Source organism: Pilimelia anulata (assembly GCF_014647895.1).
Taxonomy (GTDB): Bacteria; Actinomycetota; Actinomycetes; order Mycobacteriales; family Micromonosporaceae; genus Pilimelia; species Pilimelia anulata.
The window spans coordinates 400,696-458,181 of the sequence record NZ_BMQB01000001.1 but is presented as its reverse complement, the minus strand read 5'-3'; the positions used below and the strand labels follow the sequence as shown (position 1 = coordinate 458,181).

The following is a 57,486-nucleotide window of genomic DNA, read 5'->3' as shown; positions in this document are numbered from 1 at the left end:
ACCCGGCCGCGGTTCCGGCGCGCGGAGCGGTCAGGCGGCGCAGACGACGTCGCGGCCGGCGCCGCGGGTGCGGACGTTGCGCGTCGTGCGCAGCGTCGTCTTCAGCGGCGTGTCCTGCCGGACCGCCACCGACACCTCGCCGTCGGTGACCCGGGTGCGGCGGGCGGGCGGGGCCGCCGGCGCGTCGCCGCCGACCGGGACCAGCACGCCCTGCATCCGCTCGGCGAGCGCCACCGTGTCGGACACCTCGCGCAGCACCTCGGACAGGTGGGCGCCGAGGGCGTCGCAGATGGCGGCCAGCAGCTCGCTGGACGCCTCCTTCTGCCCGCGCTCGATCTCGGACAGGTAGCCCAGGCTGACGTTGGCGGCGGTGGAGACCTCGCGCAGGGTGCGGTGCTGCTCCTGGCGGCGGGAACGCAGCGCGTCCCCGATCACGCGACGCAGCAGCACCATGCGCACCTCCCGGGTGAACCGCCGGCTCGGTCCGCCGACCCGGCAGATCCCCACCGTACCGTCTGCGCTGCGCGTCGACACCCTCCCCCGCGGCGTTGCGCGGGGCGATGTCACGGGGGCGGCGCGGCCAGCGACTCCCGTAAAAGGACCAATGCCTCCCGTACCGTCGCATTTCGCACTTCGGCGCGATCACCCGGCAGGTCGAATCGGCGGGTCCGGGTCCCGGTGGACCCGGCGACAGCGACGAACGCCCGCCCGGCCGGTACGCCGTCCTGCGGCCCCGGGCCGGCGACGCCGGTGGTGGCCACGCCCCAGTCGGCGCCGCACCGCCGGCGGGCCCCGGCGGCCATCGCGGCGGCGACGTCGGCGTCGACCGGGCCGCGGGCGGCGAGCAGGTCGGCCGGTACGCCGAGCAGGTCGGCCTTGAGGTCGGTGGCGTACGCGAGGATCCCGCCGCGCAGGACCGCGCTGGCCCCCGGCACCGCGACGAACGCCGCGGCGAGCAGCCCGCCGGTCAGCGACTCGGCAACGGCGACCGTCCGGCCGCCGCGCGCGAGCGCCGCGACGAGGTCCGCCGCACCGCCCCCGGACGTACCCGGTGGGACGGTCATTCGCGCGCGTGGGCGCGCAGCCGCAGCGCCCGCAGCACGTAGTCGACGCCCGTCGCCACCGTGGCCAGCACCGCCGCCCCCAGCAGCCACGGCCCGACCCACACCACCGCGGCGGGGACCGGCCAGAGGTACCAGGCGATCGCGAGGATCTGCAGGGCCGTCTTGACCTTGCCGCCGCGGCTGGCCGGGATCACCCCGATCCGGATCACCCAGAACCGCAGCAGGGTCACCCCCCACTCGCGGACCAGGATCACGATCGTCACCCACCACGGCACCGCCGCGTACACCGACAGCAGCACCAGCGCCGCCCCGGTCAGCGCCTTGTCGGCGATCGGGTCGGCCACCTTCCCGAAGGGGGTGACCAGGCCGTACCGGCGGGCGATCCAGCCGTCGGCGGCGTCGGTGGCCGACGCGGCGGCGAACGTCACGCAGGCGGCGATCCGCCAGCCCGGCGCGGTGAGGTCGGACAGCACGACGAACGTCGTGAACACCGGCACCAGCGCCAGGCGCAGCACCGTGAGCAGGTTCGCGGGGTTGAGCAGCGGCACCCGGCCGGAGTCGACCGAGGTGCCGGCGCTCACGATCGCACCGCCGCGGAGAGCATCGCCACCGGTACGGCCACCAGGTCGACCCCCGCGCTCGCGGTGACGCTCGCCCGGACCAGGTCGCCGGGCCGCAGCGCGGCCAGGTCGACCCCGTCGGGCCCGGCCACCAGCGTGGTCGACCCGTCGACCTCCGGCGCCTGGTGCGCCGCCCGCCCCTCGACGCCGTCGTCGATGCTGTCGACCAGCACCTCGACGGTCCCGCCGACCCGCTCCTCGGCCCGCTGCGCGCACAACTCCTCGGCGAGCGAGAGCAGCTTGTCGTACCGGCGCCGGATCGTGGCCGCCGCCACCTTGCCGGGCAGCCCGGCGGCCTCGGTGCCGTCCTCGTCGCTGTAGTCGAAGACGCCGATCGCGTCGAGCCGGGCGCCCTCCAGGAACCGGACCAGCTCGGCCACGTCCGCCCGGCTCTCGCCGGGGAAGCCGACGATGAAGTTGCTGCGCGCCCCGGCGTCCGGGGCGAGCGCGCGGACGCCCGCCAGCAGCTCCAGGAACCGGTCGGTCGACCCGAACCGGCGCATCCGCCGCAGCACCGGCTCGGCCGAGTGCTGGAAGGACAGGTCGAAGTACGGCGCCACGCCCGGCGTCGTGGCGATCGCCTCGACCAGCCCCGGCCGCGTCTCGGCCGGCTGGAGGTAGGACACCCGGACCCGGACGATGCCGTCGATCGCGGCGAGCTGGGGCAGCAGCTTGTCCAGCGCCCGCGGGTCGCCGAGGTCCTTGCCGTACGAGGTGGAGTTCTCGCTGACCAGGACCAGCTCCCGCACCCCGGTCCCGGCGAGCCACTGCGCCTCGGCGAGCAGCTCGTCCGGCGTCCGGGAGACGAACGCCCCGCGGAACGCCGGAATGGCGCAGAACGCGCACCGCCGGTCGCACCCGGAGGCGAGCTTCAGCGAGGCGACCGGCCCGCCGCCGAGCCGGTGCCGCAGGACGGGCCGCAGGTGCGCGGGCGTCGCCCCGTCCACGGTCGGCCGGTCGCCGTGGCCGGGCAGCGCGACGGCGCTGGCCCGGCGGTCGACGGGGGTGAGCGGGAGCAGCTCCCGCCGGTCCCGCGGGACGTGCGCGGTGTGCGCGTCGCCGGCGAGCACGCCGCGCAGCCGGTCGGCGATCTCGGGGTAGTCGTCGAAGCTCAGGACGGCAGCCGCCTCGGGCAGGCTCTCGGCCAGCTCCCGGCCGTACCGCTCGGCCATGCACCCGGCGGCGACCACCTTGGCGCCGCTGTCGGCGGCGGCGAGCAGCGTCTCGATCGAGTCCTGCTTGGCCTTGGCCACGAACCCGCAGGTGTTCACCACCACGACGTCGGCGTGGTCGGCGCCCTCGGTGAGCTGCCAGCCGTCGGCGTGCAGCCGGGCGGCCAACTCCTCCGAATCAACCTCATTCCGGGCGCACCCGAGGGTCAGCAGCGCCACCCGCCGGCCGTCGGCGGCGCTGTCGGTCGGGGCGGGGGTACGGGTGATGGCGTCCGGCACCCCCCGAGGGTACCGGGCGGCCCGCACCGACCCTTCGGCCGTCGCGGACCCGACGCAGTCCGTGGTCGCGCACCGGCAGGCGGATGGCGGCCGGGTATGGCGCCGGGTGGCACGTGCCGGCCGAACGGCCGAACGCGTGCCACCCGGCGCCGACATCGAGCGATCAGCCGACCATGCCGCCGGTCAGGATGCGGAGGTTGTATGCCTGCAGGATCTCGTTGACCGGCTGGAAGTACGTCGTTCCGCCGGACCGGCAGTTGCCGGACCCGCCGGAGGTGACGCCCTGCGCCTGGGAGCCCGCCAGCAGCGAGCCGCCCGAGTCACCCGGCTCGGCACACACGTTCGTCCGGATCAGGCCGCTGACAGTGCCCTCCTTGTAGGTCACTGAGGCGTTGAAGCCCTGAATCGAGCCGCAGTGCCAACCGGTGGTGGAGCCGGACCGGCACACCTGCGCCCCGGTCGTCGCCTGCTGCGAACCCTGGACCGGCACCCGGCCGTTCTTGTAGTCGTTGACCGCGCCGACCGGACGGTCCGCCCCGGTCACCGCGACCCAGGCGTAGTCGTTGCCCGGGAAGCTGGACCCGCGGAACGTCCCGGTCGGGCCCGACGTGGACGTGCCCTGCTTGCCGCAGTGGCCCGCCGTGGCGAAGCCGCCCTGCACGGGGAAGCCCACGGAGCAGCGGCCGCCCCCCATCCGGTAGGCGTTGCCGCCGACGACGTCGGCCAGCGTCCGCACCGGCCGGCCGTCGACCTCGACCCCGATGGCGGCCGGGTCGACGCCGGCAGCCGCGACGAAGTCGCGGGCAGCGGCGTCGCTGGTGGCGGTCACGACGACCCGGTTGGTGGTGACGTCGGTGTACCAGCTCCGGACCGCGGCGGGCGCCTTGGTGGCGTCCAGCCGGGCCTGCACCGCCGCGAGGGCGGCCGCGGTGCGCGGCACCGCCACCGGCGTCGCCCCGGCAGCGCGCACCTCCTCGGCCGCGGCCGGGTCGGTGATCGCCACGGACAGGCCGGTGTCGGTGATCCACGCACCGGCGAACCGCTCGCCGAGCCGGGCGGCGAGCGCTCGCTCCACGGCGCCGGCGCGCTCGTCGGCGGCCCATCGCGCCTCCGCGGCGGCCGGGGTGAGGCCCAGGTCGCGCTGGATCGCGTCACTCAGGGTGGACAGGCCGGTACCGGTGCCGGTTTGCGCTGCCGCCGGCGTACCCACAGCCGCTGCCGCGACCGCGAATGTTGCCAAAATGGCAAGTCGACGTGACATGTCGACACTCCGTTCTGGAGCATACCGACGCGTCCGGGCATGGTGCGATCGTGGCACGCGGCGCGCAGTGCTCCGGTGGGGTGGGTGGGGGAAGCCCCGTGCGCGTGGGTGCACCGCAGGAAAGGGCGGCGGTCGCGCGGACCCGGGGCATACGCCACGATCAGCCTGGATCGTAATCAAGTTCATCGATATATGCCAGTGGTTGCCGGACGACTGCTGCTACGGTGCCGGCGTGAGAACTCCGCTACGAACGGCGACTGTTCTGGTTCTCGTCACCCTGCTCATGACGTCGATCGGTCCCGGCTCGGCGGTCCGGGCGGCCGCACCGGCGCGTGACAGCGCGCTATCGACGCAGCGACCGTGCGCAGTCGGTGAGGGCAACAGCGGGCGACTGACCGACGTCCGGTACACGGCGGACGGCGGAATCCGGCTTGTGGGCTGGGTTCGCTACTGTCGGCCGCTCGGCGAGGACACTCCGTACCCACGCCTCGTCGCCATCGGCATCCACGGCAGTCGCGACGGGGACGTCTACCACGGCTGGCCGCGGGAGAGTCCGATGTATCCCGCGACGACGACGTTCGTGCACGCCTTCCGGGACATCCGACCGTCGATCCCCGCCGGAACCCGGGCCGTCTGCCTGCACCTCGACCTCACCGCGCTCGGCTGCTGGTCGGTCCTGCCGCTGCCGGTGCCGCACCCCGTCGGCGACCGGTACGCCCTCATCCTCGGCCCGACATCCTGGCGCCCGGCGATCGACCCCGACCAGGATCGACCGGCGCCGAACTGCGGCACCTGCTGGTGAGGTAGCGGCCGGGAGGCGCTGCCGACCGACGTCCGTCATCTGCACGCGCGCCGGACCCCGGCCCGCACCGGCCGGGGTCCGGGCTCCCCTTCGCGGGGGGCTATCGCCGCGGCGGGGCCGGCGCGGTCAGGAGCGTGAGCTTGTACACCTCCAGCAGCGGATTGATCGGCTGCGCGAACGCCTTCGTCGTGGCCGCCTTGCAGTCCGGCGGCGACGCCCCGGAGGCGACCCCCTGCGCCTGCTCCCCCGCGAGGAACGAGCCGCCGGAGTCGCCCCGCTCCGCGCACGCCGAGGTCAGGATCAGGCCGGGCACCTTGCCCTGCGGGTAGTTCGCGGTCGCGTCGAGCGAGGTGACCGTGCCGCAGCGCCAGCCGGAGGTGGACCCGGACCGGCAGATGTCCGCGCCGACGGCCGCCGGCGTGGAGCCGCGGACCGGCACCCGGCCGCCCTTGTGGTCGTTCACGGCGGGCACCGGCTGGTCGGACCCGGTGATCCCGACCCACGCGTGGTCGGCGCCGGGGAACGTCGAGCCGCGGATCGTCCCGGCCGGCGAGGTCGTGGACCGGCCCTGCTTGCCGCAGTGCCCGGCGGTGGCGAAGCCGCCCTGCACCGGGAAGCCGACCGAGCAGCGGGCGCTGCCGATCCGGTACGCGTTGCCGCCGATCACCTCGGCCGCCGCCGGGTGCGTCGGGGCCGCGCCCACCAGGAGCTGCGGCCGGTGCGCGGTCGCCACGATCCGGACGGCCGCGGGGTCCACCGCCGCCGCGCGGACGAACCGGCGGGCCGTGGCCGGGTCGGTGGCCGACAGGACGACGGCGTTGCCGGCCACGTCCACGTACCAGTCGGCGACCGCCGCCGGGGTGGCGGTGGCGTCGAGCCGGGCGGTCGCGGCGCGCAGGGCCGACAGGCTGCGGGCGACCGGGCGCGGGTCGCCGCCCGCCGCGGCGACCACGGCCGCCGCGGCCGGGTCGGTCACGCCGACCGCGAGGGCGCCGTCGGGGGTGATCCAGCCGCCGCCGTACCGGGGGCCGAGGCGCGCGGCCAGCGCCCGGTCGAGGTCGCCCGCGCGCGCGTCCGCGGCCCAGCGGGCGCGCGCCGCGGCGGGGGTGCGGTGCAGGTCGCGGGCGACCGCGTCGGCGAGGCCGGGCGGCATCGGGTCGGCCGGCGGCGCGGCCGACGCCGGGGTCGTCGGGGACCAGGTCAGGGCGGCCGCGGTGAGCAGTGCCGGCAGCAGGCCGGCGAGGGGGCGGGGCACGTTGTACTCCAGTCTGGAGCGGCCGGGCGCCGGGATCGCGCAGCGGACGGGCCGGCCGGACTCCGGATCGAGGGATGCAGGGGTTCATCCCCGGCCCCGTGCCACGGCCGGCACGTCCGAGTGACTGGAGGTTATGCGAGCGGCGCCGCCGGTGGCGGCATCCAGAGTGCGGGAACTGGCGGGCGGTGGGGGCCGCTCAGGCGTCGGCGGCGCGCAGCTCGGCCAGCGCCGAGTCCAGCTCGTCCGGCTTGATCAGGACCTCGCGCGCCTTGGACCCCTCGGACGGGCCGACGATGCCGCGCGACTCCATCAGGTCCATCAGCCGGCCGGCCTTGGCGAAGCCGACCCGCAGCTTGCGCTGGAGCATCGAGGTCGAGCCGAACTGCGAGGTCACGACCAGCTCGGCGGCCTGGATCAGCAGTTCCAGGTCGTCGCCGATCTCCTCGTCGACCTTCTTCTTGCCGGCGTCCGCCGGGGCGAACACCTCCTTGCTGAACTGCGCCTCGCGCTGCTGCTTGCAGTGCTTGACGATCGCGCTGATCTCTTTCTCGGACACCCACGCGCCCTGGATCCGCTGCGGCTTGGAGGCGCCCATCGGCAGGAACAGCCCGTCGCCGCGGCCGATCAGCTTCTCCGCGCCGGGCTGGTCCAGGATGACCCGGGAGTCGGCCAGCGAGGAGGTCGCGAAGGCCAGCCGGGACGGCACGTTCGCCTTGATCAGGCCGGTGACCACGTCCACCGACGGGCGCTGGGTGGCCAGCACCAGGTGGATGCCCGCCGCCCGGGCGAGCTGGGTGATCCGGACGACGGCGTCCTCGACGTCGCGCGGCGCGACCATCATCAGGTCGGCCAGCTCGTCGACGATCACCAGCAGGTACGGGTACGGCCGGATCTCCCGCTCGCTGCCCGGCGGCGCGGTGATCTCCCCCGCGCTGACCTTGCGGTTGTAGTCGTCGACGTGCCGGACGCCGGCCGCGGCCAGGTCGTCGTACCGCATGTCCATCTCGCGGACGACCCAGTCGAGCGCGTCGGCGGCCTTCTTCGGGTTGGTCACGATGGGCGTGACCAGGTGCGGGATGCCCTCGTACCCGCTCATCTCCACCCGCTTGGGGTCGATCAGCAGCAGCCGCACCTGGTCCGGCGTGGCCCGGGCGAGGATCGACACGAGCAGCGAGTTCAGGCAGGAGGACTTGCCCGCGCCGGTGGCGCCGGCGATGAGGATATGCGGCATCTTGGCCAGGTTCGCGGCGACGTACCCGCCCTCGATGTCCTTGCCCAGCCCGACGACCATCGGGTGCGGGTCGGCGGTGGCCGTGCGGGCGCGCAGCACGTCGCCGAGGGCGACGTCCTCCCGGTCGACGTTGGGGATCTCCACGCCGACGGCGCTCTTGCCGGGGATCGGCGAGAGGATGCGCACGTCCGGGGACTTCACGGCGTACGCGATGTTGCGGGTGAGCTGGGTGATCCGCTCGACCTTGACGCCCGGGCCCAGCTCGATCTCGTACCGGGTGACCGTCGGGCCGCGGGTGAAGCCGGTGACGTCGGCGTCCACGTCGAACTGCTCGAACACGCCGCGCAGCGCGGCGATCACGTCGTCGTTGGCCTTGCTCCGGACCCGGGCCGGGGCGCCCCGGCCCAGCAGGTTCGGCGGCGGCAGCCGGTAGTCGCCGGCCGGGGTGCTGATGGTGAGCTGCTCGGCCTCGGTGGGGGCCGGCGAGTGGGCCGGCGCGGCCGGGCGGACGGTCGGCGTCCGGCGGGCGGCCGGGCGCTGCACGGCCACGGTGTCGTGGACGATCTGCTCCTCGACCGGGTCCGGCTCGGGCTCGTCCGCCCCGGCCCGGGTGGCCTGCCGCCGGCGCGCCGGGCGGCGGCGGGCGGCGGGCTCCGCCGCCGGCTCGTCCTCGATCTCCCCGTCCTCGTCCTCGTCCTCGTCGGTCAGCGGGCGGCCGAGCGCCCAGTCGCGCAGGCCGGCGACCCGCTGCGGGATCCGGTTGACCGGCGTGGCGGTGACGACGAGCAGGCCGAACAGGAACAGCAGGACCAGCAGCGGCACCGCCGCCCAGGTGGTGACCGAGGTCTCCAGGGCCGCGCCGATGCCCCAGCCGAGCAGGCCGCCGGCGGCGTCCAGTTCGGGCGGCGTGCGGGCGTCCCGGCCGAGGTGCAGCAGCGCGGCGGTGGCGATGATCAGGGACAGCCAGCCGACCGCGCCCCGGCCGCGGTGCTCGGGCTCGCCGGGCTCGCGCAGCACCCGGATCGCGCCGTACGCGAACAGCAGCGGCAGCGCCGCCGCGATCACGCCGAGGAACAGCCGGACCGCGTCGTTGATCGTCCGGCCGACCGGGCCGGCGGCGTCGAACCAGACGGCGAGTCCGGTGAGGATCGCGAGGCCCAGCAGGAACAGGCCGGCGCCGTCGCGGCGGTGCTCCGGTGCGAGGCCGCCGTCGCGGGCGCCGCCGCGGATCAGCCAGCCCAGGCCGTGCGCGGTGCCCATCCACAAGCCACCGACGGCCCGGCCGACGCCGGGCGAGCGCCGGGCGGCCGCGGTGCGCGCGCGGGGCGTGCTCGCCCGGGCGCGCTGGCGGACCGGGGTGGCGGCGCGGGTGCTCGCGGCGCGCGGCTTCGCGCCGCGCGCCGGGGTCCGCCGGCCGCGGCCAGCCGACGTGGTGCCGCTCGCCATGCCCACACCGTAACCCGTCGCCGGTACCCCGGGGGCCGGCGGCGCGCCGGGGCGGCGCGCCGCGACACGCCGTGTCGGCGCGGCCACGGTGCGGGCCGATGTGCCACATCGGCCCGGTAGCCGGCCGTGACCGGGCGCACAGTCGAGTCGTATCGATGATCAAGGATATGATGCGCCGCGGGGCTGCCATCCCTTCCCGACATCGAGGAGGTCCCATGGACAAGGCCCGCTTCCCCGCCGTCGCACTGGCGCTGTTCCGCGTCGTCGTCGGCTTCCTGTTCGCCTGCCACGGCGCCCGCACGCTGTTCGGCGTGTTCGGCGGCATGGGCGGTACCGGCGCCACCGCGGCCGTCGGCGCCTGGCCGAGCTGGTGGGCCGGCGTGATCGAACTCGCCGGCGGCGTACTGATCGTGCTCGGGCTGCTCACCCGGCCCGTGGCACTGCTCTCGTCCGGCGCGATGGCCTACGCGTACTTCGTCGTGCACCAGCCCAGGGACGTGCTGCCGCTCACCAACGGCGGCGAGCCGGCCGCGCTGTTCTGCTGGTCGTTCCTGCTGCTGGCGGCACTCGGGCCGGGCGCGGCGGCACTCGACCGGCTCTGGGGCAGCCGGACGGCGGTCCAGGTCTGACCGAGGTGACCCGGTGGGGCGGGGCCGCGGCCCCGCCCCACCGGCGCGTCACACCTCGACCACGTTCGGCACGATCATCGGCCGGCGACGGTACTTCTCGTTCACCCAGCGCCCGACCGTGCGGCGCACGACCTGCTGGAGCTGGTGCGGGTCGGTGACCCCCTCGGCCGCGGACCGGTCCAGCGCCTCGGTGATCAGCGGCAGGACGGCCTCGAAGGCGCTCATGTCCTCGGAGAAGCCCTTGGCCGAGATCGTCGGCCCGCCGACCACCTTGCCGTTCACCGAGTCGATCACGACGGTCGTGGCGATGAACCCGCCGTCGCCCAGGATCTTGCGCTCGGTGAGCAGCGACTCGCTCACGTCGCCGACGGCGAGGCCGTCCACATAGACGTACCGGCTGCGCACGTGCCCGACCAGCCGGGCGTGGCCGTCGACCAGGTCGACGACGTCGCCGTCCTCGCACAGCACCACGCACTCCGGGGCGATGCCGGTCTCGATGCCGAGCCGGGCGTGGGCGCGCAGGTGCCGCCACTCGCCGTGCACGGGCATGAGGTTGCTCGGGCGGACGATGTTGAGCAGGTACAGCAGCTCGCCGGCCGGCGCGTGGCCGGAGACGTGCACCTTGGCCACGTCCTTGTGGATCACCGTGGCGCCGCCGCGGGAGAGCAGGTTGATCACCCGGTACACCGCGGTCTCGTTGCCCGGCACCAGCGAGCTGGCCAGCACGACCGTGTCGTCCGGCTCCAGCGTGACGTGCCGGTGGTCGCCGGTGGCCATCCGGCCCAGCGCGCTCATCGGCTCGCCCTGCGAGCCGGTGGACATCAGCACCACCTGCTCCGGCGGCAGGTTGCGGATCTCGTCGATGCCGACCACCAGGCCGCCGGGGATGCGCAGCCGGCCCAGGTCCCGGGCGATGCCCATGTTGCGGACCATCGACCGGCCGATCAGCGCCACCTTGCGCCCGTGCGCCTCGGCCGCGTCGAACACCTGCTGCACCCGGTGCACGTGCGAGGCGAACGACGCCACGATGATCCGGCCGCGGGCCTTGGCGAAGATCGAGTCCAGGACCGGGCCGATCTCCCGCTCCGGCGTGACGAAACCGGGCACCTCGGCGTTGGTGGAGTCCGACAGGAGCAGGTCCACGCCCTCGGCGCCGAGCCGGGCGAAGCCGGCCAGGTCGGTCAGCCGGCCGTCCAGCGGCACCTGGTCCATCTTGAAGTCGCCGGTGTGCAGGACCAGCCCGGCCGGGGTACGGATGGCGACGGCCATCGCGTCCGGGATGGAGTGGTTGACGGCGAAGAACTCGCAGCCGAACGGGCCGAGCTGCTCGACCTGCCCCTCGGTGACGGTCAGCGTGTACGGCTGCATCCGCCGCTCGGCCAGCTTCGCCTCGACCAGCGCCAGGGTGAACTGCGAGCCGACGAGCGGGATGTCCGGCTTGTGGGCGAGCAGGTACGGCACCGCCCCGATGTGGTCCTCGTGGCCGTGCGTGAGCACGATCGCCTCGACGTCGTTCAGCCGGTCCAGGATCGGCGCGAAGTCCGGCAGGATCAGGTCGACGCCCGGCTGGTCGACGTCGGGGAACAGCACCCCGCAGTCGACGACCAGCAGCCTGCCGTCGTACTCGAAGACCGTCATGTTCCGGCCGATGGCGCCGAGGCCGCCGAGCGGGACGATCCGCAGTCCCCCGTCGGGCAGCGGCGGCGGGGGCGCCATGGCGCGGTGCGCCTGCGTCATGCGACCTCCTCGGGCAGCTTGATCCCCGCGGCGGCGCAGTCGGCGACGAGCGTCGCGTACTGCGCGGCGGTGGCCTCGACCAGCGGCGAGCGCACCGGGCCGGCAGGCAGGCCGAGCGCGCGCAGGCCGGCCTTGACGAGGATCGTGCCCTGGGTCCGGAATATGCCGGTATGCAGCGGTAGGAGTTGGTGGTGCAGCCGGGTCGCGGTGTCGGCGTCGCCGGCGGCGTAAGCCTCGATCAACTCCCTGGTCGGCGCCCCGCACAGGTGGGTCGAGGTGCCGACGAGGCCGACGGCGCCGACGCTGAGCAGCGGCAGGGTCAGCGCGTCCTCGCCGGAGTAGTAGGCCAGGTCGGACCGGGACATCACCCACGAGCTGGCCACCGGGTCGCCCTTGGCGTCCTTGACGGCCACGATCCGCTCGTGCTCGGCGATCCGGACCAGCGTCTCGGTCTCCAGCGGCACGCCGGCCCGGTGCGGGATGTCGTACGCCATGACCGGCAGGTCCACGGCGTCGGCGACGGCGGTGAAGTGGGCGACGATGCCCGCCTGCGGCGGCTTGTTGTAGTACGGCGTCACCACCAGCAGGCCGTGCGCGCCGGCGGCGGCCGCCTGCCGGGCCAGCTCGATGGTGTGCGCGGTGCCGGGGGTGCCGACGCCGGCGATGATCCGGGCCCGGTCGCCGACGGCCTCGACGGCGATCCGGATGATCTCCGCTTTCTCCGCGTCGGTGGTGGTCGGGGACTCGCCCGTGGTCCCGTTGATCACCAGCGCGTCGTTGCGCTGCTCGTCGACCAGGTGGGCCGCCAGCCGGGCCACGCCCTCGCGGTCCACCGCCAGGTCGTCGGTCAGCGGGGTGACCATCGCCGTGATCAGGCGGCCGAAGGGCGTCGGTCGGGCCGACGGGGTGAAGCGGCCGCCGTCCGGGCCCTGCTGCGCATGCGTCATGGGGGCAACTTATCGCGCCGCCGCCCGGCACGGAAACACGACTTCGGGCCGGCCCGGGCCCCACCCGGCCGGGGCCGGCCGGGACCGGCGGGGTCCACTCGGGCGGCCCGCGTACCTCCAGCCGTTGATCTTCTTCGATCCCCTGCCCCGCCGGGAAGATCAACGGCGAAACGGCATTTCCCGTCGAACTAATGCGGCCCGGGCACTCACGCAATAGTTCTTCAAGGCCCGGAATTGTGATTCACGGCATCTGGCTGAAATCGACCTGTCTTAATGTAGACTCAGAGGCTCTGCACGGGCCGATGTCGTCCCGAAAGAAACTCCCCCAGGTGACGACAGGAGGCTCAGTGGCAGCACAATCCCGGCGGAGCGCGGGCGCGCCCGGTGCCGAGGGTCTGTACGACCCGGCCATGGAGCACGACGCCTGCGGCGTCGCTTTCGTCGCCGACCTGCACGGCCGGCGGTCCCCCGCGGTGGTCGCCGGCGGCCTTGCCGCGCTCGTCCGCCTCGACCACCGCGCCGCCCGCGGCGCCGAGCCCAACACCGGCGACGGCGCCGGCATCATGCTCCAGGTCCCGGACGCGTTCCTGCGCGCGGTCGTCGACTTCCCGCTCCCGCCCGCCGGCCGGTACGCCACCGGGCTGGTCTTCCTCCCGCGCGAGCCGGCCGCCGCCGCGCTGGCGCTGCGGGTCTTCGAGAAGTACGCGCTGGTCGAGGGCGCCGACATCCTCGGCTGGCGCACCGTACCGGTGGACCCGAGCGACCTCGGCGCCACCGCCGAGGCGGGCCGCCCGCACGTCCGGCAGGTGTTCCTGGCCGCCCGCCGGCTCACCGGCGGCGCGGCCGGCCCGGCCGGCGAGCAGCTCGCCGGGCTGGAGCTGGACCGGGTGGCGTACTGCGTGCGCAAGCAGGTCGAGCGGGAGACCGCCCAGCGCGGGGTGCCGGCGTACCTGCCGTCGCTGTCCGCCCGGACGATCACCTACAAGGGGATGCTCACCCCGGACCAGTTGCCGGCCTTCTTCCCGGACCTGACCGATCCGCGGGTCGCGAGCGCCATCGCGCTCGTCCATTCACGTTTCTCCACGAATACCTTCCCCTCCTGGCCACTCGCCCATCCATTCCGGTTCATCGCGCACAACGGTGAAATAAATACGATCCGCGGGAACAAGAACTGGATGAACGCCCGCGAGGCGCTGCTGGCGTCGAAGAATCTGCCGGGCAATATCAAGCGACTGTTCCCGATCTGCACCCCGGACGCGTCCGACTCGGCCAATTTCGACGAGGTGCTCGAACTGCTGCACCTGGCCGGGCGGAGCCTGCCGCACGCGGTACTGATGATGATCCCCGAGGCGTGGGAGAACGACCCGCGGATGGATCCGGCGAAACGGGCGTTCTACCGGTTCCACGCGAGCCTGATGGAGCCCTGGGACGGCCCGGCGAGCGTGGCGTTCACCGACGGTACGGTCATCGGCGCGGTGCTGGACCGCAACGGCCTGCGCCCCGGCCGCTGGTGCTACACCCGCGACGGCCTGGTCGTGCTGGGCAGCGAGGCCGGCGTGGTCGACCTCGACCCGGCGACCGTGGTGGCCCGCGGCCGGCTCCAGCCGGGCCGGATGTTCCTGGTCGACACCGCGGCCGGGACGATCGTGCACGACGAGCAGGTCAAGGCCGGGCTGGCCGCGGCCCACCCGTACGACGAGTGGCTGCGCGAGGGCCTGGTCGAGCTGGCCGACCTGCCGCCGCGGGCGCACGTCATCCACACCCACGACTCGGTGCTGCGCCGGCAGCAGGTGTTCGGGTACACCGAGGAGGAGCTGAAGCTGCTCATCGCGCCCATGGCCCGCAGCGGCGCCGAGCCGCTCGGCTCGATGGGCACCGACACCCCGATCTCGCCGCTGTCGACCCGGCCGCGGCTGCTGTTCGACTACTTCCACCAGCTCTTCGCCCAGGTCACCAACCCGCCGCTGGACGCGATCCGGGAGGAGCTGGTGACCAGCCTGGCGCTGACCATCGGCCCGGAGGGCAACCTGCTGGCGCCGGGGCCGGAGAGCTGCCGGCAGATCGTGCTGCCGTTCCCGGTGATCGACAACGACGAGCTGGCCAAGCTGCTGTCGATCAACGAGGACGGCGGGCAGCCGCGGTACAAGGCGGTCCGGGTCTCCGGGCTGTACCCGCTGCGCGACGGGCCCGCGGGCCTGGCCACCCGGCTGGACCAGATCTGCCGGCACGTCTCCGAGGCGATCGAGGACGGCGTGCGCATCCTCGTGCTCTCCGACCGCGACTCGACCGCCGAGCTGGCGCCGATCCCGTCGCTGCTGCTCACCGCGGCCGTGCACCAGCACCTCGTGCGGGAGCGGTCCCGGTCCCGGGTGACGCTGGTGGTGGAGAGCGGCGACTGCCGGGAGGTGCACCACGCGGCGGTGCTGATCGGGTACGGCGCCGCGGCGGTCAACCCGTACCTGGCCTTCGAGACCGTGGACGACCTCATCGCCACCGGCCCGCTCGCCGGGCTCGATCCGGCCGAGGCGGTGCGCAACTACGTGCGGGCGCTCGGCAAGGGCGTCCTGAAGATCATGTCGAAGATGGGCATCTCGACGGTCTCCTCGTACTGCGGCGCGCAGGTCTTCGAGGCCGTCGGCCTCGACCACGGGCTGCTGGCCCGGTACTTCACCGGCACCCCCGGCCGGATCGGCGGCGCCGGCCTGGACGGCATCCACGCCGAGGTCGCCGCCCGGCACACCGCCGCGTACCCGCGCGACGCCGCCCGCCGGGCGCACCGGCAGCTCGACCCCGGCGGCGAGTACCAGTGGCGGCGCGACGGCGAGGTGCACCTGTTCAACCCCGAGACGGTGTTCCTGCTCCAGCACGCCACCCGGAGCAAGCAGTACGACATCTTCCAGCGGTACACCGGCCGGGTGGACGCGCTGGCCGCCCGGGCGGGGTCGCTGCGCGGGCTGTTCCGGTTCACCCCGGACCGCCCGCCGGTCCCGCTCGACGAGGTGGAGCCGGCCAGCGCCATCGTCACCCGGTTCGCCACCGGCGCGATGTCGTACGGCTCGATCTCCGCCGAGGCGCACGAAACGCTGGCCGTGGCCATGAACCGGCTCGGCGGCAAGTCGAACACCGGCGAGGGCGGCGAGGACGTCGACCGACTGTACGACCCGGCCCGCCGCTCGGCCGTCAAGCAGATCGCCTCCGGCCGGTTCGGGGTGACCACCGAGTACCTGGTCCACGCCGACGACCTGCAGATCAAGATGGCCCAGGGCGCCAAGCCCGGCGAGGGCGGGCAGTTGCCCGGCAACAAGGTGTGGCCGTGGATCGCCCGCACCCGGCACGCCACCCCCGGCGTGGGCCTGATCTCCCCGCCGCCGCACCACGACATCTACTCGATCGAGGACCTGGCCCAGCTCGTCCACGACCTGAAGAACGTCAACCCGGCCGCCCGGGTGCACGTGAAGCTCGTCAGCGCCGTCGGCGTCGGCACCGTCGCCGCGGGCGTGGCGAAGCTCAAGGCCGACGTCATCCTCATCTCCGGCCACGACGGCGGGACCGGGGCGTCGCCGCTGAACTCGCTCAAGCACGCCGGCACGCCGTGGGAGCTGGGGCTCGCCGAGGCGCAGCAGACGCTGCTGCTCAACGGGCTGCGCGACCGGGTCACCGTCCAGGTCGACGGCCAGCTCAAGACCGGCCGGGACGTGGTGGTCGCCGCGCTGCTCGGGGCGGAGGAGTTCGGCTTCGCCACCGCGCCGCTCATCGTCGCCGGCTGCGTGATGATGCGCGTCTGCCACCTGGACACCTGCCCGGTCGGCATCGCCACCCAGAACCCGGTGCTGCGCGAGCGGTACACCGGCACGCCCGAGTTCGTGGAGAACTTCTTCACCTTCCTCGCCGAGGAGGTCCGCGGGTACCTGGCCGACCTGGGCTTCCGCACGCTGGACGAGGCGATCGGGCGCGCCGAGGTGCTGGACGTCGTCCCGGCCATCCACCACTGGAAGGCCGCCGGGCTGGACCTCACCCCGGTGCTGCACGTGCCGGACCTGCCCGCGGGGGCGGCCCGCCGGTTCGCCGCGGCGCCGGCGTACCCCTTGGAGCAGGCGCTGGACAACGAGCTGATCGTGCTCGCCGAGCCGGCCCTGACCGACGGCAAGCAGGTGCGGGCCGAGGTGGCCGTCCGCAACGACCACCGCAGCGTGGGCGCGATGCTGGGCGGCGAGATCATCCGCCGGTACGGCGGCGCCGGCCTGCCCGACGGGACCATCGAGTTCACCCTGCGCGGCACCGCCGGGCAGTCGTTCGGCGCGTTCCTGCCCCGCGGGGTCACCCTGCGGATGGTCGGCGACGTCAACGACTACGTCGGCAAGGGGCTCTCCGGCGGCCGGATCATCGTCCGGCCCGACCCGGCGGCCCCGTACCCGGCCGAGGAGAACATCATCGCCGGCAACACCATCCTGTACGGCGCCACCGCCGGCGAGGTGCTCCTGCGCGGCCGGGCCGGCGAGCGGTTCGCCGTCCGCAACTCCGGCGCCGTCGCCGTCGTCGAGGGCGTCGGCGACCACGGCTGCGAGTACATGACCGGCGGCACCGTCGTCGTGCTCGGCCCGACCGGGCGCAACTTCGCCGCCGGGATGAGCGGCGGCGCGGCGTTCGTCCGGCACCTGGACCCGGCCCTGGTCAACCCCGAGCTGGTCGACCTGGCGCCGCTGACCGACGAGGAGCGCGCCCTGCTGCACACCCTGGTCCGCCGGCACGCGGCGGAGACCGGCTCGGCCATCGCCGGCCGGCTGCTGCGCGACTGGCCGACCGCGGTCGCCGAGTTCACCGCCGTCGTACCCCGCGACTACAAGCGGGTCATGGCGGCCATCCGCGCCGCCGAGGCCGCCGGCCGGGACGTCGACGAGGCCGTCATGGGGGTGCTGCATGCCTGACCCGTTCGGCTACCTGCGGCACGGCCGCGCGCTGCCGGCCCGCCGGCCCGTCCCGGTGCGCATCCGCGACTGGCGGGAGGTGTACCCGCCGGCCGGCGACGGCCTGGTCCGCGAGCAGGCCACCCGGTGCATGGACTGCGGCATCCCGTTCTGCCACGACGGCTGCCCGCTGGGCAACCGCATCCCGGACTGGAACGACCTCGTCCGCACCGGCGCGTGGGCGGCCGCCGCCGACGCGCTGCACGCCACCAACAACTTCCCGGAGCTGACCGGCCGGCTGTGCCCCGCCCCGTGCGAGGCGGCCTGCGTCCTCGGCATCGGCGACGACCCGGTGACGATCAAGCAGGTGGAGGTGGAGATCGCCAACCGGGCGTTCGACCTCGGCCTGATCACGCCCCGGCCGGCGCCCGGCCCCACCGGCCGCCGGGTCGCCGTCGTCGGCTCCGGCCCCGCCGGGCTGGCCGCCGCGCAGCAGCTCGCCCGCGCCGGGCACGCGGTGACGGTGTACGAGCGGGACGACGCGATCGGCGGCCTGCTGCGGTACGGCATCCCCGACTTCAAGCTGGAGAAGGACCGGCTCGACGCCCGGCTGGCCCAGCTCGCCGCCGAGGGCGTCGCGTTCCGGCCGGGCGTCGCCGTCGGCGTGGACGTCACCGCGGCCGAGCTGCGCGCGGGGTACGACGCGGTCCTGCTGGCCTGCGGCGCGCTCGCCGGCCGGGACGACGGCGGCGTGCCCGGCCGCGGGCTGCGCGGGGTGCACCTGGCGATGGAGCACCTGGTCCCGGCCAACCGGGTCGTCGCCGGCCGCGCGGCCACCCCGGCGGTCGACGCCGCCGGCAAGCACGTGGTCATCATCGGCGGCGGCGACACCGGCGCCGACTGCCTGGGCGTCGCCCACCGGCAGGGCGCGGCGAGCGTCACCCAGCTCGACCGGTACCCGACCCCGCCGGCCGACCGCGACGGCGACCGCGACCCGTGGCCGACGTGGCCGCTGATCCTGCGCGACTACCCGGCGCACGAGGAGGGCGGCGACCGGGTGTTCGGCGTCGCCGTGCGGGAGTACGTCGACGACGGCACCGGCGCGGTCCGGGCCGTCCGGGTGGCGGACGTGGTCGTCCGGAACCGGGTCGCGACCGTCGTACCGGGGACCGAGCGGGAGCTGCCGGCGGACCTGGTGCTGCTGGCGATCGGCTTCGAGGGCACGGAGGAGCAGCCGCTGCTGGCGCAGTTCGGGGTGCGGCGCAACGCGCGCGGCGCGGTGGACGCGCGCCCGGACTGGCAGACGGACGCCGACGGGGTGTTCGTGGCCGGCGACATGCACCGGGGGGCCTCGCTGATCGTGTGGGCGATCGCGGAGGGGCGGGCGGCCGCAGCGGCGATCCACACGTACCTGGGCGGCGCCACTCCCCTGCCGTCCCCGGTGACCCCCTCCGCCAACCCGCTGACCGCCACCGGCTGACACCGGCGGCCACCTCCTACGCTGGATGTTCGGGTGCTGCCTTTCAGGGTGGGGGCGGGTGTGGCCGGACGGGTGCTGGACATCGTGGTCTGCGCCGCTCCGCCGGCCCGGCGGATTCACGAGTTCGTCGACGCGGTACGAGTGGCGGGCTGGGCTCCCCGGATCGTCGCCACGCCGACGGCCGCCACCTGGCTGCCGCTCGCGGAGCTGGCGGCCCGGACCGGCCACCCGGTCCGCCACCGCCCGCGCCGCCCGGACGAGCCCCGCGCGCTGCCGCCGGCGGCGGCCGTGGCCGTCGCGCCGGCCACGTTCACCGTGCTCAACAAGTGGGCGACGGGGATCAACGACAGCGTCGCGCTGGGCGTCCTGAACGAAGCGCTCGGGGCCGGCCTGCCGATCGTCGCGGCGCCCCACGCCAAGCCGATCCTCGCCGCGCACCCGGCGTTCGTGGGACACCTCCGGCTGCTGGCGAGCGCCGGCGTCCGGCTCACCCCGACCGGCGATCTGGAGCCCGCCACGCCCGGCGATCCGTGCCGATGGGGAGCCGTGCTGGAGCTGCTACCCGAGCCCGGGCGCTGCCTGCCGTCGCGATCGGGCCCGGCCACGGACACAGATGAGTCCAATCGCGACCCGCTCGCTGCGCAGCCCGGTGCCGCCCGGCGGCGCACGCCTGCTGCTCCTACGGCCGCCCGACCCCGTACAGCCACGCCGACGCCTTCCACGCCCGCCGCGCCCACTACATCGCGATGATCACCATCCACACCCGCCCGACGACGGCACGGTGATCATGGGCTGAGGTACCTGATTCATGATGAATTCGGTGCTTCAGCCCATGATCCGCGGCGGGTCAGGACTCCCAGGCGTACGGGCTGGCGGCGATCTCCGTGCCGTCCTGCAGGGACGAGATGGCGAAGTCGGCGAAGACCGACGGGGCGACCTTCTGGAGCTGGCGCAGGCACTCGATGGCCAGCTCGCGGATCTCCACGTCCGCGTGCTCCGTCGCCCGCATCGCGATGAAGTGCCGCCACGCCCGGTAGTTGCCCGTCACCACGATGCGCGTCTCGGTGGCGTTCGGCAGGATCGCGCGCGCCGCCTGGCGGGCCTGCTTGCGCCGCAGCGTCGCGTTGCCGACGTCGGCGAACTTGCGCTCCAGGCCCTCCAGCAGCTCGGTGTACGCGGCAACGCTCGCCTCCGTCGCCGCCACGAACTTCTCGTGCAGCTCCGGGTCGGCGGCGATCACGTCCGGCTCGACCATCGCGGCGTCCCGCTCGGGGACGTACCGCTGGGAGAGCTGCGAGTACGAGAAGTGCCGGTGCCGGATCAGCTCGTGGGTGAACGAGCGGGACACGCCGGTGAAGTAGAAGCTGACCGTCCCGTGCTCCAGCACGGACAGGTGCCCGACGTCGAGGATGTGCTTGAGGTACCCGGCGTTCGTCGCCGTCGCGGGGTTCGGCTTGCTCCACGACTGGTAGCAGGCCCGGCCGGCGAACTCGGCGAGCGCCTGGCCGCCCTCGGCGTCGGTCGACCACGGTACGTCGGCGGGCGGCTCGAACTGGGTCCAGGCGATGAGCCGCACCTGCGGCGGGACGATCTCGGGCACGGGCGCTCCTTCCGTCGCCGCGACACTAGCGCGTCGGGATGCCCGCACTGGCTCCGGGTTGACCGGCGCGTCGGTCGGACGAATCAGACGTACAGCCAGGTGAAGGGCGCCCACGGCAGATTGCGGGCGACGCTGAACACCAGCCAGCCGGCCAGCGCCAGCCCCGCGGCCAGCGGGGTGAACCGGGGCGTCGGCAGGCGGCGGCCGGTGGTCAGCCGCAGGGCCCAGGCGGCGTACGCCCAGAGCAGCAGCGGGACGGCCAGCACGAAGACGAGGTGGTGCCGGGCGGCGGCGCCGAGGTCGCCGCGCAGCAGGTAGAAGAACGCCCGGGTACCGCCGCAGCCGGGGCAGTCCAGCCCGGTCGTGTACTTCAGCAGGCAGCTCGGCAGCGCGTCGGCGGGGCCGTCGGTCGGGTCGGTGGCGAGCACGTAGCCGGCGGCGGCGCCGACGCAGCCGAGGACGGCGGCCGGGGCCAGCCAGCCGGGCAGCCGCTCGCCCCAGCGCGCGACGAACCGGTCGATCCGATTGGGCTCCGGCCAGCCGGGATGCACCCCGCCACCCGGATGCACCGCGCCACCAGAATGAGGCACGCCGCCCGGTTGAGGCCCGCCGTCCGCAGGCACCGCGCCGCCCGGATGAGGCCCGCCGCCCGGCTGCACCACGCTGCCCGGCTGCACCACGCCATCCGGCTGCACCACGCCGGCCGGGTGGGGCGGGCCGCCCGGGTCGGGGGCGGCGTCGGGGAGCGGCAGGTAGCCGGGGTGTGCCGGGGGCGCGGGCGCCGGGGCGCCGCCGGCCGCGGGAGCGCGGGCCGGCGCGGGCGCGGCGGGCTCAGACATCCCCGCCACGGTACACCCGCAGCGCCGCGCCCAGCTCCCCCGCGAGGTCGCCCGCCTCGGGCGCCAGGACCGTCCCCAGCCCCAGCCAGCCGGCCATCCGGTGCAGCTCCGCCGCCAGCGCCGCCGCCGTCGGCCCCGGCGGCACGCCGGGCTCGGCCCAGGCCGCCGGTACCCGCAGCACCGCCGCCCGCCGGTCGGCCTTGAGGTCGACCCGGGCGGCGAGGCGCTCGCGGTGCAGGAACGGCAGCACGTAGTACCCGTGCACCCGCTTGGCGGCCGGCACGTAGATCTCGATGCGGTACCGGAAGTCGAACAGCCGCTGCGTCCGCCCGCGCTCCCAGATCAGCGGGTCGAACGGGCTGAGCAGCGTGCTCGCCCGCACCGACCGGGGCAGCCGGGCGTCGCGGTGCAGGTACGCCGGCTGCCGCCAGCCCTCGACCGCGACGGGCGTGAGCACGCCCTCCTCGACCAGCTCGCCGATCGCCGCGCGGGCGGCGGCGACCGGCTGGCGGAAGTAGTCGCGCAGCTCGACCTCGGCGGCGACGCCGAGGGCCCGGGCGGCGATGCCGACAAGCTGCCGGTGCGCGTCGGCGGGCGCGGGCGTGGGCGCGGCGAGGACGGCGGCCGGCAGCACGCGGTGCGGGGCGGCGTACCGGCGGGCGAAGCTCGGGGTCCGGTCGGCGGCGCAGACCTCGCCGGACCAGAACAGCCACTCCAGCGCCCGCTTGACCGCCGACCAGTTCCAGCCCCAGTGGTCGCGGGCCAGGGGTACGTCGTGCTCGATCTCGGCCGCGGTCAGCGGCCCGCGGTCGTACACCTCCTGGCGCACCCAGTCGACCAGGTCGGGCTGCTCGACGGCGATCCGGCGCATGCCGGCCCAGGCGTGCTCGTGCACGGCGGCCATCCGCCAGCGCAGCGCGGGGTGCAGCGCGACGGGCAGGTACGACGCCTCGTGGCCCCAGTACTCGAACAGCTCCGGCGGGCGCCGGTAGGCGGCGCGGTCGAGCAGGGCGGTCGGGTACGGGCCGAGCCGGCTGTACAGCGGCAGGTAGTGCGCCCGCTGGAGCACGCTGACCGAGTCGATCTGGACCAGTCCGACCCGGCCGAACACCCGGCGCAGGTGCCGGACGTCCGGGTCGCGCACCGGCGGTCGGTCGGTGAAGCCCTGGGCGGCGAGCGCGATCCGGCGCGCCTGCGCGAGCGACAGGGTGTCCCGCGGCGGCGCGGCCCGGGCGGGCAGCGGCTCGTCGGGGGGCGGCTCGTCGGGGGGCGGCTCGTCGGGGGGCGGCTCGTCGGGGGGCGGTGCGGGGCTGGCGGCCATGCCCGGCAGGCTAACCCCCGCCTACGACACCCCGCCGGACGGTACCGGCCCGGCGGCCCCCGCCGCCGCACCGGGCGCCGCCGGGCTCCCGGGCGACGCCGGCCCGGCACGGTCCGCGGGCGCCGGCGCGGCCGGGTCCGCAGCGGCGCCGAGCGGGCGCCACACCGTCCGGGACGGAACCATGACCAGCAAGGCGATGCTCAGCCAGACGTACATGTTGCCGCCGACGAACCCGTCCACGCCCGAGAAGTCCCGCTCCCAGGCCCAGACGATCCGGCTGGACAGCAGCGCCGCGATCAGCCCCACCCCGACCAGCCACCGGGTGCGCCGCCGGCCGGGCGGCAGGTCGAGGGCGTACCCGGCGCAGAGGACGAGCGCCGGCAGCAGCCAGACCAGGTGGTGCACCCAGGTGACCGGGCTGATCAGGCAGCCGAGCACCGCGGTCAGCGCCAGTCCGGCGGCCGCGTCGCACTCCGGCCGGGTGACCCGCCACAGCCAGTACCCGAGCGCCGCCAGCACCAGCACCCCCCACAGCACCCCGCTCGGGTGCTCCGGGTGCAGCCGGGCGACCAGGCCCTGCAGGTTCTGGTTCGAGGCGTACGTCAGCGTGCCGATCCGGTCGGTGTCCCAGATGGCGTCGGTCCAGAAGCCGCGGGCGGTGTCGGGGGTGAGCACGCCCGGCAGCAGCGTGGCCAGGCCGGCGGCGGCCGTGGCCACCCCGGCGGCCCGCCAGCGGCGGGTGACCAGCAGGTAGATGAGGAACACCCCCGGCGTCAGCTTCACCGCCGTGGCCAGGCCGATGCCGACGCCGGCCCAGCGGCTGTCCCGGCCGACGAGCAGCAGGACGTCCGCCGCGACGACCACCAGCAGCAGCAGGTTGACCTGGCCGAAGGTGAACGTCTCCCGGACCGGCTCCAGCGACACCGTCAGCAGTCCGGCCAGCGCCAGCACGTACCAGCGGGGCCAGCCGCGCCGGTCGGCCAGCGGGAGCAGCAGCCAGCGCAGCAGCGCGTACGCGGCGGCGGCGGACGCGGCCACCGAGACCACGATGACCAGCGGCCAGGGCAGGAACGCCATCGGCGCCATCACGTACGCGGCGAACGGCGGGTAGGTGAAGCCGTACTTGGTACCCGGCGTCAGGAAGTCGTAGAGCTGGCCGCCGTCGCGCAGCCAGTAGACCATCGCGCCGCGGTACACGGTCAGGTCGAACCAGCGGTGCCACCACAGGGTGAGCGCCAGGAAGACCGCGACCAGCGCGGCCAGGGCGGCGACGACCGCGCCGGGGCGGCGCGCGAAGCGGGCCCACCGGCCGGCGGGGGCGGGCGCGGCCGGGCGGCGGTCGCCGGCCGCGGCGGGTGCGGCGTGGGTGCTGCTCATCGGGAATCGAGGCTACTGCCGGGCGGCGCGGCGGGCGGCACGGGGGTGGCGCGTTCCCGGAACAACCGGACACCGCCGGCGTGCCCGACCTCCTCGTACCCCTCGCCGGGCAGGGCGGCGACCAGCTCCCGGTACCGCTGCGGGGTGCCGTTCCACTGGCCGGGCGCGTCGCTGGCCACGACCCAGGGGGTGCGCCGGCCGAGGTCCACCCTGGCCTGCGGCCACGCGTACACCGTGCACCGGTCGACGAGCTGCGGCGACAGGTAGTTGTCCGCGGCCACCGTCGCGCCGTCGGGGACGGTGGCCAGCAGCGCCCGGGCGGCGGCGACGCCGTCGAGGGTGACGCCGGGGCGCAGCCGGCCGAGCTTGCCGATCGGCTGCCACACCGCCGTCGCCAGCAGCGCGACGGCCAGCATCAGCCCCGCCGCGACCGGCACCCGCAGCGCCGGGCGCGGGCCCGGCAGCCGGTCGCCGCGCAGCCGGGCGCAGCCGTCGATCGCCGCGGCGAACAGGATCGGCATGAGGACCGCGTTGTAGTGGAAGCCCACCTCCCAGTACGTCCACCGGTCGGCCCAGAACCGCGCCGCCAGCGGCGGCCCGGCGAGCAGCACCAGCGGCGAGCGCAGCGCGGTGAACGCGGTGACCGCCAGCAGCATCGCGACGAGGAACCACTTGGTGCCCGGCGCGAGCAGCCGCAGCAGCGGGTTGGCCGGGGCGGCGACGGCGGAGCCGAGGTAGTCGTACCCGCCGGTGGCGTTGAACGCCGGGATCACCACCGTGACCAGCAGCGCGGTCACCGCGACCGCGGTCGCCATCAGCGCCGCCCCGAGCTTGCGGGGCCCGCGCCAGCACAGGTACGCGCCGATGCCGAACACGATGATCCCCTGGTCCTCCTTCACCAGGAACAGCGGCAGCGCCCACAGCGCCGCCGCCCGCCAGCGCTCGCGGGCCAGCGCGGCGACGCTGCACGCGAGCAGCGGTACCGCGAAGGCGATCTCGTGGAAGTCGAACACCGCGGCCTGCTGGAGCCCGAACGACAGCCCGTACGCGGCGGCGACGGCCAGGCCGGGGCGCTGCCCGAGCCGGTCGATCGCCAGCTTCGTCACCGGGACGACCGACAGCGCCAGCAGCAGGGCCTGGGCGACGATCAGCGTCCGCGGGTCGGGGAACAGCCGGTACGCGGGCGCGAGGGCGGCGAGGATCGGGTGGAAGTGGTCGCCGAGCAGGTGGTACCCGGGACCCTTCAGCTCGGCGACGGGGGCGCGCAGCTCGGCGTACGCCCGGACGGCCTGGGTGAAGATGCCCAGGTCGAAGCCGGTGCTGCGGAGCTGGGCATGGCGCCACAGGCCGACGGCCGCGTACAGCACCGCGAACGCCCCGGCCAGCAACCATCCGAATCGGGCAGGACGCGACACGGCCGGCATCGTACCCCGCCCGCGCCACCCGCCCCCGCGCCGGCACGTCACCCGCCGGGCGGTCGGGCCCTCGCGCCGCGCCGGCCCGCCGGTGGCGCGGCGGCGTGCACCGGCGCACCCGCGGGGCGGGTGGGGGTGCCGGCTCCCGTAGGCTGCGGCCATGGCTCTCGGTTACGTCCGCCCGGCGCGCCCCGCCGAGGCCGCCGGGATCGCCCGGATCCAGCTCACCACCTGGCGGACGGCGTACGCGCGGCTGCTCCCCCGGCACGTCCTCGACGGCCTGGACGCCGACCGGCTCGCCGCCGCCTGGGCCGCCGCGATCGACGCCCCGCCCACCGAGCGGCACCGGGTGCTGGTGGCCGTCGAGCAGGCCGAGTCCGGCGACGCCACGCACGTGGTGGGGTTCGCCGCCACCGGCCCGGCCGACGCCGAGGCGCTGGCGCCGGAGGAGGTACCACTGCCGGCCGACGTCGCCGCGGTCACCGACCTGCTGGTGGAACCCCGCTGGGGGCGGCGCGGGCACGGCAGCCGGCTGCTGGCGGCGACGGTGGACCTGTGGCGGGCGGACGGGTTCGGGCACGCGGTGGCGTGGGCGTACGAGCGGGACCCGGCCACCCGCGGCTTCCTGGCCGGCGCGGGCTGGGAGCCGGACGGCGCGGCCCGCGCGCTGGACGTCGACGACCTGCTGGTCAACCAGCTCCGCCTGCACGTCGACCTGACCGCCCCGCCGACCCCCGACCCGTAGCCCGCCCGGCCGCCGGTCCGGCCCCGACCGCGGGCCGCTCCAGCGAGCACGCGGCCCCACAAACGACAGTGCCGCCACCCCAGCGGGGGCGGCGGCGCCGCGCGGTGCGTCAGGATCCGGTGGATCAGGACCGCGGGTGGATCAGGGCAGCAGCGCGCCCAGGCCCATCGTCAGGCCCGGCCGCTTGAGCACCTGGCGGATCGCCAGCAGCACGCCCGGCATGAACGACGCCCGGTCGTACGAGTCGTGCCGCAGCGTCAGCGTCTCGCCCTGCGCGCCGAACAGCACCTCCTGGTGCGCCACCAGGCCGCGGGCGCGCACCGAGTGCACCGGTACGCCCTCGACCCGGGCGCCGCGGGCGCCGTCCAGCGCCTCCTTGGTCCGGTCCGGCACGTCGCCGAGGCCGGCCTCGGCCCGGGCGGCGGCGATCGCCGCGGCGGTGGCCAGCGCGGTGCCGCTGGGGGCGTCCAGCTTGTCCGGGTGGTGCTGCTCGATGACCTCGACGGACTCGAAGTACCGGGCCGCCCGGGCGGCGAACTCCATCATGAGCACGGCGCCGACGGCGAAGTTCGGGGCGATGACCACGCCGGTGTTCGGCTTGTGGGTGAGCCAGCCGCGGACCCGGTCGATCCGCTGCGGGGTGAAGCCGCTGGTCCCGACGACGACGTTGATGCCCTGCTCGACGCACCAGTGGACGTTGTCCATCACCACGTCCGGGTTGGTGAAGTCGACGACGACGTCGGCGCCGGCGTCAGCGGCGCTGAACAGCCCGTCGCCGATGTCGATCATCGCGACCAGCTCCATGTCCGGCGCGCCGTCGACCGCCTTGCAGGCCTGTGCGCCCATCCGGCCCCGCGCGCCGATCACGCCGACCGTGATCGGGTCCGTCCGCTCCGACATGCCCCACCTCTTCTCCGTACGCCGGCCCACCGGGCCATCGACAGCGGCCGGCGGTCACGCGCCGGCCGGGAAGTCCTTCTCCGTGAACGGTCCCACCACGGCCAGCGACATCGGCTGGCGCAGCAGGCTGCCGGCCACCTCGGCGACGCCCGCGGCGGTCACGGCGTCCACCCGGGCCAGCAGATCATCCACCGACAATTGTTCGTCGTACAGTAGTTCACCCTTGGCCAGCCGCGTCATCCGCGACCCGGTGTCCTCCAGCCCCAGCACGAGCGCGCCCTTGAGCATGCCCTTGCCGCGGACCAGCTCGTCGTCGGTGACCCCGGCCGCGGCGGCCCGGTCCAGATCGGCGCGGATCAGGTCCAGCACCTCGGCGGCCCGGGCGGGGGCGCAGCCGGCGTACACGGCGAAGTACCCGGTGTCGGCGAACTGGCTGGCGTACGAGTACACCGAGTAGGCCAGCCCGCGCCGCTCCCGGATCTCCTGGAACAGCCGGCTGGACATGCCGCCGCCGAGCACGTTGTTCAGCACGCCGAGGGAGAACCGGCGGTCGTCGAGCCGGCCGATCGCCGGCGTGCCGAGGACCAGGTGCGCCTGCTCGGTGTCCTTCTTCTGCACCCGCACGCCGGCCGGCGCCGGCACGACGGCCGGGGTGGACGGGCGGTGCCCGGCCGGCTCGGCCGGGCCGGCGTCCGCGGCCAGCGGCGTGCCGGCCAGCGCCGCCACCACCCGCTCCACGACCTCGTCGTGGTCGAGGCTGCCGGCGGCGGCGATGACGATCCGCGGCGCGGTGTACCGGGTGCGGTAGAAGTCGACGATCTGCGGCCGCTCGATCGCCGTGATCGACGCCTCGGTGCCGGAGATCAGCCGGCCGAGCGCGTGGCCGTCGTAGAGCGTCCCGACGAGCAGGTCGTGCACCTCGTCGCCGGGCTCGTCGTCGTGCATGGCGATCTCCTCCAGGATCACGCCCCGCTCGGTCTCCACGTCCTCGGCGGTCAGCAGCGAGTCGGCCACCAGGTCGCACATGACGTCGATCGCCATCGGCAGGTCGGCGTCCAGCACCCGGGCGTAGTAGCAGGTGTACTCCTTGGCGGTGAACGCGTTGGTCTCGCCGCCGACCGCCTCGATCCGGGAGGAGATCTCCAGCGCGGTGCGCCGCCGGGTCCCCTTGAACAGCAGGTGCTCCAAAAAGTGCGAGACGCCGGAGTCGGCGGGCGCCTCGTCCCGCGAGCCGACCGCGACCCAGACGCCGAAGCAGGCGCTGCGCATCGCCGGGATCGCCTCGGTGACGATCCGCAGGCCCTGCGGCAGCACCGTGCGGCGGACCGTTCCGTGCAGAACCGCCGCGTCGCCGCCGGCCGCGGTCCCGGAACCGGCCCGGGCCGGCGCCCTGCGGCGACCGGCCCGAGTGCGGTACTCGTGGTGAGTGAATGTCATCGACGCTGGTCAGTCCCGGCGCTGCCGACGGCGGCGGGGCTCGCCGCCGTCCCGGGAGCCGCCGTCGCCGCCCTCGCGGGGAGCGTCGCCACCCTCGCGGGGGGCGTCGCCGGCCTCGCGCGGGCCGCCCTCGCCGCGCGGCGGGCGGTCCCCGCCGTCGCGCCGCGGGCCGCGGTCGCGGTCCCGGTCGCCGCGCGGGCGGTCGCCGCCGCCGCGCCGCTCGCCGCCGCCCGCCTCCGCCGGCGCCTCGGCGCCCTCGGGGCGGACCTTGTCCAGGTACACCTTGCCGCGCGCGTCGATGTCCGCGATCTGGACCTCGACCTTGTCGCCGACGTTGAGGAAGTCCTCGACCCGGTCGACCCGCTTGCCGTCGCCCACCTTGGAGATGTGCAGCAGGCCGTCGCGGCCGGGCAGCAGCGAGACGAACGCGCCGAACGCGGCCGTCTTCACCACGGTGCCCAGGAACTTGTCGCCGAGCTTCGGCAGCGTCGGGTTGGCGATCGCGTTGATCCGCTCGACCGCGGCCTCGGCGCTCGGGCCGTTGGTCGCGCCGACGTAGATCGTGCCGTCGTCCTCGATGGAGATCTCGGCGCCGGTCTCGTCCTGGATCGCGTTGATCGTCTGGCCCTTGGGGCCGATCACCATGCCGATCTTGTCGACCGGGATCTTGACGGTGGTGACCCGCGGGGCGTACTCGCTCATCCGCGCCGGGGACTCGATGGCCTCCTGCATGACGCCGAGGATCGTGGTCCGGGCCTCGTGCGCCTGGGCCAGCGCGCCCGCCAGCACGTCCGACGGGATGCCGTCCAGCTTGGTGTCGAGCTGGAGCGCGGTGATGAAGTCCGGCGTACCGGCGACCTTGAAGTCCATGTCGCCGAACGCGTCCTCGGCACCGAGGATGTCGGTCAGCGTCACGTACCGGGTCTTGCCGTCGACCTCGTCGGAGATGAGGCCCATGGCGATGCCGGCGACCGGCGCCTTCAGCGGCACGCCCGCGCTCAGCAGCGACATCGTGGACGCGCAGACCGAGCCCATCGAGGTCGAGCCGTTCGAGCCCAGCGCCTCGGACACCTGCCGGATCGCGTACGGGAACTCCTCCCGCGACGGCAGCACCGGGATCAGCGCCCGCTCCGCCAGCGCGCCGTGGCCGATCTCCCGGCGCTTCGGCGCGCCGACCCGGCCGGTCTCGCCGACCGAGTACGGCGGGAAGTTGTAGTTGTGCATGTACCGCTTGTGCTTCTCCGGCGACAGCGTGTCGAGCTGCTGCTCCATCCGGAGCATGTTCAGCGTGGAGACGCCCATGATCTGCGTCTCGCCCCGCTCGAACAGCGCCGAGCCGTGCACCCGCGGCAGGATGCCGACCTCGGCGGTCAGCGGCCGGATGTCGCGCACCCCGCGGCCGTCGATCCGGACCTGCTCGCGCAGCACGCGCGCCCGGACCTCGGACTTGGTCAGCGAGCGGAACGCCGCCGACAGCTCCTTCTCCCGACCCTCGAACCGCTCGCCGAGCTGCTCCAGCACCCTGGCCTTGATCCGGTCCAGGGCCTCCTCGCGGTCCGCCTTGCCGGCGATCCGCAGGGCCTCGCTGGTCTCGCCGCGGACCAGGTCCGCCACGGCCGCGTACACGTCGTCCTGGTACTCCAGGAAGACCGGGAACTCGGTGATCGGCTTCGCGGCGACCGCGGCCAGCTCGTCCTGCGCCCGGCACAGCTCGCGGATGGCGGCCTTGGCCGCCTCCAGCCCGCCGGCGACGATCTCCTCCGTCGGCGCCTGGGCGCCGTCGGCGACCAGCTTGACGGTGTTCTCGGTGGACTCCGCCTCGACCATCATGATCGCGACGTCGCCGTCGGGCAGGGTACGGCCGGCGACCACCATGTCGAAGGTGGCCCGGGCCAGCTCCTCGTGCGTCGGGAACGCGACCCACTGGCCCTCGACGTGCGCCATCCGGGTGGCCCCGATCGGGCCGGAGAACGGCAGGCCGGAGATCTTCGTGGACAGCGACGCGGCGTTGATCGCCACGACGTCGTACGGGTGCTCCGGGTCGAGCGCGAGGATCGTGCAGACGACCTGGACCTCGTTGCGCAGGCCCTTGACGAAGCTGGGCCGCAGCGGGCGGTCGATCAGCCGGCAGGTGAGGACGGCGTCCTCACTGGGCCGGCCCTCGCGGCGGAAGAACGAGCCGGGGATCCGGCCCGCGGCGTACATCCGCTCCTCGACGTCGACGGTGAGCGGGAAGAAGTCGAACTGCTCCTTGGGCGTCTTGCCCGCGGAGGTGGCCGACAGCACCACGGTGTCGGCGAGCCGGGCGGTCACCGACCCGGCGGCCTGCCGGGCGAGCCGGCCGGTGGAGAAGACGACCTCCCGGGTGCCGAAGCTCCCGTTGTCGATGGTCGCCTTGCTGTGCTGGGTGCCGAGAGTCGTTGGCTCGGTCATGTACCGGTGTACTCCGTTTCGGTCGTGGGGCCACGAACCGAGGGGAAACCGCACGCGCGGCCGGTCTTCGATCGAAGCTCCCGGTGGCGGCCGAGGCGGCCGGCCCGGGGGCCACTACCGAGGACCGGTACCAAGCGGACCGGTCGCCCCGGGCCCATACCCCGGGAAGTGGGCGGGCCCGGCGGGTTCGCCGGGCCCGACGCGGTCAGCGGCGCAGGCCGAGGCGCTCGATGAGCGACCGGTAGCGGCCGATGTCCTTCTTCTGGATGTAGTTGAGGAGGCGGCGGCGGCGACCCACCAGCAGGAGCAGGCCGCGCCGGCTGTGGTGGTCGTGCTTGTGCCGCTTCAGGTGTTCGGTGAGCTCCGCGATCCGCTTCGTGAGGACGGCCACCTGGACCTCCGGCGAGCCGGTGTCCCCCTCGGCCGTCGCGTACTCCGCGCGGATGTCCGCCTTCGCTGCCTGGTCGAGCGCCATGGTCTCCCTAGTTCTCTGAGGGTGATGATCGCTCCGCTCCCACGGCGTCGTGCAGGTGGCGGAGCCGTGCCCCGGACCCCGGCTCCGCGCGGGTCGCGGCGGAGCGGTGCCGTCGCGCGGCGCGCTGCACGTCCCGTGCTGCGGCGCGGTCCCGACGGCGGGGCCGGAGAGGTGGCGGGGGTCCCGCCACGCGGTCCTCACCCTACCAGGCGACGCCGTACGACCCGCGGCGGACCACCGCCGGTGATCACCCCAGCAGGGTGCGGGTGCGGGCGACGTCGTCCCCGATCGTGGTGACCAGATCCTCGACCCGGGCGAACGTCTCCTGGCCGCGCAGCCGGGCGACGAAGTCGAGGGCGAGCCGCTCGCCGTACAGGTCGCCGGCGAAGTCCAGGGCGTACGCCTCGACCCGCCGCTCGTCCCCCCGGAAGGTGGGGTTGGTGCCGATCGAGACCGCCGCCCGCAGGGCCGGCGGGCCGTCGGCGGCCACCGGCGTGCCGTCGGGGCGGACCAGCCACGCGGCGTACACGCCGTCGGCCGGCAGCGCGGCGTGCGGCTCGCAGAGCAGGTTGGCGGTCGGGAACCCCAGCTCCCGGCCGCGCCGGTCGCCGCGGACCACCACGCCCTCGATCCGGTGCGCCCGGCCGAGCGCGGCCGCCGCGGCGGCGACGTCCCCGGCGGCGACGCAGGCCCGGATGTACGTGGAGGAGAAGACCTCGGCCCCGCCCGCGGCGGCGGGCGGCGGGAAGGCGGCGGGCGGGGGGACGGCGGCGGGCGGCGGGGCGGTGGCGGCGCCGACCAGCGGGGCGCCCTCGACGGCGAAGCCGAAGCGGCGGCCCAGGGTGTCCAGCAGCGCCACGTCGCCGGCCGCCCGGTGGCCGAACCGGAAGTTCTCCCCCACCACGACCAGCGCGGTGTGCAGCCGCTCGACCAGGACGTCGTACACGAACTCCTCCGGCGGCAGCCGGGAGAACTCGCGGGTGAACGGCAGCACCCAGAGCGCGTCCACGCCCAACTCGGCGATCAGCTCCGCCTTGCGGGTGGCCGAGGTGAGCACGGCCGGGTGGGCGCCGGGTCGGACCACCTCGGCCGGGTGCGGGTCGAAGGTGACGATCACGCTGCGTAACCGCCGGGCGCGGGCCTCGGCGACGGCGTGGCCGATCGTGGCCCGGTGGCCCCGGTGCACGCCGTCGAAGACGCCGATCCCGACCACCGACCGGCCCCAGCCCGCCGGTACCGCCCCGAGTCCCCGCCACCGCTGCATGGCCCGAGCCTAGGCCGCCCACCCCGACCGGGCCGCGTCAGGGGACGCCGGCGACCGTGTGCTGGAGCTGCTGGACGAGCGCGATCGCCCGCTCGGTGGCCGACTCCAGCGGCGGCAGGTCCTTGCGGGCCGGGCTGTCCGGGTCGGCGGGCAGGTCCTCGGCGAGGAAGGCGACGTAGTTCTGCACGATGCCGAGGACGTTCGCCAGCTCGTGCGCCGTATGCCCGATCTCCCGGCGCAGCCGGTCCAGCTCCCGGGCCGCCTCGTCGTCCACCGACACCCCTCCCCGGCCGGCCCGCGCGGCGGGCGGTGGCGCCCGGCGCCCGGCACGGCCCCATCATCCGGTAGTGCACCTCCGCATGTCACGCGATCTGGTTACAGTTTGCGTGGAGAGGGTGATGGACAGTAATCAACTGATCACGCTGGTCGCCGAGTCGTGCCTCGCGATCGTCTTCCTGCGCGCGCTCTGGGGCTACCTGCTGAGCCGCGACCCGGTGCAGCGCGACGTCACGGCCATGTTCGCCGCGGCCGCGGCGCTGTTCGTGCTGGACCTCGTCACGGTGCTCGGCCAGTCCGTGCACCGGGTGGTCTGGGCGACGGCGCTGGCGCTGCTGCTGCTCCAGCCGTACCTCACCCTGCGGCTGGCCCAGCGGCTGCACCACGTGCCGCACTGGCTCGGCCGGGCCACCATCGGGGCGTACCTGGTGGCGGCCATCCCGGCCGTCGTCGCGCCGCGGCCGCTGGCCTGGGGCCTGACCCTGGGGTTCATCGTCGTCTTCATGGTCACCGAGGGCATCGCCGCCGGGTACCTGGCCGTGGAGGCCCGCCGGCGGACCGGCGCCAGCGCCGTCCGGTTGATGATCACCGCCTGGGCGACCGGGCTGTTCGCCGCCGCCGGCGCGGCGCTGGGCGGCAGCGTGGTGGCCGGCGAGGCCCTGGCGACCGCCGGACGGCTGCTCGCCCTGCTGGCCTCGGTCGGGTACCTGCTCGCCTTCTTCCCGCCGCTGTGGCTGCGCCGGCAGTGGTCGGCCGCCGCCGCGTACACCGTCGGCGAGCGCATCCTCAACGCCCCGGCCACCGACACCAGCGCCCGGATCTGGCACCGGTACGCCCGGACCGTCCGCGAGGTGGCCGGCTCCGACGCCGTGGCCGTGCTGCTCAAGGACCGGGAGCAGGACGCGCTCGTCCAGCCGGCCACGGCCGGCTTCACCATCGCCCCGCCGGAGAGCTGCCGGGTGCACGACCTGGACTTCCTGCTCGCCGGGCGGCGGCCGTTCGCGCTGGCCGGGGAGGCGCCGAACCCGATCGTCGGGCACTACGCCACCGTGCTGCCCGGCCGGTTCCTCACCGCGGTACCGCTGACGGTCCCGCCGGACACCGAGGGCGCGCTGCTCGTGCTGGACGCCCACCGCGGCCTGTTCGCCGAGGACGACCTGCGGATGCTCGCCGACCTGGGCGGGCAGGCCGGCATCCTGGCCGAGCGGGGCGAGGTGATCGCCGAGCGCGGCCGGCTGGCCGACAAGCTGGCCGACTCGGTCGAGGCGCTGACCGTGGCCAGCCGGGCCAAGTCCAACTTCCTGGCCAGCATGAGCCACGAGCTGCGTACGCCGCTCAACGCGATCATCGGCTTCTCCGACCTGATGCGGGGCGAGGAGGCCCGCGGGGACCAGCGGCTCGTCCCGGCCGACTGGGTGGACCACATCCACTCCAGCGGCCGGCACCTGCTCGGGCTGATCAACGACGTCCTGGACCTGACCAAGGTCGAGGCGGGCCGGCTGGACCTCCAGCCGGTCCCGCTGCGCCTGGACACCGCCGCGGCCGACCTGCTCACCGCGCTGCGCCCGCTGGTCGACCGCAAGGAGCTGCACGCGCACAACGAGCTGCCGGCGCTGACCGCGCACGTCGACCCGGTCCGGTACCGGCAGATGCTGGAGAACCTGCTCTCCAACGCGATCAAGTTCACGCCCGCGGGCGGGCACATCACGCTCACCGGCGCCGCCGCCGGCCCGCAGGTCACCGTCAGCGTGACCGACACCGGCATCGGCATCGAGGCCGGCGACCACCACCGGGTGTTCGAGGAGTTCCAGCAGGTCGGCGACCCGACCCAGCGGCAGGCCGGGACCGGGCTGGGGCTGGCGCTCACCCGGCGGCTGGCGCAGGCGCACGGCGGCGACATCCGGATGCGCTCGGAGCCGGGGCAGGGCAGCCAGTTCACCCTGTACCTGCCGGCGGCGATGCCGACGCCCAGCGAGCGCAGCGAGAGCCGGCGCGAGGGCGCGGCGCTCGGTCGGGTGCTGCTGATCGAGGACGACCTGCGGGCCGCCGAGCTGGTCCGCACCTACCTGACCGCCGCCGGGTACGACGTCCAGCTCGCCAGCACCGGCGAGGCCGGCCTGCAGATGGCCCGGGCGAACCCGCCGGACGCGGTGCTGCTCGACGTCCAGCTCCCCGGCATGGACGGCTGGGAGGTGCTGCGCCAGTTCAAGAACGACGCGGGGCTGGCCACCGTACCCGTTCTGGTGGTCACCGTGCTCGACGAGCGGCGTACCGGCGTCGCGATGGGCGCGGCGGAGTACTTTGTCAAACCGGTGGAGCACGGCGAACTGCTGGCCGCGCTGGCCCGGCACGTGCCGGGCCGCGACCCGGCCGGCTGGCCGGGCAACGACGCCTCGGCGCTGCGCCCGCGCCGGCGCGACCACGACCGGCAGGAGCGCTCGTCGGGCGCCGCGCCGACCGACGACACCGCCGCCGACCGGACCCTGGCCGTCCCGCACGACAGCACCGGAGGAGCATCATCATGACCGCGCATCAGGTCCTGCTGGTCGAGGACGAGGAGCTCAACCGCGTGCTCGTGCGGGCGAGCCTGGCCAGGGCAGCCGACCCCGAGGTGCGCGACGTGCAGCTCACCGAGGTGGCCACGCTGGCCACCGCCCGGGCCGCGCTGGCCAGCGCCCCGCCGGACGTCGTCCTGCTCGACCTCAACCTGCCCGACGGCAACGGCCTGACCCTGGCCACCGAGCTGGCCGGGCAGGACGAGACCCTCCGGCCGGAGGTGGTGGCGCTGACCGCGAGCGTGCTGCCGGCCGAGCGGGCGGCGGCGATGGCGGCGGGCTGCGACGGCTTCCTGGACAAGCCGTACGTGGCGGCCGACCTGGTCTCGATCCTCTCCACCCACCTGAAGCGCCGCGCCGAGCGCCCCAACGGCCGCCCCTGACGCGCCGGCCGCGGGTCAGGCGGCGGCGAAGACGACGTCCGGGCGAGCCCGGCCGTCGCGGTCGCGGAGCACCGCGAGCAGGTCGCCCGCGGGCCCGATCGCCGCGTACGGCCCGGCGATCCCGCCCGGCGCCAGCGGGCCGCCGTGGGACAGCGTGCGCGCCGCCGCCTCGTCCACGTCCCGGGCGGGCAGGAACCGGCGGGCCGCCTCCGCCATCGGCAGGCCGGTCACCGGCTCGTCCCCGGCCCGCTCGGCCAGCTCGTCCAGCGTCGCCGCCTCGGCCAGCGTGAAGCCGCCGACCGCGGTGCGCCGCAGCGCCGTGAGGTGGCCGCCGACCCCGAGCGCCGCGCCGAGGTCGCGGGCGATGGCCCGGACGTACGTACCGGAGGTGCAGCGCAGCGCCACCTCGACGTCCACCAGGTCGGCCGTCGGCCGGCTGATCGCCCCGACGGTCAGCTCGTGGACGGTGACCCGCCGCGGCGCCAGCTCGACCTGCTCGCCGTCGCGCACCCGCCGGTACGCCCGCACCCCGTCCACCTTGATCGCGCTGACCGCGGTGGGCACCTGGTCCAGCTCGCCGGTCAGCGCGGCCAGCCCGGCGACGATCGCGGCGTCGGTCACGCCGCCGGCGCCGCGCGCGGCGGTGACCTCGCCCTCGGCGTCGTCGGTCACCGTGGACTGCCCGAGCCGGATGGTGCCGGTGTACGCCTTGTCGGCCCCGATCACGTACGTCAGCAGGCGGGTGGCCCGCCCGACGGCGACGACGAGCACCCCGGTGGCCATCGGGTCGAGCGTGCCGCCGTGCCCGACCTTGCGGGTCCGGGCCAGCCGCCGCATCCGCCCGACGACGTCGTGCGACGTCCACCCGGCGCTCTTGTCGACCACCACCAGCCCGTCCGCACTCATCCCCCCAGCCTCCCACGCCCCACCCCGCACGCCCGTCCCCGGGCCCGCCCGCGGGTACGCACCGCGACGCACGGCACCACGGGGGTAGGGAGGGTCAGGCGCGCTGGCGCAGCCAGGCCGGGGTCCGGAAGCGGGCCAGCAGCAGCACCAGCCGCGCCAGGACGAACAGCGCCAGCCCGATCCACACCCCCCGCAGCCCCGACCCCGTCCGCGCCGCGACCAGGCTCGCCGGCGCGAACACCCCCACCGCGCTGACCACCGCGACCGTCCGCAGGTACCGCGCGTCCCCGGCCCCGATCAGCACCCCGTCCAGGGCGTACACCACCCCCGCCAGCGGCAGCACCGCGACGAACCACGGCCAGGCCCGCCCCGCCTCCGCCCAGACCAGCGGATCGCCCGTGAACAGCCGCGGCAGTACCACCGCCCCCGCCCCGAGCAGCACCGCGAGCACCGCCCCGCCGGCCAGCCCGAGCAGCCCGCTGCGCCGGGCCAGGCCGGCGGCGCCGCGCTCGTCCCCCGCCCCCAGCGCCGCGCCGACCAGCGCCTGCGCCGCCACCGCTACCGCGTCCAGCACGAACGAGCAGAGCATCCACAGGTGCAGCGCGATCTGGTGCGCCGCCAGCGCCGCCGCGCCGAACCGGGCCACCACCGCCGCCGCGCAGAGGAACGCCCCGTGCATGGCCGCGCCGCGGATCAGCAGGTCCCGGCCGAGCCGCACCTGGCCGGCGAGCAGGTCCGGCCGCGGGCGCAGCGGCACCCGCTCGGCGAGCAGCGCCCGGACGAACAGCGCCCCGCCGAGGGTCTGCGCGCCGACGTTGGCCCAGGCCGAGCCGACCAGCCCCAGCCCGGCGGTGTGCACGAGCAGCGGGCAGGCGGCGGCCGAGAGGGCGTTGGTGCCGATGACGTACCGCAGCGGGCGGGCGGTGTCCCGGACGCCGCGCAGCCAGCCGTTGCCGGCCAGCGTCAGCAGGATGCCCGGCGCGCCCCAGGCGGCCACCCGGAGCCAGGCGGCGGCGCCGTCGACCACGGCCGGGTCGCCGCCGCCGAGCAGCCGGGCCAGCGGCGCGGCGCCCCACACCGCGCCGACGGCGAGCGCGGCGCCGAGCGCCAGGGCCAGCCAGGACGCCTGGACGCCCTCGGTGACCGCGCCGCGGCGGTCGCCGGCGCCGTACCGGCGGGCGGCCCGGCCGGTGGTGGCGTACGCGATCAGGGTGCCCAGCCAGGCGGCCACGGTCATCACCGCCCCGCCGAGCGCGAGCCCGGCCAGCGGGACCCGGCCGAGCCGGCCGACGACGGCGGTGTCGACGAGTACGTACAGCGGCTCGGCCGCGAGCACGACGAGGGTGGGCAGGGCCAGCCGGACGAGCGCCCGTACCGGGGCGGCGGTCGGCGGCGGGTGGTCCACCCGCCCATCATCGCACCGGCGGTAAGGCTCCGCCAGCCCCGATGCCCGTTACGCGGTGGCGGTGGCCAGGGCGTCCCGGAGCCGGCCGAGGACCTCGTCCAGCGTGCCGTGCCCGGTGAAGCCCGCGGCCAGCCGGTGCCCGCCGCCGCCGAGCGACACGGCGACGGCGCTGACGTCGCGGGCGCCCTTGCTGCGCAGGGAGACCGACCACTCCCGCTCGGCGACCTGCTTGAGCACGCAGGCCACGTCCGCCTCGGCGGCGCCGCGGACGGAGTCGATGAGCGCCTCCATCACGTACGGCTCCTGGTCGTGCCGGGCCAGGTCGGCGAGCGAGACGTACGCCCAGACCAGCCCGACCCCGCCGGCCGAGGCCGGCTCCAGCTCGGCCCGGCTCAGCGCGTCCCCGAACAGCTTCACCGCCCCGAACGGCCGCGAGTCGAGCACCCGCTGGGAGATCTCGCCGGGGCGCAGGCCGGTGGCCAGCAGCGTCGCGGCGAGCCGGTGCACGGCCGGCGTGGTCAGGTTGAACTTGAACGAGCCGGTGTCGGTGACCAGCGCCACGTACAGGCACTCGGCGACCGCCGCGTCCAGCGGCAGGTCGAGCCGGCGCAGCAGCTCGGCGGCGACGACCGAGGTGGCCGCGGCGGTCGGCGAGATCAGCGGGTGGCCGCCGAAGCCGGGGTTGGACGCGTGGTGGTCGAGCACGATGGACGTGCCGGCGGTGTCCAGCCGGTCGACGAGCTTGCCGATCCGCGCCGGGCCGGCGGCGTCGAAGCAGAGCAGCAGCTCCGGCTCGGCGATCGCCGCGTCCTCGGGGACGAGCAGCTCCAGCCCCGGCAGGCCGCGGAACGGCTCCGGTACGGCCGGCGGCCCGGGGAAGGTGGCCTGCAGCCGGGTGTAGCCGGCGGCGCGCAGGGCCAGGCCGACGCCGAGCATGCTGCCCAGGGCGTCGCCGTCGGGATTGACGTGGCAGACGAGCAGGATCGACGCGTCGCGCGGGAGCGTGCGCACCGCGGTCACCGCCGCCGCCCACTGCTCCTCGCTGATCCCCGGCGCCGGTGCGTCGTCGTCGGTCACCGTCGACCCTCCATGGTCTCCGCGGTCTCCGCTCCGCCGGCGGCGCCGAGCGGCGCGCCGTCGACGTCGTCCTCCACATCGGACTCTACGCGGTACGGCTGTGGCTCGCCCGCGAACCGCGCGCCGGCGGCGCGCCGCTGCACCTCGGCGTCGGCGTCGCGGGCCACGGCGAGCAGCTCGTCGATGTGCTGCGCGTGGTCGTGGACGTGGTCGGCGACGAAGTCGATCGTCGGCGAGTGGCGCAGCCCCAGAGCCCGCCCGACGGTACTGCGGACCATGCCCTTGGCGCTGTCCAGCGCCGCGGCGGTGCCGGCCTGCGCGGCCGCGTCGCCGAGCACGGTGTAGAAGACGGTCGCCTCGCGCAGGTCGGCGGTCAGCCGGGCGTCGGTGATCGTCAGCATGCCGAGGCGGGGGTCCTTGACCTGCGTCCGGACCACCGAGGCCACTAGCTCCTTCACACGCTCCGCGTGCCGCCGTACCCTGGCCTGGTCGCTCATCGCGGCCACCTCCACTCTCGCTGACACCGCACCCCGCGGGAGCGGCCCGGGCCGCCGGGGGTTCCCGCTACGTCGACCCTACCCGGCGCCCCGACCCGGCCGCCGCCACGCGGGCGGGGGATCGACGCGCCGCCGGGGGTCAGTCGTCGGCGCCGTACAGCCGCCGGCGGACCGACAGCAGCTCCACCTCCGGCCGGCCGGCGACGGCCTGCTCGCACCGGTCGAGGACGGCCGCGACCTGCCCGGCCTCCCCGGCCACGGCGGCGACGCCGAGCCGGGCCCGGCCGTGCAGGTCCTGGTCGGCGACCTCGGCGACCGCCACCTCGAACCGGCGCAGCGCGGCGACGATCGGGCGGACGTAGGCGCGCTTGGCCTTCAGCGAGCGCGCGTCGGCGGGCAGCAGCAGGTCGAATTCGGCCGTTCCGGTGTACACGAGCGCCCACGGTACGGCACCGCCCCGGCACGGCGGTGGGGGCGGGCGCCGTTGCCGGCACCCGCCCCCACCGCGGTTCGTCACCCGATCAGGCGCGCGGCTTCTCCCGCATCTCGAACGTCTCGATGACGTCGCCGACCTGAACGTTGTTGTAGTTGCTCAGGGTCAGACCGCACTCGAAGCCCTCGCGGACCTCGGTTGCGTCGTCCTTGAACCGCTTGAGGCTGGACAGGGACAGGTTGTCCGCGACCACGACGCCGTCCCGGACGAGCCGGGCCTTGGCGTTGCGGCGCAGCACGCCCGAGCGGACCAGGCAGCCGGCGATGTTGCCGATCTTGGACGAGCGGAAGACCTCGCGGATCTCCGCCGAGCCCAGCTCGACCTCTTCGAACTCCGGCTTGAGCAGCCCCTTGAGCGCCGCCTCGATCTCCTCCAGGGCCTGGTAGATCACGGTGTAGTACCGGATCTCCACGCCCTCGCGCTCGGCCAGGGCCTCGATGGCCTTGCCCTGGGCGCGGACGTTGTAGCCGACGATGATCGCATCCGAGGCCGACGCCAGCATGACGTTGGACTCGGTGATCGCGCCGACGCCGCGGTCGAGGATCTTGAGCTGGACCTCTTCGGGGATGTCGAGCTTGAACAGCGCGTCCTCGAGGGCCTCCACGGAACCGGAGACGTCGCCCTTGAGGATGAGCGTGAGCGCGCTCTTCTCGCCCTCCTTGATCTGGTCCATGAAGTTCTCGAGCGTCGCCCGGCCGCGGGAGTTGGCGAAGCTCGCCGCCCGCCGCCGCGCCTGCCGCTGCTCGGCGATCTGCCGGACCGTGCGGTCGTCCGAGGCCGCGAGGAACGTGTCCCCCGCGCTCGGCACCGACGTGAGGCCGAGCACCAGCACCGGACGGGACGGGCCCGCCTCGCTGAGCGCGTTGCCGTTCTCGTCGAGCATCGCCCGGACCCGGCCGTGCGCGCCGCCGGCGACGATCGAGTCGCCCGCCTTCAGCGTGCCCTTCTGCACCAGGACGGTGGCCACGGCACCGCGACCCTTGTCCAGGTGCGCCTCGATCGCCACGCCCTGCGCCGGACCGTCCTCGGGGGCGGTCAGCTCCAGGGCCGCGTCCGCGGTGAGCAGCACGGCGTTGAGCAGGTCCTCGATGCCGATGCCGGGCTTGGCCGCGACGTTGACGAACATCGTGTCGCCGCCGTACTCCTCGCAGATCAGGCCGTACTCGGCGAGCTGCTGGCGCACCTTGTCGGGGTTCGCCTCCGGCTTGTCCACCTTGTTCACCGCGACCACGATCGGGACCTCGGCGGCCTTCGCGTGGTTCAGCGCCTCGATCGTCTGCGGCATGACGCCGTCGTCGGCCGCGACGACCAGGATCACGATGTCCGTGACCTGGGCACCACGGGCACGCATGGCGGTGAACGCCTCGTGACCCGGGGTGTCGATGAAGGTGATCGCCCGGTCCACGCTGTCGTGGTCGACGTGCACCTGGTACGCACCGATGTGCTGGGTGATGCCGCCGGCCTCGCCCGCCACGACGTTGGCGTTGCGGATCGCGTCCAGCAGCTTCGTCTTACCGTGGTCGACGTGACCCATGACGGTCACCACCGGCGGCCGGCTGACCAGCCGCTCGGAGTCCACCTCGGCGTCGAGGTCGATGTTGAACTGCGCGAGCAGCTCGCGATCCTCGTCCTCGGGGCTGACGATCTGGACGTCGAAGCCCAGGTGCTCGCCCAGCAGCAGCAGCGTCTCGTCCGAGCACGACTGCGTCGCCGTGACCATCTCGCCCAGGTTGAACATCTCCTGGACGAGCGAGCCCGGGTTCGCGTTGATCTTGTCGGCGAAGTCCGAGAGCGAGGCGCCGCGGGACAGCCGGATCGCTTGACCCTGGCCGCGCGGGGCGCCCGAACTCATCGTCGGGGCCGACAGATTGTCGAACTCTTGCCTGCGCTGCTTCTTCGACTTGCGCCCGCGGGCCGGCTTGCCGCCCGGACGCCCGAAGGCACCCGCGGCACCGCCGCCGCGACCGCGCCCGCCGCCACCCGGCCGGCCACCGCCGCCCGGGCCGCCGCGGAAGCCGCCACCGGCACCCGGCGCGCCACCGCCGCCGCCACCGGGACCACCGCGGAAGCCACCGCCACCGCCGCCGCCACCGGGACCACCGCGGAAACCGCCGCCACCGCCGCCGCCACCGGGACCACCGCGGAAACCGCCGCCACCGCCGCCGCCACCGGGACCACCCCGACCGCCACCGGGGCCACCGCGCCCGCCGCCGCCCGGACCGCCACCGGGGCGACCCGGCTGGCGCGAGGGCATGGATGCGGGGCTCGGCCGCGGGGGCATGGACGCCGGGCTGGGCCGCGGCGGCATGCCGGCCGGGCTGGGCCCGCCGCCGGGCCGCGGGGCGCCGCCCGCCGCGGGGCGGCCGGCGCCGGGCGTGATGCCGAACGGGTTGTTGCCGCCGCTGCGGGCCGGCGGGCGACCGCCGGGGCCGGGCCGCGGACCGCCGCCGGGCGCGCCGGACTGGCCGGGCGCGTCGGGGCGACCCGGCCGCGGCATGGCCGCCGGGGAGCCGGGACGCGGGGGCATGGTGCCGGGGCCGGGCCGCGGGCCGGGGCCGGCGGCACCGCCGCCGGGGGCCTCACCGCCGGGCGCGGGGCGCCCCTCGGCCTGGCGCTGCTTGGCGGCGCGAACGGCCGCCTCCTGCTCCTTCTTGAGTGCCGCGGCGCGCTGCTCGGCGGCCTCGACCTCGATGTCGTGCGCGCTCTTGGCCGCCGGGGCGGCCTTGCTCACCGGTGGGCCGGGGACCGGGCCGCGCGGGCCGGGCCGGGGGCCGGGGCCCTTCGGGCCGGGCTTCGGGGCCGCCGGCTTCAGCTCGGCGGGACCGGACGGCGCCGGGGTGGCCGGGGTCGCCGGGCTCACCGTCGGGGCCGCGGGCGGCGCCGGCGTGGCGGTCACCCGGGGCGGCGCGGGGGCGGCCGGCGCGGACGCCCCGCCCTCGGCCACGAACGCGCCACGCAGCCGCCGGGCCACCGGGGCCTCGACGGTGCTGGATGCGGATTTGACGAACTCGCCCATCTCCTTGAGCTTGGCGAGAACGGTCTTGCTCTCGACCCCGAGCTCTTTCGCGAGCTCGTGTACGCGGGCCTTGCCTGCCACTGCACTCCTCACTCCGAGGTCGTGCGGACAGCCCGCAGCGACCTCAATCGTGCACTTGAAGCCTGGTCATGTGAGCGACTTCATCGTGTGCTCATGTCGGTCGTCCTACCTTGCTGGTCTCGGGTGGGTCGCAATGAGCTGCCACCGTCCGTGGTTCCGGGCGGCACGCTGACCGTCCGGAGGTGCTCGGCGAGCGGCCCGGTGTCGGGGACACCGGGGAGCCGGAGCGCGCGCCCTAGGGCGCGGCGCCGCTCCGCCAGCACGAGGCAGGCCGGATCGGGGTGCAGGTGCGCACCCCGCCCCGACAGTCGTCGCCCCGGATCCGGCTGGACCGACCAGCCCGCACCGGCGGCCCGGGCAACGACACGTACGAGTTGCGTCGCGGGAGCGCGCCCTCGGCAGCCCACACACATCCGGATCGGTCCGGGCGCCGGGGCGCCGCCGATGGTGCCGGCAGCGGGTACGACGGACGGACCGGGGGATGGCGGGCCGGCAGCCGGCGCGCCACGCGTCACGGGGAGTCTACCCCGCTTGCCGGAAGATCGTGCCGGCCGGTCGGGCTCGCCGGCCGCCGTCACTCTGCGTCGGCGAGTGCGGGCGCGTCGCCACCGCCCCCGGCCGGCGCCCCGGCCCCCGCCGGCGCGTCCCCGCCGGCCGGTCCGGCGTCCGTACGGCCGGGCTCGGCGTCCGACCGGATGTCGATGCGCCACCCCGTCAGCCGCGCGGCCAGCCGGGCGTTCTGCCCCTCCCGGCCGATCGCCAGGGAGAGCTGGTAGTCGGGCACGGTCACCCGGGCGGTCCGGGCGCCGGAGTCGACCACGTCGACCCGGAGCGCCTTCGCCGGTGACAGGGAGTTACCGACGAACTGGGCCGGATCGTCCGACCAGTCGATGATGTCGATCTTCTCGCCGTGCAGCTCGCTCATCACGGCGCGGACGCGCTGCCCCATCGGGCCGATGCAGGCGCCCTTGGCGTTCACGCCCTGCACCATCGAGCGTACCGCGATCTTGGTGCGGTGGCCCGCCTCGCGGGCGATGGCGGCGATCTCCACCGTCCCGTCGGCGATCTCCGGTACCTCCAGCGCGAACAGCTTCTTCACCAGGCTCGGGTGCGACCGGGACACGGTCACCTGCGGGCCGCGGAAGCTGCGGGTGACGTGCACCACGACGGCCCGGATCCGCTGGCCGTGCGGGTACCGCTCCCCCGGCACCTGCTCGGCCTGCGGCAGCACCGCCTCCAGCTTGCCCAGGTCGATCGAGACGATGCCCTTCTCCTGCCGCGCCTCGTGCGCCTGGACCACGCCGGTGACCAGGTCGCCGTCGCGGCCGGCGTACTCGCCGAAGTGGGCGTCGTCGGTGGCCTCGCGCAGCCGCTGCAGGATCACCTGCTTGGCGGTCATCGCCGCGATCCGGCCGAAGTCGTGCGGGGTGTCGTCGTACTCCCGGACCACCCGGCCCTCGTCGTCGACCTCGCGGGCCAGCACGCTGGCGGCGCCGGTCTTGCGGTCGATCTCGATCCGGGCGTGCGGCTGCGCGCCCTCGGTGTGCCGGTACGCGGTCAGCAGCGCGGTCTCGATCGCGCCGAGGATGGTCTCGAACGGGATCTCCCGCTCCCGCTCCAGCGCGCGCAGCGCGGCGAGGTCGATGTTCACCTCTGGTCCCCTTCCTCGTCGTCGGCGATCTCTTCGAGGTCGCCGTCGGCCACCTCGTCGAGCCGCTGGAACTCCACCTGCACCCGGCCGGGGCCGAGCGCCTCGTACCCGCAGGCGACCCGCTCGCCGGCGATGTCGAGCACGACCGCGTGGGCGGTCGCCTCGACCACCCGGCCGGTGAGCTGCCGCTCGCCGTCCGCCGTGCGGTGGGCGACCCGGACGAGCCGGCCCACGCTGCGCTGCCAGTGCCGGGGCAGGCGCAGCGGCCGGTCGACGCCGGGCGAGCCCACCTCCAGGCTGTACTCCCCGTCGAACAGCGGCTCGCCGGCCTCCTCGGCGGCGTCCAGCGCGGCCGAGACCGCACGGGACACCGTGGCCACGTCGTCCAGCGAGACGCCGCCGTCGGCGTCGATCGTCACCCGCAGCAGGTGCCGCCGGCCGGCCCGGGACAGCGCCAGGTCCTCCAGGTCGCAGCCGGCCCCGGCGATGACGGGCTCGATGATCGCGCGCAGCCGGTCCCGCCGCGCCGCCTCGGTGCCGACGCGCTGGCTGCGGACCCGCGCCGCGGTCTCGCCGCGCGCGCCGGCGGTCCGCCCCGGCGCGGCGCCCGAGCGCCCCGATCGTGACCCGACGGGGTGCCCGCCGGCCCGGCCGCGTGACATCACCACTGCGCTCCCATCCGCTCCGCGCGCCCGTGCGCCGCGTGCTGGCCCGCGCCGGCACGGCGGCGCGCCGCCGGACCGATGCCCGGCGGCTGCGCAGAGCGTAACGCGCGGGCGGGGACGGCGGACGCCAAGCCGACCGGAGTCACTCTCGATCCCGCGCGCGGGTGGCGCAGCGCGGGCGCGCCGGTACGGATGGTGTTCACTGGGGGGGATGGCACACCCGCACCCCGCCCCCCGGACCGCGCCGGTCGCCGGCACCCGCCGCGCGCTGCTGCGCGCCGCCGCCCTCGTGCCGGCCGCGGCCGTCGCCGCCGGCTGCCGCCCCGGCCGACCCGCCGCGCCCGATCCGCTCACCGGCCTGCTCGCCGGCACGGTGGCGCTGGCCGCCCTGTACGCCAGGGTGATCGAGACCACGCCCGCGCTGGCTGCGCGGCTGGCGCCGGTGCGCGCGGCGCACGAGGCGCACGCGGCCGCGCTCACGGCGGTGATCGCGCCGCCGACCACCCCGCCCGCGCCGCCGCCCGGCGCGGCGCCCACAGTGGCCACCCTGCGCCGGGCCGAACGAACCGGCCAGCGCGCCGCCGCCGCGGCCTGCCTCGCCGCCCCGGCGGCCAGGGCGACGCTGCTCGGCGAGATCGCGGCGGCCCGGGCCACCCACCTGGAGGTGCTGGCGTGACCGAGCCCACCGCCGACCCCGGCATCGCCCGGCTGGGCGACGCGCTGGCCGCGGAGTACGCGGCCGTGTACGCGTACGGCGTGCTCGGCGTCCGCCTGCCGCCCGCCCAGGCCCCGGTCGCCCGGACGGCCGAGGCCGCGCACCGCGACCTGCGCGACGCGCTGCTGCTGCACCTGCGCTCGGCCGGGGCCACGCCGGGCGGCGCCGAGCCGGGCTACGCGCTGCCGTTCCCGGTACCGGACGCCGCGGCGGCCCGCCGGCTCGCGGTGGTGGTCGAGGAGCGGACGGCGACGGTGTGGCGGGCGGCCCTGGCGGCCACCGACGGGCCGGCCCGCCGGCTGGTCCTGACGGGACTCACGGACGCGGCCACCCGGGCGACCCGCTGGCGCCGCCTGTCCGCGCAGCTCCCGCTCACGACGCCGTACCCCGGCCGCCCGGGGCCGACCCCCGAGCCGTCCGCAACCTGACCGCGCCCGGCCGGCGCGACAGCATCAACGCGCGCGGATGGACCGGGGCGCCACATCGGACGCCGGGTTGCGGTCGCGGCCGTATCCGTCCCGGTACGGCGCGCGGAGTTTCTCGCGATCAGGTGACGCCGACGCCGATCGCTGTGCCGATGCCGTACGTCGCCAGCGCCGCCACCCCGCCCAGCGCCAACTGCCGCAGCCCCCCGCGCCACCACGACCGCCCGGTGAACCGCGCCACCACCACCCCCGCCGCGAACAGCCCGACCCCGCCCACGGCCAGCGCCGCCACCAGGCTCGCCCAGCCCAGCAGGTACGGCAGCAGCGGGATCAGCGCCCCGACCGAGAAGCACAGGAACGACGACACCGCGGCCGTCCACGGGCTCGGGTGGTCATCGGCGTCCACCCCCAGCTCCTCCCGGACGTGCACCCGCAGCGCCTCGTCCGGGTTGCGCTTGAGCACGTCCGCCACCGCCCGGGCCAGCTCGGCCGGCAGCCCGCGGGCGGTCCAGACGTCGGCGATCTCGGCGGCCTCGGCGTCCGGGAAGCGCTCCAGCTCGCGCCGCTCCTTCGCCACCTCGGCGGCGATCTGCTCGTTCTGCGCCCGCACGCTGGTGAACTCCCCCAGGCCCATCGAGATCGCGCCGGCGACCAGGCCGGCGGCGCCGGTGAGGACGATCGTGTGCGCCGGTACCCCGCCGCCGCCGACGCCGGCGATCAGCGCGATGTTGGTGACCAGGCCGTCCATCGCCCCGAACGTGGCGGCGCGCAGCCAGCCGCCGCTGACGTCGGCGTGGTGGTCGCGGTGCGCGGCGGCGGGGGTGGGCACGGTCATGCCGGACGCCCGGTCACGGGAGGGTGAGGATCTCGTGGCCGTCGTCGGTGACCAGGATCGTGTGCTCGAACTGGGCCGTCCACCGGCCGTCGGCGGTGACGACGGTCCAGCCGTCGTCCCACATCTCGTACTCGTGCGTGCCGAGGGTGATCATCGGCTCGATGGTGAACGTCATGCCCGGCTCCATGACGACGTCCAGGCCGGGGTTGTCGTAGTGCGGCACGTACAGGCCGCTGTGGAACGTCTCGCCGATGCCGTGGCCGGTGAAGTCGCGGACGACGCCGTAGCCGAACCGGCGGGCGTACGCGGAGATGACCCGGCCGATCGCGTTCAGCGGGCGGCCCGGCGCGACGGCGCGGATGCCGCGCATCATCGCCTCCCGGGTGCGCTCGACGAGCAGCCGCGCGTCCTCGTCGACGTCTCCGACGCAGAACGTGGCGTCGGTGTCGCCGTGCACGCCGCCGATGTACGCGGTGACGTCGATGTTGACGATGTCGCCGTCGGTCAGCACGGTGGAGTCGGGGATGCCGTGGCAGATCACCTCGTTGAGCGAGGTGCAGCAGGAGGCCGGGAAGCCCTTGTAGCCGAGCGTGGACGGGTACGCCCCGTGCTCGACCAGGAAGTCGTGCACGATCTCGTCCAGCTCGTCGGTGGTGACGCCGGGCTTGCAGTGCTCGCCGGCGAGCTGCACCGCCCGGGCGGCCAGCTTGCCGGCGATCCGCATCCGCTCGATGACCGACGGGCTCTGCACGTGCGAGCCGGTCCATCTGCGGGGTCCGGGCTTGCCCACGTACTCGGGCCGGGCGATGGACGCGGGCACGGTCCTGCGGGGCGAGCGGGTGCCGGGGACGATGGGGGCGCGCACGGTCATCCCGCCAGCCTAGCTCCGCCCGGGAGCGCCCCGCGCGGCACCGGCACGCGACTTTGCTCACTGTTAGTCATTGCATAGTTACCGGCAGACCCCGACACTCGTGACATCGGGGCTGCGTCTCGGCTAAAGTCCCACACCGTCTCGGCTAAGAGTCGCAAAGCCGCACCCGGCCAGCGCGGGAGGAACCGCCGGATGGACATCCACGTACGTACCGACGGCGGCATCGACGCCGCACTCGACCTGGCCCACTGGATCGAGGCCGACCCGGGGGTCGGCCCGGCGGCCGCGCGGCTGCCCGGCGCCGGCGCCCCCGGCAGCATGGCCGGCAGCGTCGAGCTGCTGCAGTTCGCCGTCGGCAACGCCATCGCGCTCGGCGCGCTGCTCGTCTCCGTCGCCCGCTGGCGGACGTCCCGCCCCGAGCGGCCCACCGTCCGGGTGAGCGTCGACACGCCCGACGGCGCCACCGTGACGATCGAGTCCGACGACCCGGACGCGCTGGCCGCGGCCGTCCGCGAACTGGGCGGCGCCTGACCCGATGGCCCGGCTCGCCGATCCGAGCGCGTCGCGGGCGGTGCTCATCGGCACCGCCCGGTACGACCACCTCCCCGCCCTGCCGGCCGTCGCCGGCAACCTGGAGGGCCTCGCCGCCGCCCTGCGCGACCCCGTGCTCTGGGGCCTGCCGGCCGAGAACTGCCGGGTGCTGCTCGACCCGGTCACCCCGCGCGAGGTGGACATCGCGCTGTCCGAGGCCGGCGGCGCGGTCCGGCCCGGCGGGCTGCTGCTCGTCTACTCCGCCGGGCACGGCCTGGTCGACGTGGACAGCCGGGACCTGTTCCTCGCCCTGCGCGACACCGTGCCGACCGCGATCCACGCCACCGCGGTCCCGTACGACTGGGTGCGGCGCAACGTGCGGCGCAGCGCGGCCGAGCGGCGGGTGATCATCCTGGACTGCTGCTACGCCGGCCGGGCCGAGATGGCCGCCCCGCACAGCCGGACCGTCCTGCTCGCCGACAAGGCCCGGATCGAGAAGAGCTGCCTGCTGGTGGCCGCCGCCGCGACCGAGGCGGCGCAGGCGCCGCCGGGCGAGCCGTTCACCGCGTTCACCGGCGAGCTGATCGGGCTGCTGCGCGCCGGCCTGCCCGGCGGGCCGCGGCTGCTGGACATGAAGACGATCTGGCAGACGCTGCGCGACCGGCTCCTGCACCTGGGGTACCCGCAGCCGGAGGTGCGCGCCCGCAACTCCGGCGACGACATCCCGCTGGTCCGCAACGCCGCCCTGCACAGCCACGAACTCGCCGGCCGGGTGCTGGTCTCGGCGCCGCACGTCACCGGCCCGGACCTGCGCGAAGCGGTGCTGCTGATCGTCCGGTACGACCCCGAGCGCGGGGCGGTCGCCGTCCGGCTGAACCAGCCCACCGACCGGGCCGCGGCCGGGATCGCCCGGCAGTGGGAGCACCTGCTGTCCGACCCGCCGGTGATCTTCCACGGCGGGCCGGTGCCGACGCCGGGGTACCTGGCGCTGGCCCAGCTCCGCCCCGACGCCGCCGCGCCGACCCGGTTCGCGCCGATCGCCGGCCGACTGGGCACGATCGCGCTGTCCGCCGACCCGACCGACATGGACAGCTACCTCGGCGACCTGCGACTGTGCACCGGGTACGTCGGCTGGGCCCCCGGCGAGCTGGAGTCCGACCTGGAGGCCGGGCTGCTGCGGCTCGCCGAGGACGCCCCCGATGCCGCCTTCTCCCCCCGCCCGAACGAACTCTGGCACGAATTGCAGACATAGATGGACATCCCACCGATCGCCGCCGGCGCCGCCGAGCTGGTCGACCACCTCACCCACGCGGTCCGCCGCGGGGAGCACCTGACGCTGCTCGTCGGCTCCGGGCTGAGCGTCCCGGCCGTGCCGGGCGTACCCGACATGATCGCGCTCGCCGACGACTACGCCGCCGGCCGCGACGACGGCGAGCTGGGCCGGGCGCTGGCCGCCGCGGCCGCCGCCGGGTCCGCGCCGGGCGAGGTGTACCGGGCGTACCACGCGGCGTTCGCGAACTGGATCTCCGGCAACGAGTTCGACGTGGTCGCCCAGGCGGCCGTGCTGCACGCGTACCAGCCGGCCGTCCGGGCCCACTCGGCGCTCGCCACGCACGGCGTGTGGCAGCGGCTGGACACCCGGGTCGGCGAGCGGCTCGAGGCCGACCTGGACGCCTGGCGGGTCCCCGAGGGCGTGGCCGCGCTCGGCCGGCTGCTGGCCCGCCGCCCGGCCCAGTTCGGCAACCGGCTGCTGACCACCAACTTCGACCCGCTGATCGAGATCGCGATCCGCCGGGCCGGCGGCCGGGCCAGCCCCCTGACGCTCACCGACGAGGGCACCGCGCCGACGCCGCTGCTGGCCGCGGACGCCGTCCGGATCTTCCACCTGCACGGGTACTGGCGGCCCGCCCGCCCGGCCGAGCGGCGCGGGATGCTGCACGACCCGCACCGGCTGCGCGGCGCCGGCCCCGGCCAGTCGGCGGCGCTGGCCCGGCTGCTGCGCGGCGACACCGTCTGCGTGATCGGGTACGGCGGCTGGGACGAGGCGTTCCTGCGCGCGCTGCGCCAGGTCGGCCACCGGGTCACGGTGGTCTGGGCGTTGTACGACCCGGACCCGGCCGCGGCCGACGCGCACCGGGAGCGGCTCGCCGCGACGCTGGCCGGGCACCGGCCGCCGCTGGTCTTCACCGGGGTGGACGCCAACTCGCTGTTCCCCGCGCTCGCCGACCGGCTCGGCGTGCCCGAGCAGCCGCGCATCCCGCGCACCCGGCGGCGGTTCCGGCAGCGGGTGTGGGAGCGGGAGCTGATCTCCGAGCCGACCAACACCCCGCCGGCCGGGGCGCGGGCGCTGCTGGACCAGCTCGACCGGCGGTTCGGCTGGGAGTTCCACCGGCCGGAGGAGCCGTCCGGCAAGACGCCGGACCTGCTGTACTGGCCGGTCCGGCTGCGCGAGACGTCGTCGCTGATCCACGCCGTGCAGGCGCTGGCCGCCGCCGCGCTGTCGGCCCGCGGGGTGTCGGTGACCGTGTGCCTGGACGACTTCGGGGTGGCCCAGCGGTACCGGTACAGCCACCGGTTCACCGCCGACCTGCGCCGCTGGTTCGCCCTGGTGCCCGACGCGGTCGCGCCGGAGATCGTGTCGCTGCAGGACTTCGTCGAGCGGACCGACGTGCTGGCCGACCCGAGCGCGCTGCTGCGGCCGGTCCGGCCGTGGGCGGTGGCCCGGGAGGCGTACGGCGAGCGCAACCCGTCCCTGTACAGCGTGCTGGTGGCCACCAAGGTGCTGCCGGACGTGCCGGTGGAGCGGCTGATCGACGCGGGCGCCGCGGTGCTCCAGACGCTGCTGTCCAGCAACGCCCGGCGGCTGCTGACCCCGCTGACCATCTGGGCCCACCTGAACCACCTGCTGCTCGACCGCCCCACCGACTCGGTGATCACGCTCAGCGGGCAGGACGAGCGGGCGTTCTGGCAGCTCTGGCGGGAGGTGTTCGACTACGACCTGCACCAGTTGTGCAATCCGCGGGCGGAGAGCCTGTCCAACGACTCGCTGATGCTGCGCTGGCGGGACCCGCGGGAGTTGGCCGACCACCTGACCCGGGCGCACGCGCTGCCGGACTGGGACGCCGACCGCGGGTACCTGCACTGGCTCGTCCAGCACGCGGTGCTGCTGCCGATCTACCTCACCGGCGAGGAGGCGCCGCCGATCGGCGGCGAGCGGCTGGACTCGTGGGCCGCGGTACGGGCGGCGGTGCAGGCCGACCCGGCGGCGGCGCTGGGCACGGTGGCGGCCCGGGTGTCCGCCCTGTACCTCGCGGACCAGGGGCCCGACCAGTAGCGTTCGGGCAGGTCCGGGGTGATTTCCGGGTGCGGGCGGGGTTCCGTCCGGGGTGCCGCCGGCGTTAACCTCGAAGGCATGACGATCACCCCCGGCATGCCGGTACCGCCGGACCTCGCGGCGGGGCCGGCCGCGTGCGGCGGGCCGGCCGACGTCACCGACGGCCACGCCTCCGCCGCCGCCCTGGACCACGCCGTCGCGGTGCTCGACGAGCTGGGCACGGCGCTGGAGGAGACGAGCGAGTGGCTGGGCGAGCCGCTGGCCACGTACGTCAGCGGCGCGGCCACCCAGCGGGAGCTGCGCGGCTGGATCGAGTCCGGCCCGGAGGTCGCGGCGAGCAAGGAGGCCCTGGCCCGGCTCCAGACCGCCGTCGAGGTGGTGGACATCTTCGCCGCGGTCGGCGAGCCGACCGTGGCCCGCGCCTGGCTGCGCGAGGTCTCGCCGACGACGCTCGGCCGCAGCCCGGCCCAGCTCCTGCGGCATGCCCGGCACGAGCGGCTGCTGCACCGCATCCGGGACGCCGCCGCCCGGCACGCCGAGGACACCCACCCGCGGGACTGACGGCCCCGCCGCGCCGGACCGCCCGCGCTGTCGGCCGGTCGGCCGGTTACCCACCGGGAAGCGTTCAGCCCGTTAACCGCCGGCCGATATGTCGGACGACGGGAGTGGGGGGTCATGGCGAGCATCGAGCGGGTCCTGGGTGGCTGCCTCGCAGTAGCGATGGTGGTCGCGATGGCCTGCACCCAGGCCGCCGGGAGCGCGTTCAGCCGCAGTACCAGCAATCCGGGCAACGACCTGACCCTGTCGACGAACTTCAACTCCGGGCCGCTGTACGGCTGGGGGGACAACACCACCGGCCAGTTGGGCCTCGGCAACACCACCAGCCCCCGGACGAGCCCGCTGCAGGTCGGCTCGGCGACGACCTGGGAGTACCTGAGCACCTCGAACCAGCCGGCGATCGACTCCGAGACCGGGCACACCTGCGGCATCCGCACCGGCAACACGCTCTGGTGCTGGGGGAAGAACGACTACGGCCAGCTCGGCCGGGGCAACTACACCGACACGTCCAGCCCGGTGCAGATCTCCGGCTCGTGGAGCACGGTGGCGGCCGCCGGCATCCACACCTGCGGCATCCGGACCACCGGCACGATGTGGTGCTGGGGCCAGAACTCGTTCGGCCAGCTCGGCGTCGGCAACAACACCACGTACAGCTCGCCGCAGCAGGTCGGCTCCGCGAGCAACTGGACCGCGGTCGCCAACGGCAACGTGCAGACCTGCGGCATCCGCGGCGGGGCCGTCTACTGCTGGGGCGAGGGGCTCAACTACAAGCTCGGCAACGGCTCCACCGCCGAGCAGACGACCCCCATCACCACCAGCAGCAACACCACCCACACCAAGATCACCGTCGGCCGGATGCACGCCTGCGCGCTGCGCAGCGCGGGCACGCTGTGGTGCTGGGGGCTCAACGACTCCGGGCAGCTCGGCCGCGGCAACTACACCACCGCGCAGACGCCGACGCAGATCGGCGCGCTGACCACCTGGACGGCGATCGAGGCCGGCCGCGACCACACCTGCGGGCTCAAGACCAACACCCTGTGGTGCTGGGGCCTGAACGACAACTACGAGCTGGGCCTCGGCGACACCACGACGCGCAGCTCGCCGGTCCAGGTGGGCTCGGCGACGGACTGGGCCAAGGTGCAGCCGGGCAACGAGTTCGGCTGCGGCCAGCGCACCGACCGGTCCATCTACTGCTGGGGCAACAACGACTACGGCCAGCTCGCCCAGGGCGACCTGTCCGACGAGACCACGCCGAAGCTGGTCCCCGGCGGCCACACCGGGCTGCTGTTCGGCGGCGGTACCGGCAGCAGCAGCATGTTCTCGATCGGCTGACCGCCCGGCGCCGCACCCGGGTGGCCGTGCCCGCGGGCGCGGCCCCCCGGTCGGCCGCGGGCGTCAGCGGCGGGCGGCGCCGACGCCGGGGGCCGGCGCCGGGAGGGCCGGCGGGCGGGCGCGGGCCGGGGCCAGCGGCCCGTTGAGGTACCGGCCGGCGTGGCCCGCCCAGTCGATGTGCGCGTCCAGCAGCCGGCGCAGCGCCGCGACGTCCGGGCGGGCGTCCGCGGGCCAGACCACCCGCTTGCCCGGCCCGTCCGCCCGCTGGACGCACAGCCGGCCGCGGGAGTCGATCAGCAGCACCGAGTTCGGCGCGGCGGCCGTGCCGGTCACCCGGATGTCCAGCGGCAGCCCCGCGGCGGCGCACTCGGCGACGAACGCGCGCAGGTGGTCCAGCACGTCCGGGCCGGGCAGCACGCCGCGGTGCCGCTCGGCCTTGCCCGCCGGTACAGCGGCGTGCAGCACCCAGTACCGCACCCCGCGGGCGAGCAGGTCGTCGCGCAGCCGGCGCAGCGCGTCGGGCTCCTCGTTGTGCCGGCCGACGACCGTCTGCACGCTGCACGGCACGCCCGCGTCCAGCAGGGTGCGCAGCGTGCCGTGGGCGGCGTCGAACGAGCTGCTGCCGCGCGGCAGGTACCGCGGGCTGACCGGCCGGACCCGGTCGTGCACCTCCCGCCGGTCGCTGTCCACCGACACCCGGACGTGCGCCGACGCGCGGCGCAGCTCGGGCAGCAGCGGCCGGATATCGCCGGCGCCGGAGGTGTCCAGCACCACCCGCTTGTGCACCGCGAGCCGCCGGATCAGGAACGCCGCCCGGGCCGGCGCCACGATCGGGTCGCCGCCGGTCACCACGGCCACCAGCGCGGGGACCAGCGCCGCCGTGCGGGTCACCGCGGCCACATCGGACCACTGCTCGCCCTCGCGGTACGGGATCATCAGGTCGTCGGCGTGGCAGTACACGCAGCGCAGCGGGCAGTGCGCGGTGCTGAAGCAGTTCACCAGCAGCGGCCGGTCCAGCGCCGGCAGGTCGACCAGCCGGCCGACCAGCGACCGGGCCTGGTTCGGCCGCGGCGCGGTCGGCGGGTCGGTGACGCACACGCCGAGCGCCGCCAGCGCCGCCGCCCTGGCCCGGTCGGCGCCGGTCAGCGCCGCCGGGCCGACGTGCAGCCTGCGCAGCAGGTCGGCGTGGGCGGCGTCGACGGCGAAGAAGTCGTCGCGGTGGCCGACGTACGCCACCGCGCCGAACGGCTCGAAGCGGACCGTGGCGTCGGGGTTGAGCGCGGCCCGCAGCACGCCGGCGGCGGTGGGGGCCGCCGCCGGGACCGACGCGCTGATCACCGTGGACACGGTCGCCCGGTCCGAGTGCGAAGCGACATGTTGGCACCCTCGTGGTCGGTACCCGGACGTGGGCACCCGCGTGGCCGGTCCGGAGACGCCGGGCGCAGCGCGTCGGGACGCGGTCACCCCCGGTTCGGCCGCCTATGGAGACAATGGCACGGTCGGCCTGGCCGGCACCCGCCCGTCCGGTCGGATTTCGCGCCACCGAGCACAATCGCCCGCGGGTAGTAACGAACGAGCCGGGGGCCGCGCAGCCCCCCTGACGGTCGTCCCTCAGAAGAGGACGGTGGCGAAGGTGCCGGCCGGGCGGAAGCCGCAGCGGGCGTACGCGCGGCGGGCCACGGTGTTGTAGGCGTTGACGTACAGGCTGACCGTCGGCGCGACCCGGCGCAGCGCGTCCAGCGCGACCGCGGCCATCGCGGGGGCGGCCAGGCCCTTGCCGCGCCAGCGCGGCGCGACCCACACGCCCTGCACCTGCGCGGTGCGCGCGGTCACGACCGCCAGCTCGGCCTTGAAGACCACCTCGTCGTCGATGATCCGGACGTACGACCGGTGCGACCGGATCATGTCCAGCAGCCGGGCCCGGTAGCCGATGCCGCCGTCGTCGGTCAGCGGCGACATGCCGATCTCCTCCTCGTACATCGCCACCGCGGCGGGGAAGAGCAGCTCGGCCTCGTCCCGCCGGGCCAGCCGGACGCCCGGGTCCGGGGCGATGTCGGGGAACCGGTCGAGGGCCAGCAGCGGCTGGTCGGCCCGGACCTCGCGGGCCGGCCCCCAGGAGGGCGCCAGCCTGTCCCACAGCGGCAGCACGGCGTCGGCCCGGCCGACGACGGAGGCGCAGGTGCGCGGCTGGACGGCCAGCAGCTCGGCGAACGCGGTCACCGCGGCGGCGTCGGCCCGGACCGGGATCAGGTGCGCCCCGACCCAGCACAGCGCCTCGGGGATCGGCCCGCCGTACGCGAGCAGCCGCCCGTCGGCCCGCCACCGGGACCAGCCGCGGGTGGTCAGCCGCTCGGCGACCTGGGCCCCGCCCAGCGGATCGGCGTCCAGCACGGCGGACGCCGCGGCGCGATCACCCGCGCCGAGCGGCCGTACCGGTACCGTCAACACCCCACAAGCGTGCCAGAGCCCACCGCCGGATGCGCAGGGGTCGGCCGGGATCGGGCCGAACGGCCCACGGCACCGGTCAGTGCACCGTCACCCGCGGGCCGGGGATCAGGTCCCGCAGCTCCTCGGGCAGCTCGGCGCCCATCCGGTCGGCGAGCCGCAGCGCCTCCTCGACCAGCGTCTCGACGATCTGCGACTCGGGCACGGTCTTGATCACCTCGCCCTTGACGAAGATCTGCCCCTTGCCGTTGCCGGAGGCCACGCCGAGGTCCGCCTCGCGCGCCTCACCCGGCCCGTTGACCACGCAGCCCATCACGGCCACCCGCAGCGGCACCGGGAAGCCCTCCAGCGCCGCGGTGACCTGCTCGGCCAGCGTGTACACGTCGACCTGGGCCCGGCCGCAGGACGGGCAGGAGACGATCTCCAGGCCGCGCTCGCGCAGCGCGAGCGACTCCAGGATCGCCTGGCCGACCTTGACCTCCTCGACCGGCGGCGCGGACAGCGACACCCGGATCGTGTCGCCGATCCCCTCGGCCAGCAGCGCGCCGAAGGCGACCGCCGACTTGATCGTGCCCTGGAACGCCGGCCCGGCCTCGGTGACGCCGAGGTGCAGCGGGTAGTCGCACTGCTCGGCGAGCTGCCGGTACGCGCGGATCATCACGACCGGGTCGTTGTGCTTGACCGAGATCTTGATGTCGGTGAAGCCGTGCTCCTCGAACAGCGAGCACTCCCACAGCGCCGACTCGACCAGCGCCTCCGCGGTCGGCTTGCCGTACTTGTCGAGCAGCCGCTTGTCCAGCGA

General features: G+C 75.5%; 49 protein-coding genes (1 of these 49 only partly in view). 15 read left to right on the top strand and 34 right to left on the bottom strand.

What is annotated here, in order from left to right; genetic code table 11:
• Positions 1 to 30: 30 nt before the first annotated feature.
• The 5 genes from IEY94_RS02030 to IEY94_RS02010 form a co-directional block, all read right to left on the bottom strand.
• Positions 31 to 453, bottom strand: a complete 423-nt coding sequence (locus IEY94_RS02030; protein ID WP_189168269.1) for a helix-turn-helix domain-containing protein — start codon at positions 451 to 453, stop codon at positions 31 to 33.
• A gap of 110 nt (positions 454 to 563) precedes the next feature.
• Positions 564 to 1,064 carry a CinA family protein gene (locus IEY94_RS02025; protein WP_189168268.1) on the bottom strand — a complete coding sequence of 167 codons (501 nt, stop codon included), beginning with the start codon at positions 1,062 to 1,064 and terminating at the stop codon, positions 564 to 566.
• Positions 1,061 to 1,648 (bottom strand): CDP-diacylglycerol--glycerol-3-phosphate 3-phosphatidyltransferase, encoded by a 588-nt coding sequence (gene pgsA, locus IEY94_RS02020; protein WP_189168775.1) that lies wholly within the window; start codon positions 1,646 to 1,648, stop codon positions 1,061 to 1,063. The genes IEY94_RS02025 and pgsA overlap by 4 nt, the downstream gene beginning before the upstream one ends.
• Positions 1,642 to 3,123 (bottom strand): 30S ribosomal protein S12 methylthiotransferase RimO, encoded by a 1,482-nt coding sequence (gene rimO / locus IEY94_RS02015; RefSeq protein ID WP_189168774.1) that lies wholly within the window; start codon positions 3,121 to 3,123, stop codon positions 1,642 to 1,644. The genes pgsA and rimO overlap by 7 nt, the downstream gene beginning before the upstream one ends.
• 175 nt (positions 3,124 to 3,298) lie before the next feature.
• The gene (locus IEY94_RS02010; RefSeq protein ID WP_229783237.1) at positions 3,299 to 4,345 is read right to left on the bottom strand and encodes a S1 family peptidase; all 1,047 of its coding nucleotides are present in this window, start codon (positions 4,343 to 4,345) and stop codon (positions 3,299 to 3,301) included.
• A gap of 607 nt (positions 4,346 to 4,952) precedes the next feature.
• Between IEY94_RS02010 and IEY94_RS02005 the strand changes: the two genes are divergently transcribed.
• A complete protein-coding gene (locus IEY94_RS02005; RefSeq protein WP_189168266.1) occupies positions 4,953 to 5,198 on the top strand; it encodes a hypothetical protein in 246 nt (81 codons plus the stop codon).
• Between the two features lie 100 nt (positions 5,199 to 5,298).
• On the opposite strand, the gene IEY94_RS02000 is transcribed toward IEY94_RS02005, so the two are convergent.
• Both IEY94_RS02000 and IEY94_RS01995 read right to left on the bottom strand, forming a co-directional pair.
• Entirely contained in the window at positions 5,299 to 6,453 is a 1,155-nt protein-coding gene (locus IEY94_RS02000) for a S1 family peptidase (RefSeq protein WP_189168265.1), read from the bottom strand.
• Between the two features lie 196 nt (positions 6,454 to 6,649).
• Complete coding sequence (locus IEY94_RS01995) at positions 6,650 to 9,130, bottom strand: FtsK/SpoIIIE family DNA translocase (RefSeq protein ID WP_189168264.1); 2,481 nt, start codon at positions 9,128 to 9,130, stop codon at positions 6,650 to 6,652.
• A gap of 215 nt (positions 9,131 to 9,345) precedes the next feature.
• Here IEY94_RS01995 and IEY94_RS01990 point away from each other — a divergent pair, with 215 nt between their 5' ends.
• Entirely contained in the window at positions 9,346 to 9,759 is a 414-nt protein-coding gene (locus tag IEY94_RS01990; RefSeq protein WP_189168263.1) for a DoxX family protein, read from the top strand.
• Positions 9,760 to 9,807: 48 nt separating this feature from the next.
• On the opposite strand, the gene IEY94_RS01985 is transcribed toward IEY94_RS01990, so the two are convergent.
• Together IEY94_RS01985 and dapA are read right to left on the bottom strand one after the other, a co-directional pair.
• On the bottom strand, positions 9,808 to 11,496 hold the full coding sequence (locus IEY94_RS01985; RefSeq protein WP_189168262.1) for a ribonuclease J: 1,689 nt from the start codon (positions 11,494 to 11,496) through the stop codon (positions 9,808 to 9,810).
• On the bottom strand, positions 11,493 to 12,443 hold the full coding sequence (gene dapA / locus IEY94_RS01980) for a 4-hydroxy-tetrahydrodipicolinate synthase (protein ID WP_189168261.1): 951 nt from the start codon (positions 12,441 to 12,443) through the stop codon (positions 11,493 to 11,495). Before dapA ends, IEY94_RS01985 begins: the two co-directional genes overlap by 4 nt.
• Positions 12,444 to 12,790: 347 nt before the next feature.
• Between dapA and gltB the strand changes: the two genes are divergently transcribed.
• The 3 genes from gltB to IEY94_RS01965 are packed head-to-tail and all read left to right on the top strand — an operon-like array spanning position 12,791 to position 19,577.
• Entirely contained in the window at positions 12,791 to 17,368 is a 4,578-nt protein-coding gene (gene gltB, locus IEY94_RS01975) for a glutamate synthase large subunit (RefSeq protein ID WP_268244811.1), read from the top strand.
• On the top strand, positions 17,361 to 18,827 hold the full coding sequence (locus tag IEY94_RS01970) for a glutamate synthase subunit beta (protein WP_189168259.1): 1,467 nt from the start codon (positions 17,361 to 17,363) through the stop codon (positions 18,825 to 18,827). The genes gltB and IEY94_RS01970 overlap by 8 nt, the downstream gene beginning before the upstream one ends.
• Before the next feature lie 33 nt (positions 18,828 to 18,860).
• Positions 18,861 to 19,577, top strand: a complete 717-nt coding sequence (locus IEY94_RS01965) for a flavoprotein (protein ID WP_229783235.1) — start codon at positions 18,861 to 18,863, stop codon at positions 19,575 to 19,577.
• Positions 19,578 to 19,674: 97 nt separating this feature from the next.
• On the opposite strand, the gene thyX is transcribed toward IEY94_RS01965, so the two are convergent.
• The 5 genes from thyX to IEY94_RS01940 all read right to left on the bottom strand — a co-directional run bounded on the left by thyX (position 19,675) and on the right by IEY94_RS01940 (position 25,379).
• The gene (gene thyX, locus IEY94_RS01960; protein WP_229783310.1) at positions 19,675 to 20,418 is read right to left on the bottom strand and encodes an FAD-dependent thymidylate synthase; all 744 of its coding nucleotides are present in this window, start codon (positions 20,416 to 20,418) and stop codon (positions 19,675 to 19,677) included.
• Positions 20,419 to 20,510: 92 nt separating this feature from the next.
• Positions 20,511 to 21,266 (bottom strand): DUF2752 domain-containing protein, encoded by a 756-nt coding sequence (locus tag IEY94_RS01955; protein ID WP_189168257.1) that lies wholly within the window; start codon positions 21,264 to 21,266, stop codon positions 20,511 to 20,513.
• Positions 21,259 to 22,587 carry a winged helix-turn-helix domain-containing protein gene (locus IEY94_RS01950; RefSeq protein ID WP_189168256.1) on the bottom strand — a complete coding sequence of 443 codons (1,329 nt, stop codon included), beginning with the start codon at positions 22,585 to 22,587 and terminating at the stop codon, positions 21,259 to 21,261. The genes IEY94_RS01955 and IEY94_RS01950 overlap by 8 nt, the downstream gene beginning before the upstream one ends.
• A gap of 21 nt (positions 22,588 to 22,608) precedes the next feature.
• Complete coding sequence (locus tag IEY94_RS01945; protein WP_189168255.1) at positions 22,609 to 23,964, bottom strand: glycosyltransferase 87 family protein; 1,356 nt, start codon at positions 23,962 to 23,964, stop codon at positions 22,609 to 22,611.
• A complete protein-coding gene (locus IEY94_RS01940; protein WP_189168254.1) occupies positions 23,961 to 25,379 on the bottom strand; it encodes a DUF2079 domain-containing protein in 1,419 nt (472 codons plus the stop codon). The genes IEY94_RS01945 and IEY94_RS01940 overlap by 4 nt, the downstream gene beginning before the upstream one ends.
• Positions 25,380 to 25,539: 160 nt before the next feature.
• Between IEY94_RS01940 and IEY94_RS01935 the strand changes: the two genes are divergently transcribed.
• Positions 25,540 to 26,124, top strand: a complete 585-nt coding sequence (locus tag IEY94_RS01935; protein WP_189168253.1) for a GNAT family N-acetyltransferase — start codon at positions 25,540 to 25,542, stop codon at positions 26,122 to 26,124.
• Between the two features lie 141 nt (positions 26,125 to 26,265).
• On the opposite strand, the gene dapB is transcribed toward IEY94_RS01935, so the two are convergent.
• The 6 genes from dapB to IEY94_RS01905 form a co-directional block, all read right to left on the bottom strand.
• Positions 26,266 to 27,024: a 4-hydroxy-tetrahydrodipicolinate reductase gene (gene dapB, locus IEY94_RS01930; protein WP_189168252.1), complete on the bottom strand. Its 759-nt coding sequence runs from the start codon at positions 27,022 to 27,024 to the stop codon at positions 26,266 to 26,268.
• Between the two features lie 54 nt (positions 27,025 to 27,078).
• The gene (locus IEY94_RS01925; protein ID WP_189168251.1) at positions 27,079 to 28,461 is read right to left on the bottom strand and encodes a M16 family metallopeptidase; all 1,383 of its coding nucleotides are present in this window, start codon (positions 28,459 to 28,461) and stop codon (positions 27,079 to 27,081) included.
• A gap of 9 nt (positions 28,462 to 28,470) precedes the next feature.
• Positions 28,471 to 30,894 (bottom strand): polyribonucleotide nucleotidyltransferase, encoded by a 2,424-nt coding sequence (locus tag IEY94_RS01920; protein ID WP_189168250.1) that lies wholly within the window; start codon positions 30,892 to 30,894, stop codon positions 28,471 to 28,473.
• Between the two features lie 205 nt (positions 30,895 to 31,099).
• Positions 31,100 to 31,369 carry a 30S ribosomal protein S15 gene (rpsO, locus tag IEY94_RS01915; protein ID WP_189168249.1) on the bottom strand — a complete coding sequence of 90 codons (270 nt, stop codon included), beginning with the start codon at positions 31,367 to 31,369 and terminating at the stop codon, positions 31,100 to 31,102.
• Between the two features lie 247 nt (positions 31,370 to 31,616).
• Positions 31,617 to 32,633 carry a bifunctional riboflavin kinase/FAD synthetase gene (locus tag IEY94_RS01910; RefSeq protein WP_189168248.1) on the bottom strand — a complete coding sequence of 339 codons (1,017 nt, stop codon included), beginning with the start codon at positions 32,631 to 32,633 and terminating at the stop codon, positions 31,617 to 31,619.
• A 37-nt stretch (positions 32,634 to 32,670) separates the two neighbouring features.
• Entirely contained in the window at positions 32,671 to 32,907 is a 237-nt protein-coding gene (locus IEY94_RS01905; RefSeq protein WP_189168247.1) for a hypothetical protein, read from the bottom strand.
• 124 nt (positions 32,908 to 33,031) lie between these two features.
• Here IEY94_RS01905 and IEY94_RS01900 point away from each other — a divergent pair, with 124 nt between their 5' ends.
• Complete coding sequence (locus tag IEY94_RS01900) at positions 33,032 to 35,434, top strand: hybrid sensor histidine kinase/response regulator (protein WP_189168246.1); 2,403 nt, start codon at positions 33,032 to 33,034, stop codon at positions 35,432 to 35,434.
• A complete protein-coding gene (locus IEY94_RS01895) occupies positions 35,431 to 35,847 on the top strand; it encodes a response regulator (RefSeq protein ID WP_189168245.1) in 417 nt (138 codons plus the stop codon). The genes IEY94_RS01900 and IEY94_RS01895 overlap by 4 nt, the downstream gene beginning before the upstream one ends.
• 15 nt (positions 35,848 to 35,862) lie before the next feature.
• Here IEY94_RS01895 and truB read toward each other — a convergent pair whose 3' ends face one another.
• The 9 genes from truB to rimP form a co-directional block, all read right to left on the bottom strand.
• Positions 35,863 to 36,753 (bottom strand): tRNA pseudouridine(55) synthase TruB, encoded by an 891-nt coding sequence (truB, locus tag IEY94_RS01890; protein WP_189168244.1) that lies wholly within the window; start codon positions 36,751 to 36,753, stop codon positions 35,863 to 35,865.
• A gap of 94 nt (positions 36,754 to 36,847) precedes the next feature.
• A complete protein-coding gene (locus tag IEY94_RS01885; RefSeq protein WP_189168243.1) occupies positions 36,848 to 38,158 on the bottom strand; it encodes an MATE family efflux transporter in 1,311 nt (436 codons plus the stop codon).
• A 48-nt stretch (positions 38,159 to 38,206) separates the two neighbouring features.
• On the bottom strand, positions 38,207 to 39,235 hold the full coding sequence (locus IEY94_RS01880) for a DHH family phosphoesterase (protein WP_189168242.1): 1,029 nt from the start codon (positions 39,233 to 39,235) through the stop codon (positions 38,207 to 38,209).
• Complete coding sequence (gene rbfA, locus IEY94_RS01875; RefSeq protein ID WP_189168241.1) at positions 39,232 to 39,732, bottom strand: 30S ribosome-binding factor RbfA; 501 nt, start codon at positions 39,730 to 39,732, stop codon at positions 39,232 to 39,234. The genes IEY94_RS01880 and rbfA overlap by 4 nt, the downstream gene beginning before the upstream one ends.
• 139 nt (positions 39,733 to 39,871) lie before the next feature.
• Positions 39,872 to 40,165, bottom strand: coding sequence for a DUF503 domain-containing protein (locus IEY94_RS01870; protein WP_189168240.1), 294 nt, complete (start codon positions 40,163 to 40,165; stop codon positions 39,872 to 39,874).
• An 88-nt stretch (positions 40,166 to 40,253) separates the two neighbouring features.
• Positions 40,254 to 43,322: a translation initiation factor IF-2 gene (gene infB, locus IEY94_RS01865; RefSeq protein WP_189168239.1), complete on the bottom strand. Its 3,069-nt coding sequence runs from the start codon at positions 43,320 to 43,322 to the stop codon at positions 40,254 to 40,256.
• Positions 43,323 to 43,402: 80 nt separating this feature from the next.
• Positions 43,403 to 43,735, bottom strand: coding sequence for a YlxR family protein (locus IEY94_RS01860; RefSeq protein WP_189168772.1), 333 nt, complete (start codon positions 43,733 to 43,735; stop codon positions 43,403 to 43,405).
• A 161-nt stretch (positions 43,736 to 43,896) separates the two neighbouring features.
• Positions 43,897 to 44,973: a transcription termination factor NusA gene (gene nusA / locus IEY94_RS01855; RefSeq protein WP_189168238.1), complete on the bottom strand. Its 1,077-nt coding sequence runs from the start codon at positions 44,971 to 44,973 to the stop codon at positions 43,897 to 43,899.
• Entirely contained in the window at positions 44,970 to 45,638 is a 669-nt protein-coding gene (gene rimP, locus IEY94_RS01850; RefSeq protein WP_373291203.1) for a ribosome maturation factor RimP, read from the bottom strand. The genes nusA and rimP overlap by 4 nt, the downstream gene beginning before the upstream one ends.
• A 211-nt stretch (positions 45,639 to 45,849) precedes the next feature.
• Here rimP and IEY94_RS23245 point away from each other — a divergent pair, with 211 nt between their 5' ends.
• Positions 45,850 to 46,314 carry a hypothetical protein gene (locus IEY94_RS23245; RefSeq protein ID WP_229783233.1) on the top strand — a complete coding sequence of 155 codons (465 nt, stop codon included), beginning with the start codon at positions 45,850 to 45,852 and terminating at the stop codon, positions 46,312 to 46,314.
• The gene (locus tag IEY94_RS23240; RefSeq protein ID WP_229783232.1) at positions 46,311 to 46,781 is read left to right on the top strand and encodes a ferritin-like domain-containing protein; all 471 of its coding nucleotides are present in this window, start codon (positions 46,311 to 46,313) and stop codon (positions 46,779 to 46,781) included. The genes IEY94_RS23245 and IEY94_RS23240 overlap by 4 nt, the downstream gene beginning before the upstream one ends.
• A gap of 118 nt (positions 46,782 to 46,899) precedes the next feature.
• On the opposite strand, the gene IEY94_RS01840 is transcribed toward IEY94_RS23240, so the two are convergent.
• Together IEY94_RS01840 and map are read right to left on the bottom strand one after the other, a co-directional pair.
• Positions 46,900 to 47,613 carry a VIT1/CCC1 transporter family protein gene (locus IEY94_RS01840; RefSeq protein WP_189168236.1) on the bottom strand — a complete coding sequence of 238 codons (714 nt, stop codon included), beginning with the start codon at positions 47,611 to 47,613 and terminating at the stop codon, positions 46,900 to 46,902.
• A gap of 13 nt (positions 47,614 to 47,626) precedes the next feature.
• Positions 47,627 to 48,484: a type I methionyl aminopeptidase gene (gene map, locus IEY94_RS01835; protein WP_189168235.1), complete on the bottom strand. Its 858-nt coding sequence runs from the start codon at positions 48,482 to 48,484 to the stop codon at positions 47,627 to 47,629.
• Between the two features lie 192 nt (positions 48,485 to 48,676).
• On the opposite strand from map, the gene IEY94_RS01830 reads away from it, so the two are divergent.
• The 5 genes from IEY94_RS01830 to IEY94_RS01810 all read left to right on the top strand — a co-directional run bounded on the left by IEY94_RS01830 (position 48,677) and on the right by IEY94_RS01810 (position 54,239).
• Complete coding sequence (locus IEY94_RS01830; protein ID WP_189168234.1) at positions 48,677 to 49,015, top strand: effector-associated constant component EACC1; 339 nt, start codon at positions 48,677 to 48,679, stop codon at positions 49,013 to 49,015.
• 4 nt (positions 49,016 to 49,019) lie between these two features.
• Positions 49,020 to 50,267, top strand: a complete 1,248-nt coding sequence (locus IEY94_RS01825; RefSeq protein WP_189168233.1) for a YqgE/AlgH family protein — start codon at positions 49,020 to 49,022, stop codon at positions 50,265 to 50,267.
• Entirely contained in the window at positions 50,268 to 52,349 is a 2,082-nt protein-coding gene (locus IEY94_RS01820) for an SIR2 family protein (protein ID WP_189168232.1), read from the top strand.
• A 78-nt stretch (positions 52,350 to 52,427) separates the two neighbouring features.
• On the top strand, positions 52,428 to 52,910 hold the full coding sequence (locus IEY94_RS01815; RefSeq protein WP_189168231.1) for a hypothetical protein: 483 nt from the start codon (positions 52,428 to 52,430) through the stop codon (positions 52,908 to 52,910).
• Positions 52,911 to 53,024: 114 nt separating this feature from the next.
• Positions 53,025 to 54,239: an RCC1 domain-containing protein gene (locus IEY94_RS01810; RefSeq protein ID WP_189168230.1), complete on the top strand. Its 1,215-nt coding sequence runs from the start codon at positions 53,025 to 53,027 to the stop codon at positions 54,237 to 54,239.
• Between the two features lie 63 nt (positions 54,240 to 54,302).
• Here IEY94_RS01810 and IEY94_RS01805 read toward each other — a convergent pair whose 3' ends face one another.
• The 3 genes from IEY94_RS01805 to ispG all read right to left on the bottom strand — a co-directional run.
• Positions 54,303 to 55,577 carry a radical SAM protein gene (locus IEY94_RS01805; protein ID WP_189168229.1) on the bottom strand — a complete coding sequence of 425 codons (1,275 nt, stop codon included), beginning with the start codon at positions 55,575 to 55,577 and terminating at the stop codon, positions 54,303 to 54,305.
• A 273-nt stretch (positions 55,578 to 55,850) separates the two neighbouring features.
• On the bottom strand, positions 55,851 to 56,687 hold the full coding sequence (locus IEY94_RS01800) for a GNAT family N-acetyltransferase (RefSeq protein ID WP_189168228.1): 837 nt from the start codon (positions 56,685 to 56,687) through the stop codon (positions 55,851 to 55,853).
• A gap of 76 nt (positions 56,688 to 56,763) precedes the next feature.
• Positions 56,764 to 57,486 carry the 3' portion of a flavodoxin-dependent (E)-4-hydroxy-3-methylbut-2-enyl-diphosphate synthase gene (gene ispG / locus IEY94_RS01795; RefSeq protein ID WP_189168227.1) on the bottom strand. It continues 450 nt past the right edge of the window, so only the last 723 of its 1,173 coding nucleotides appear in the window; the start codon falls outside the window, past its right edge; its stop codon occupies positions 56,764 to 56,766.

Coding starts and splice junctions, on each gene's coding strand:
- IEY94_RS02030 (WP_189168269.1), bottom strand. CDS start 453: ATGGTGCTGCTGCGTCGCGTGATCGGGGACGCGCTGCGTTCCCGCCGC.
- IEY94_RS02025 (WP_189168268.1), bottom strand. CDS start 1,064: ATGACCGTCCCACCGGGTACGTCCGGGGGCGGTGCGGCGGACCTCGTC.
- IEY94_RS02005 (WP_189168266.1), top strand. CDS start 4,953: ATGTATCCCGCGACGACGACGTTCGTGCACGCCTTCCGGGACATCCGA.
- IEY94_RS01995 (WP_189168264.1), bottom strand. CDS start 9,130: ATGGCGAGCGGCACCACGTCGGCTGGCCGCGGCCGGCGGACCCCGGCG.
- IEY94_RS01990 (WP_189168263.1), top strand. CDS start 9,346: ATGGACAAGGCCCGCTTCCCCGCCGTCGCACTGGCGCTGTTCCGCGTC.
- IEY94_RS01985 (WP_189168262.1), bottom strand. CDS start 11,496: ATGACGCAGGCGCACCGCGCCATGGCGCCCCCGCCGCCGCTGCCCGAC.
- dapA (WP_189168261.1), bottom strand. CDS start 12,443: ATGACGCATGCGCAGCAGGGCCCGGACGGCGGCCGCTTCACCCCGTCG.
- IEY94_RS01970 (WP_189168259.1), top strand. CDS start 17,361: ATGCCTGACCCGTTCGGCTACCTGCGGCACGGCCGCGCGCTGCCGGCC.
- IEY94_RS01955 (WP_189168257.1), bottom strand. CDS start 21,266: ATGTCTGAGCCCGCCGCGCCCGCGCCGGCCCGCGCTCCCGCGGCCGGC.
- IEY94_RS01950 (WP_189168256.1), bottom strand. CDS start 22,587: ATGGCCGCCAGCCCCGCACCGCCCCCCGACGAGCCGCCCCCCGACGAG.
- IEY94_RS01945 (WP_189168255.1), bottom strand. CDS start 23,964: ATGAGCAGCACCCACGCCGCACCCGCCGCGGCCGGCGACCGCCGCCCG.
- IEY94_RS01935 (WP_189168253.1), top strand. CDS start 25,540: ATGGCTCTCGGTTACGTCCGCCCGGCGCGCCCCGCCGAGGCCGCCGGG.
- dapB (WP_189168252.1), bottom strand. CDS start 27,024: ATGTCGGAGCGGACGGACCCGATCACGGTCGGCGTGATCGGCGCGCGG.
- IEY94_RS01925 (WP_189168251.1), bottom strand. CDS start 28,461: ATGACATTCACTCACCACGAGTACCGCACTCGGGCCGGTCGCCGCAGG.
- IEY94_RS01920 (WP_189168250.1), bottom strand. CDS start 30,894: ATGACCGAGCCAACGACTCTCGGCACCCAGCACAGCAAGGCGACCATC.
- rpsO (WP_189168249.1), bottom strand. CDS start 31,369: ATGGCGCTCGACCAGGCAGCGAAGGCGGACATCCGCGCGGAGTACGCG.
- IEY94_RS01910 (WP_189168248.1), bottom strand. CDS start 32,633: ATGCAGCGGTGGCGGGGACTCGGGGCGGTACCGGCGGGCTGGGGCCGG.
- IEY94_RS01900 (WP_189168246.1), top strand. CDS start 33,032: ATGGACAGTAATCAACTGATCACGCTGGTCGCCGAGTCGTGCCTCGCG.
- IEY94_RS01895 (WP_189168245.1), top strand. CDS start 35,431: ATGACCGCGCATCAGGTCCTGCTGGTCGAGGACGAGGAGCTCAACCGC.
- truB (WP_189168244.1), bottom strand. CDS start 36,753: ATGAGTGCGGACGGGCTGGTGGTGGTCGACAAGAGCGCCGGGTGGACG.
- rbfA (WP_189168241.1), bottom strand. CDS start 39,732: ATGAGCGACCAGGCCAGGGTACGGCGGCACGCGGAGCGTGTGAAGGAG.
- IEY94_RS01860 (WP_189168772.1), bottom strand. CDS start 43,735: ATGTGTGTGGGCTGCCGAGGGCGCGCTCCCGCGACGCAACTCGTACGT.
- IEY94_RS23245 (WP_229783233.1), top strand. CDS start 45,850: ATGGCACACCCGCACCCCGCCCCCCGGACCGCGCCGGTCGCCGGCACC.
- IEY94_RS01840 (WP_189168236.1), bottom strand. CDS start 47,613: ATGACCGTGCCCACCCCCGCCGCCGCGCACCGCGACCACCACGCCGAC.
- map (WP_189168235.1), bottom strand. CDS start 48,484: ATGACCGTGCGCGCCCCCATCGTCCCCGGCACCCGCTCGCCCCGCAGG.
- IEY94_RS01830 (WP_189168234.1), top strand. CDS start 48,677: ATGGACATCCACGTACGTACCGACGGCGGCATCGACGCCGCACTCGAC.
- IEY94_RS01825 (WP_189168233.1), top strand. CDS start 49,020: ATGGCCCGGCTCGCCGATCCGAGCGCGTCGCGGGCGGTGCTCATCGGC.
- IEY94_RS01820 (WP_189168232.1), top strand. CDS start 50,268: ATGGACATCCCACCGATCGCCGCCGGCGCCGCCGAGCTGGTCGACCAC.
- IEY94_RS01815 (WP_189168231.1), top strand. CDS start 52,428: ATGACGATCACCCCCGGCATGCCGGTACCGCCGGACCTCGCGGCGGGG.
- IEY94_RS01810 (WP_189168230.1), top strand. CDS start 53,025: ATGGCGAGCATCGAGCGGGTCCTGGGTGGCTGCCTCGCAGTAGCGATG.